General features: G+C 60.1%; 52 protein-coding genes and 1 pseudogene (2 of these 53 running past the window's edge). 34 read left to right on the forward strand and 19 right to left on the reverse strand.

Annotated elements, in window-relative coordinates:
* Both aguA and ABIA48_RS13580 read right to left on the reverse strand, forming a co-directional pair.
* Positions 1-115, reverse strand: the beginning of a protein-coding gene (gene aguA, locus ABIA48_RS13575) for an agmatine deiminase (protein WP_429489249.1). It extends 992 nt beyond the left edge of the window; only the first 115 of its 1107 coding nucleotides appear in the window; the start codon lies at positions 113-115; its stop codon lies beyond the left edge, outside the window.
* 277 nt (positions 116-392) lie between these two features.
* Positions 393-3305 carry an aminotransferase gene (locus ABIA48_RS13580; protein WP_429489251.1) on the reverse strand — a complete coding sequence of 971 codons (2913 nt, stop codon included), beginning with the start codon at positions 3303-3305 and terminating at the stop codon, positions 393-395.
* 269 nt (positions 3306-3574) lie between these two features.
* On the opposite strand from ABIA48_RS13580, the gene rfbC reads away from it, so the two are divergent.
* The 4 genes from rfbC to ABIA48_RS13600 all read left to right on the forward strand — a co-directional run bounded on the left by rfbC (position 3575) and on the right by ABIA48_RS13600 (position 7907).
* A complete protein-coding gene (rfbC, locus tag ABIA48_RS13585; RefSeq protein ID WP_204934873.1) occupies positions 3575-4120 on the forward strand; it encodes a dTDP-4-dehydrorhamnose 3,5-epimerase in 546 nt (181 codons plus the stop codon).
* 91 nt (positions 4121-4211) lie between these two features.
* Positions 4212-6020, forward strand: a complete 1809-nt coding sequence (locus ABIA48_RS13590) for a sensor histidine kinase (RefSeq protein ID WP_429489253.1) — start codon at positions 4212-4214, stop codon at positions 6018-6020.
* Complete coding sequence (locus ABIA48_RS13595; protein ID WP_007983199.1) at positions 6017-7411, forward strand: sigma-54-dependent transcriptional regulator; 1395 nt, start codon at positions 6017-6019, stop codon at positions 7409-7411. The genes ABIA48_RS13590 and ABIA48_RS13595 overlap by 4 nt, the downstream gene beginning before the upstream one ends.
* 40 nt (positions 7412-7451) lie before the next feature.
* Positions 7452-7907: a YiiD C-terminal domain-containing protein gene (locus ABIA48_RS13600; RefSeq protein WP_007983197.1), complete on the forward strand. Its 456-nt coding sequence runs from the start codon at positions 7452-7454 to the stop codon at positions 7905-7907.
* A 170-nt stretch (positions 7908-8077) separates the two neighbouring features.
* Here ABIA48_RS13600 and cysQ read toward each other — a convergent pair whose 3' ends face one another.
* The gene (cysQ, locus tag ABIA48_RS13605; RefSeq protein WP_429489256.1) at positions 8078-8905 is read right to left on the reverse strand and encodes a 3'(2'),5'-bisphosphate nucleotidase CysQ; all 828 of its coding nucleotides are present in this window, start codon (positions 8903-8905) and stop codon (positions 8078-8080) included.
* Complete coding sequence (gene nudE / locus ABIA48_RS13610) at positions 8902-9468, reverse strand: ADP compounds hydrolase NudE (protein WP_429489258.1); 567 nt, start codon at positions 9466-9468, stop codon at positions 8902-8904. Before nudE ends, cysQ begins: the two co-directional genes overlap by 4 nt.
* 88 nt (positions 9469-9556) lie before the next feature.
* Between nudE and yrfG the strand changes: the two genes are divergently transcribed.
* Positions 9557-10219 carry a GMP/IMP nucleotidase gene (gene yrfG, locus ABIA48_RS13615; RefSeq protein ID WP_429489260.1) on the forward strand — a complete coding sequence of 221 codons (663 nt, stop codon included), beginning with the start codon at positions 9557-9559 and terminating at the stop codon, positions 10217-10219.
* 102 nt (positions 10220-10321) lie between these two features.
* On the opposite strand, the pseudogene lysM reads toward yrfG, so the two are convergent.
* A pseudogene (lysM, locus tag ABIA48_RS13620) lies at positions 10322-10642 on the reverse strand (peptidoglycan-binding protein LysM); the annotation flags it as partial.
* Between the two features lie 78 nt (positions 10643-10720).
* Between lysM and ABIA48_RS13625 the strand changes: the two are divergent.
* The 4 genes from ABIA48_RS13625 to ABIA48_RS13640 all read left to right on the forward strand — a co-directional run bounded on the left by ABIA48_RS13625 (position 10721) and on the right by ABIA48_RS13640 (position 15723).
* Positions 10721-11608: a LysR family transcriptional regulator gene (locus ABIA48_RS13625; RefSeq protein ID WP_429489262.1), complete on the forward strand. Its 888-nt coding sequence runs from the start codon at positions 10721-10723 to the stop codon at positions 11606-11608.
* Positions 11609-11700: 92 nt separating this feature from the next.
* Positions 11701-12540: a formate dehydrogenase accessory sulfurtransferase FdhD gene (gene fdhD, locus ABIA48_RS13630; RefSeq protein ID WP_429489264.1), complete on the forward strand. Its 840-nt coding sequence runs from the start codon at positions 11701-11703 to the stop codon at positions 12538-12540.
* Entirely contained in the window at positions 12537-14885 is a 2349-nt protein-coding gene (locus ABIA48_RS13635) for an FdhF/YdeP family oxidoreductase (RefSeq protein WP_429489266.1), read from the forward strand. Before fdhD ends, ABIA48_RS13635 begins: the two co-directional genes overlap by 4 nt.
* Positions 14886-15234: 349 nt before the next feature.
* On the forward strand, positions 15235-15723 hold the full coding sequence (locus ABIA48_RS13640) for a glycine zipper domain-containing protein (RefSeq protein WP_429489268.1): 489 nt from the start codon (positions 15235-15237) through the stop codon (positions 15721-15723).
* 66 nt (positions 15724-15789) lie between these two features.
* On the opposite strand, the gene ABIA48_RS13645 is transcribed toward ABIA48_RS13640, so the two are convergent.
* From ABIA48_RS13645 to ABIA48_RS13655, 3 genes are all read right to left on the reverse strand, one after another.
* Positions 15790-16212 carry an acyl-CoA thioesterase gene (locus ABIA48_RS13645; protein ID WP_429489270.1) on the reverse strand — a complete coding sequence of 141 codons (423 nt, stop codon included), beginning with the start codon at positions 16210-16212 and terminating at the stop codon, positions 15790-15792.
* A 174-nt stretch (positions 16213-16386) separates the two neighbouring features.
* Entirely contained in the window at positions 16387-17613 is a 1227-nt protein-coding gene (locus ABIA48_RS13650; RefSeq protein WP_429489272.1) for a 3-hydroxyacyl-CoA dehydrogenase NAD-binding domain-containing protein, read from the reverse strand.
* 219 nt (positions 17614-17832) lie between these two features.
* Positions 17833-19767, reverse strand: coding sequence for a RecQ family ATP-dependent DNA helicase (locus tag ABIA48_RS13655; protein ID WP_429489274.1), 1935 nt, complete (start codon positions 19765-19767; stop codon positions 17833-17835).
* Between the two features lie 513 nt (positions 19768-20280).
* Between ABIA48_RS13655 and ABIA48_RS13660 the strand changes: the two genes are divergently transcribed.
* From ABIA48_RS13660 to ABIA48_RS13675, 4 genes are all read left to right on the forward strand, one after another.
* Positions 20281-20619: a hypothetical protein gene (locus ABIA48_RS13660; protein ID WP_429489276.1), complete on the forward strand. Its 339-nt coding sequence runs from the start codon at positions 20281-20283 to the stop codon at positions 20617-20619.
* Between the two features lie 13 nt (positions 20620-20632).
* The gene (locus ABIA48_RS13665; protein ID WP_429489278.1) at positions 20633-20800 is read left to right on the forward strand and encodes a hypothetical protein; all 168 of its coding nucleotides are present in this window, start codon (positions 20633-20635) and stop codon (positions 20798-20800) included.
* 181 nt (positions 20801-20981) lie between these two features.
* Positions 20982-21278, forward strand: coding sequence for a hypothetical protein (locus tag ABIA48_RS13670; protein WP_429489280.1), 297 nt, complete (start codon positions 20982-20984; stop codon positions 21276-21278).
* 293 nt (positions 21279-21571) lie between these two features.
* The gene (locus ABIA48_RS13675) at positions 21572-21928 is read left to right on the forward strand and encodes a DUF1493 family protein (RefSeq protein WP_033063114.1); all 357 of its coding nucleotides are present in this window, start codon (positions 21572-21574) and stop codon (positions 21926-21928) included.
* A gap of 136 nt (positions 21929-22064) precedes the next feature.
* Here ABIA48_RS13675 and ABIA48_RS13680 read toward each other — a convergent pair whose 3' ends face one another.
* The 3 genes from ABIA48_RS13680 to ABIA48_RS13690 all read right to left on the reverse strand — a co-directional run bounded on the left by ABIA48_RS13680 (position 22065) and on the right by ABIA48_RS13690 (position 25322).
* Positions 22065-23606 carry a phosphoenolpyruvate carboxykinase gene (locus tag ABIA48_RS13680; RefSeq protein WP_429489282.1) on the reverse strand — a complete coding sequence of 514 codons (1542 nt, stop codon included), beginning with the start codon at positions 23604-23606 and terminating at the stop codon, positions 22065-22067.
* A gap of 180 nt (positions 23607-23786) precedes the next feature.
* Positions 23787-24689, reverse strand: a complete 903-nt coding sequence (gene hslO, locus ABIA48_RS13685; RefSeq protein ID WP_429489284.1) for an Hsp33 family molecular chaperone HslO — start codon at positions 24687-24689, stop codon at positions 23787-23789.
* A 228-nt stretch (positions 24690-24917) separates the two neighbouring features.
* Positions 24918-25322: an RNA-binding S4 domain-containing protein gene (locus ABIA48_RS13690; RefSeq protein WP_007983167.1), complete on the reverse strand. Its 405-nt coding sequence runs from the start codon at positions 25320-25322 to the stop codon at positions 24918-24920.
* Between the two features lie 234 nt (positions 25323-25556).
* Here ABIA48_RS13690 and ABIA48_RS13695 point away from each other — a divergent pair, with 234 nt between their 5' ends.
* A complete protein-coding gene (locus ABIA48_RS13695; protein WP_080925313.1) occupies positions 25557-26018 on the forward strand; it encodes an ATP-dependent zinc protease family protein in 462 nt (153 codons plus the stop codon).
* Complete coding sequence (gene rimK, locus ABIA48_RS13700; protein WP_007972871.1) at positions 26015-26920, forward strand: 30S ribosomal protein S6--L-glutamate ligase; 906 nt, start codon at positions 26015-26017, stop codon at positions 26918-26920. Before ABIA48_RS13695 ends, rimK begins: the two co-directional genes overlap by 4 nt.
* A 153-nt stretch (positions 26921-27073) precedes the next feature.
* Here the strand turns inward: rimK and ABIA48_RS13705 are convergent, their stop codons facing one another.
* Complete coding sequence (locus ABIA48_RS13705; RefSeq protein ID WP_007983159.1) at positions 27074-28387, reverse strand: ATP-binding protein; 1314 nt, start codon at positions 28385-28387, stop codon at positions 27074-27076.
* Between the two features lie 115 nt (positions 28388-28502).
* A complete protein-coding gene (gene ompR, locus ABIA48_RS13710; RefSeq protein WP_007983158.1) occupies positions 28503-29243 on the reverse strand; it encodes a two-component system response regulator OmpR in 741 nt (246 codons plus the stop codon).
* A gap of 361 nt (positions 29244-29604) precedes the next feature.
* Here ompR and ABIA48_RS13715 point away from each other — a divergent pair, with 361 nt between their 5' ends.
* The 7 genes from ABIA48_RS13715 to tauD all read left to right on the forward strand — a co-directional run bounded on the left by ABIA48_RS13715 (position 29605) and on the right by tauD (position 38021).
* Positions 29605-31929, forward strand: coding sequence for a Tex family protein (locus ABIA48_RS13715; RefSeq protein WP_429489288.1), 2325 nt, complete (start codon positions 29605-29607; stop codon positions 31927-31929).
* The gene (locus ABIA48_RS13720; RefSeq protein ID WP_429489290.1) at positions 31929-32312 is read left to right on the forward strand and encodes a PaaI family thioesterase; all 384 of its coding nucleotides are present in this window, start codon (positions 31929-31931) and stop codon (positions 32310-32312) included. The genes ABIA48_RS13715 and ABIA48_RS13720 overlap by 1 nt, the downstream gene beginning before the upstream one ends.
* A 291-nt stretch (positions 32313-32603) precedes the next feature.
* A complete protein-coding gene (gene gshA / locus ABIA48_RS13725; protein ID WP_429489292.1) occupies positions 32604-34187 on the forward strand; it encodes a glutamate--cysteine ligase in 1584 nt (527 codons plus the stop codon).
* A gap of 245 nt (positions 34188-34432) precedes the next feature.
* Entirely contained in the window at positions 34433-35410 is a 978-nt protein-coding gene (gene tauA / locus ABIA48_RS13730; RefSeq protein WP_204934092.1) for a taurine ABC transporter substrate-binding protein, read from the forward strand.
* A gap of 15 nt (positions 35411-35425) precedes the next feature.
* Positions 35426-36220 carry a taurine ABC transporter ATP-binding subunit gene (tauB, locus tag ABIA48_RS13735; RefSeq protein WP_429489294.1) on the forward strand — a complete coding sequence of 265 codons (795 nt, stop codon included), beginning with the start codon at positions 35426-35428 and terminating at the stop codon, positions 36218-36220.
* Positions 36217-37050 carry a taurine ABC transporter permease TauC gene (gene tauC / locus ABIA48_RS13740; RefSeq protein WP_429489296.1) on the forward strand — a complete coding sequence of 278 codons (834 nt, stop codon included), beginning with the start codon at positions 36217-36219 and terminating at the stop codon, positions 37048-37050. Before tauB ends, tauC begins: the two co-directional genes overlap by 4 nt.
* A 128-nt stretch (positions 37051-37178) precedes the next feature.
* Complete coding sequence (gene tauD, locus ABIA48_RS13745; protein ID WP_429489298.1) at positions 37179-38021, forward strand: taurine dioxygenase; 843 nt, start codon at positions 37179-37181, stop codon at positions 38019-38021.
* 142 nt (positions 38022-38163) lie between these two features.
* Here tauD and mgrA read toward each other — a convergent pair whose 3' ends face one another.
* From mgrA to ABIA48_RS13760, 3 genes are all read right to left on the reverse strand, one after another.
* Positions 38164-39201, reverse strand: coding sequence for an L-glyceraldehyde 3-phosphate reductase (gene mgrA / locus ABIA48_RS13750; protein WP_429489300.1), 1038 nt, complete (start codon positions 39199-39201; stop codon positions 38164-38166).
* Between the two features lie 157 nt (positions 39202-39358).
* Entirely contained in the window at positions 39359-39823 is a 465-nt protein-coding gene (locus ABIA48_RS13755; RefSeq protein ID WP_429489302.1) for a type II toxin-antitoxin system HicB family antitoxin, read from the reverse strand.
* Entirely contained in the window at positions 39820-40002 is a 183-nt protein-coding gene (locus ABIA48_RS13760) for a type II toxin-antitoxin system HicA family toxin (RefSeq protein WP_429489304.1), read from the reverse strand. The genes ABIA48_RS13755 and ABIA48_RS13760 overlap by 4 nt, the downstream gene beginning before the upstream one ends.
* A 194-nt stretch (positions 40003-40196) precedes the next feature.
* Between ABIA48_RS13760 and ABIA48_RS13765 the strand changes: the two genes are divergently transcribed.
* Positions 40197-40457, forward strand: coding sequence for a hypothetical protein (locus ABIA48_RS13765; RefSeq protein ID WP_007983141.1), 261 nt, complete (start codon positions 40197-40199; stop codon positions 40455-40457).
* 24 nt (positions 40458-40481) lie between these two features.
* Here the strand turns inward: ABIA48_RS13765 and betT are convergent, their stop codons facing one another.
* Positions 40482-42443, reverse strand: coding sequence for a choline transporter BetT (gene betT, locus ABIA48_RS13770; protein WP_429492865.1), 1962 nt, complete (start codon positions 42441-42443; stop codon positions 40482-40484).
* Between the two features lie 403 nt (positions 42444-42846).
* Positions 42847-43773, reverse strand: coding sequence for a serine O-acetyltransferase EpsC (epsC, locus tag ABIA48_RS13775; protein WP_007983137.1), 927 nt, complete (start codon positions 43771-43773; stop codon positions 42847-42849).
* 190 nt (positions 43774-43963) lie between these two features.
* On the opposite strand from epsC, the gene ABIA48_RS13780 reads away from it, so the two are divergent.
* From ABIA48_RS13780 to ABIA48_RS13830, 11 genes are all read left to right on the forward strand, one after another.
* Entirely contained in the window at positions 43964-44962 is a 999-nt protein-coding gene (locus ABIA48_RS13780) for a D-cysteine desulfhydrase (protein ID WP_429489307.1), read from the forward strand.
* Between the two features lie 364 nt (positions 44963-45326).
* Positions 45327-46121 carry a cystine ABC transporter substrate-binding protein gene (gene tcyJ / locus ABIA48_RS13785; RefSeq protein ID WP_007983133.1) on the forward strand — a complete coding sequence of 265 codons (795 nt, stop codon included), beginning with the start codon at positions 45327-45329 and terminating at the stop codon, positions 46119-46121.
* Positions 46121-46786, forward strand: coding sequence for a cystine ABC transporter permease (gene tcyL, locus ABIA48_RS13790; protein WP_007983131.1), 666 nt, complete (start codon positions 46121-46123; stop codon positions 46784-46786). Before tcyJ ends, tcyL begins: the two co-directional genes overlap by 1 nt.
* Before the next feature lie 4 nt (positions 46787-46790).
* Positions 46791-47546: an L-cystine ABC transporter ATP-binding protein TcyN gene (tcyN, locus tag ABIA48_RS13795; RefSeq protein WP_429489309.1), complete on the forward strand. Its 756-nt coding sequence runs from the start codon at positions 46791-46793 to the stop codon at positions 47544-47546.
* A 472-nt stretch (positions 47547-48018) separates the two neighbouring features.
* Positions 48019-48783, forward strand: coding sequence for a hypothetical protein (locus ABIA48_RS13800; RefSeq protein WP_429489311.1), 765 nt, complete (start codon positions 48019-48021; stop codon positions 48781-48783).
* Between the two features lie 231 nt (positions 48784-49014).
* Positions 49015-50247, forward strand: a complete 1233-nt coding sequence (locus ABIA48_RS13805) for an SfnB family sulfur acquisition oxidoreductase (RefSeq protein WP_429489313.1) — start codon at positions 49015-49017, stop codon at positions 50245-50247.
* A 38-nt stretch (positions 50248-50285) separates the two neighbouring features.
* Positions 50286-51479, forward strand: coding sequence for an SfnB family sulfur acquisition oxidoreductase (locus ABIA48_RS13810; RefSeq protein WP_429489315.1), 1194 nt, complete (start codon positions 50286-50288; stop codon positions 51477-51479).
* On the forward strand, positions 51480-52832 hold the full coding sequence (locus ABIA48_RS13815) for an LLM class flavin-dependent oxidoreductase (RefSeq protein WP_429489317.1): 1353 nt from the start codon (positions 51480-51482) through the stop codon (positions 52830-52832).
* Between the two features lie 120 nt (positions 52833-52952).
* A complete protein-coding gene (locus ABIA48_RS13820) occupies positions 52953-53762 on the forward strand; it encodes a MetQ/NlpA family ABC transporter substrate-binding protein (RefSeq protein ID WP_429489319.1) in 810 nt (269 codons plus the stop codon).
* 2 nt (positions 53763-53764) lie between these two features.
* Positions 53765-54886 carry a methionine ABC transporter ATP-binding protein gene (locus ABIA48_RS13825; protein ID WP_429489321.1) on the forward strand — a complete coding sequence of 374 codons (1122 nt, stop codon included), beginning with the start codon at positions 53765-53767 and terminating at the stop codon, positions 54884-54886.
* A complete protein-coding gene (locus ABIA48_RS13830; RefSeq protein ID WP_429489323.1) occupies positions 54876-55520 on the forward strand; it encodes a methionine ABC transporter permease in 645 nt (214 codons plus the stop codon). Before ABIA48_RS13825 ends, ABIA48_RS13830 begins: the two co-directional genes overlap by 11 nt.
* A 63-nt stretch (positions 55521-55583) precedes the next feature.
* Here the strand turns inward: ABIA48_RS13830 and ABIA48_RS13835 are convergent, their stop codons facing one another.
* Positions 55584-57671, reverse strand: the 3' portion of a protein-coding gene (locus ABIA48_RS13835; protein WP_429489325.1) for an RHS repeat domain-containing protein. The gene runs 594 nt beyond the window's last position; 2088 of the gene's 2682 nt are visible here — the last part of the coding sequence; its start codon lies beyond the right edge, outside the window — the gene reads right to left on this strand; it ends in the stop codon at positions 55584-55586.

A 57671-nucleotide genomic window follows, 5' to 3' on the forward strand; every position in this document is an offset into this window, starting at 1 on the left:
CCAGGCGCCAGTTGTCCGGGCGCTCGGGCCAGATCATCCAGGCCTGGGTTTGGGGTGCCCATTCGGCTGGCATGTAGAAGCCGTCGGCGCGAGGGGTGCTGTTCAACGTGGTCATGACTCAGAACTCCAGAGTGGCGTTGATGCCTGACAGAAATGGAAGCGCATTGGTACACGCCGTGGACTGCGGTGACTTTATATCCGATAAATATCGGCTTTTAAAGCACCATCAATCCACGATTACAAAAACAATCGATAAAAAGCCGATATCAATCGAATTAACACCACCACCTCTGTGGGAGCGAGCTTGCTCGCGATGAGGCCATTCCAGTCACAGATTTTTCGACCGAAAGACCGCTATCGCGAGCAAGCTCGCTCCCACAGGGGGAATGTGGTTACAGGCCTTCTGCGAGCACCTTCGACAGCATGTCCACGAAGAAGTCCACGCTCCGGCGCGAGGTGACCATCGGCGGTTTGATCTTGAGGATGTTCAGGTAATCGCCGGTCGGCTGCATGAAGATCCCCAGCTCACGCAAGCGATCGCACAGCGCGGTGGTTTCTTCGGTGGCCGGCTCCAGGGTTTCGCGGTTGCGGATCAGTTCGACGCCCAGGTAAAAACCGGAACCATGCACCGCACCCACTAACGGATGAATATTGATCAACGCTTCGAGGCGCTTCTTGAAATGTCCGCCAACGACCTGGGCGTTCTCCCAGAGCTTTTCCTCTTCCATCACATCCAGCACGGCCATGCCGACCTGGCAACTGACGGGGCTGCCACCGGCGGACGAGAAGAAGTAACCCTCGGCCTCGAGCGCCTCGGCGATTTCCCGGCGGGTGATGACCGCGCCCAGTGGCTGGCCGTTGCCCATGCCTTTGGCCATGGTGATGATGTCCGGCACCACGCCCTGCTCTTCGAAGCCCCAGAAGAAATCGCCCATGCGTCCGTAGCCGACCTGCACTTCATCGGCGATGCACACGCCGCCCCGGGCCCGGACCATGCCATAGACTTGTTTCAAATAGCCCGGAGGCAGCGAGATACCGCCGGCATTGCCATACACCGGTTCGCAGATGAAACCGGCCAGTTGGCGTTCCTGCCCGGCGATTTTCGCCAGGTTGTGCTCGACGCTGCGCACATAATCCGGCGCACTGTCGGGGCCACGGAATTCACCGCGATAGGTGTTTGGCGCGGTCACCGGGTGCACCCAGTCCGGGCGGCTGCTCAAGGCCTTGGGGTTGTCGGCGATCGAGGTCGACACCGAGTCTGCGCCGACCGTCCAGCCGTGATAGGCCTCCAGCACGCTGAGCATGTCACGGCCGCCGCTGTAGGCCCATGCCAGGCGAATCGCCAGGTCGTTGGCCTCGCTGCCGCTGTTGACCAGGAACACGCGGTCCATACCGTCAGGGGACAGTTTCAGCAAGCGTTCGGAGAACTCGGCCACGGCCGCGTAGTTGAAACGCGAGTTGGTGTTGAGCAACGACCACTGGCGGCTGGCGACCGCCGCCATGCGCGGATGACCGTGGCCCAATACCGCGACGTTGTTGAGCATGTCGAGGTAGGAGCGGCCTTGCATGTCAATCAGGTGGTTACGCCAGCCACGTTCGATGCGCGGCGGATCGACGTAATAGTGTTTTTGCGTGCGGGCAAAACTGGCGTCGCGCCGGGCCAGCAAGGTCGCGCCATCGAGTTCTGCTTCGGCGTCACAGGCCAGCCCCAGCAGTGCCGCAGGTGATGGGCACAACGCCTGCCAGGCAGCAGCGCGCGATGGCGTGCAGAACAACGGCACATCGATCGACGCGCCCCGGCACAACTGCACAATCAATGGCCCACTGACCGAACCCAGCACCTGGCCTTTGACCAGTGCCGCACCACTGTGCAGCGACGGCGTGACGCCCCATAGCCGCACACTCAATTGCGGGCCGTCCAGTTGCAGCACACCCGCCGACGGGTGATGCACCACGCCGGCAAACGGCGCTTCGACCGCCGTCCCCTGAGGCACGCGCAATTCGACGTGCAACGGGTAAGTGTCCGGTTCAGCGGCGCTGTCGGGCCGGGTGCGGGACAATCGGTATTGCCCGTAACGGCTGGCCGCCAAACCATGTGCCGTGGCCGCTTCATCCAGCAGGCGCTGGTCGACGCCCTCCTGCTCCCAGTTCCCGGCCTCGAAATGCGGACTGAGCACGCCCAGGTCGATCAGCGCGAACTCACGCCCCACCAGGCTCGGCAACAGTGGCGCGAAGCCTTCGCTGCCGATGGCTGGCAGGCTCTGGCCAACCGCCGTGAGGATCGCCGCTTCCATCAACGCCAACGGCACCGAGGTGGCCACGCGGAAGATTTCCCATTCATGGACCAGGTTATCGCGGCTGTAGGCATTGCCCGGATCGATGCTGACTTGCTGTTCGCCGCTGAGCACCAACACCGCCGCACGGGCGACGATCAGCGGCCACAGCGCCAGCAGCTCTTCGTGTTGTAACGGGTTGACCGCGTGATACGCCTGGACCGCCGGCAAAATGCAGAACGGATCGCCCTCGCCATGATGCAGCAGTGCGGCGCAGGTCACCGACAGATCGGTAATGCGCCAGGTGCGCACCAGGTCGCCGAAATCGATCACGCCTTGCAACTGCCAATGGCGCAGCGCATCGCGCTGCCACACCACGTTGTCGTCGGTAATGTCCATGTGAATGGCCTGCACCGGCAGCTTGTCTTCCAATGGCTGCAAATGACGCTCGGCTTGTGCGGACGCTTCGATGATCAGATTGCGCCGGGCTTCATCCTTGATCACCGGCAGCAAGTGCGCGATCAAGGCGTGGGCATGGCGGGCGTCCCATTGCAGGGTGCGCACCAGGCCCGGATGGTCGAAATCCGCCAGGGCCAGGTCCATTTCGCCGCACAGACGGCCGAAACTGGCCACCACCGTACGACTGAAATGCCCGAGGCTCGTCAAGGGCTGGCCTTCGATGTAATCGAGCAGTCGCACATGCACCGCCTGGCCACCCACCTCCAGTGACAGCAGGTCTGCACCGTTTTTTGCCGACATCACTCGCGGTACATGTACTTGCGGGTGTCCATCCAGATGCTTGAGCCCGGCGTGCTGGGCCTGCAACTCCAGCGCGGAATAATCGCCACGGCAGATTTTCAGGACGAAACGCCCCCGCTCGCTGTCGACGCGGTAGTTCAGGTCCTGCTGGCTGCCGAGGGCCTGCAGTTTGCCGCTGAACCCGTAATGTTCTTCCAGCAGCTCTAGCGCTTGCTCCGCAGACACCTGCGGGCTGGGCAAACTGGCGCGATGAATCAACGTGGCGAGCGGCATACAACGACCCCTGAAATTTTATTAGGCGCCTATATCGCCACTGCTTCGGGCGATACGCAACCCCCGCAAGCCTGTATGAGGGCAATTGTGGGAGCGGGCTTGCTCGCGAAGAGGCCGTGTCAGTCACATTCAGGTTGCCTGTCACTCCGCCTTCGTCGGAACGCCGCCCGGAGCAAGCCCGCTCCCGCAGGTTTTGTTCTGGCACTCGCCTCGAATGGCACTTTGCGCAAGAATGGCGGCCATCAAATGCCTGTTACTGGAGAAACACCATGAATGTAGTGACCACCGACCTGCCCGGTGTTCTGATCCTCGAGCCCAAGGTCTTTGGTGACGAACGTGGTTTCTTCTATGAGAGCTTCAACGCCAAGGCTTTCAAAGAAGCCACAGGTCTGGACACTCAATTCGTTCAGGACAACCACTCCCGCTCGCAAAAAGGCGTGCTGCGTGGCCTGCACTATCAACTGGAAAACACCCAGGGCAAACTGGTCCGGGTGACCGATGGTGAAGTACTCGATGTGACCGTGGACATTCGCCGCAGCTCGCCAAACTTCGGTAAATGGGTCGCCGTGCGCCTGTCTGCTGCCAACCATCGCCAACTCTGGGTACCGGAAGGCTTCGCCCACGGTTTCGTGGTGCTGAGCGACTACGCCGAGTTTCTTTATAAAACCACTGACTATTACACCCCATCCGCCGAGCGCAGCATCCGCTGGGACGATCCGGACCTGGCCATCGACTGGCAACTGGAGTCTGCGCCGTTGCTGTCCGCCAAGGATCAGGCCGCGCCACTGTTCAAGGATGCTGACGTTTTTTCCTGATTCCCCGTCCCGTTTACTACATCACTTGCCGCGCAGACTGCGCCCGCAAGCCTAGGCATAATGCGCCTGTACCCACAGGCGCATGCTGCTCATGAAACCGACTCTTCCCCCCAGACCCCGTTGGCGCAGCCTGGCCCTGCTGGCACTGTGCCTGGCGCCGTTGCTGTGGCCGCTGGAGCATCTTGCCGAGCGCTATTACCGCAGCGAACTGGCCAGTCAGAATCGTCAGACTCTCGACCTCTACGTCGCCAACCTGTTGGGTACCCTGCACCGCTATGAAGTGTTACCGCAGATCCTCGGCGACCTGCCAGCACTACGCGCGGTTCTCGGCGCACCTGACGACGGTGTCACCCAAGGCAATGCCAACCGCCTGTTGAAAAATATCGCCACCCAGACCGGTGCCGAAGTCATGTACCTGATGGATGCCACCGGCAAGACCCTGGCCGCCTCCAATTGGGACAAGCACGACAGTTTTGTCGGGCGCAATTTTTCCTTCCGGCCATATTTCAGCGAAGCCATGGCCGGCCAGCTCGGGCGCTTTTTCGGGCTGGGCACCACCTCCGCCAAGCGCGGTTACTTCTTCGCCGCCGGTGTTCGCGATGGCGAGAAAATCGTCGGCGTGCTGGTGGTCAAGGTCGACCTCGACCACACCGAAAGCCTGTGGGGCAAAACCCCGGAGCAGCTGCTGCTGACCGACCACAACGGCGTCGTCATTCTCACCTCGCGACCGGAGTGGCGATTCCGCTCGACCCGCCCGTTGAACGAGGAAGAAAGCAAAGCCATCACCGCGATTCAACCCTACCCGACCCGCGACCCAAAACCGCTGGAACTCAATCCCAATGCCTGGCTGACCCAGACCCGGCAGATTGCCGAAACCGGCTGGAATGTCAGTATCCTTGCCCCCCGTACCTTGATCGACCGCCCGGTGCGCACAGTGGTGGCCATCGGTGGTGCAACGCTGCTGGTGTTGATGCTGCTGCTCGGCCTGATGATGCAGCGTCGCCGCCATTACCTCGAACGCATTGCCTTTGAAGCCAAGGCCCGCCGCGAGCTGGAAGGCCGGGTCGCCGAACGCACCAGCGATCTCGAAGGCCTGAACCGGCGCCTGAAACAGGAAGTGCTGGAACGCGAACAGGCCCAGCAGGAGCTGGTACGCGCCCAGGATGATCTGGTGCAGGCCGGCAAATTGTCGGCACTGGGCACGATGTCGGCGAGCATCAGCCACGAACTCAACCAGCCGCTGGCAGCGATTCGCAGCTACGCGGAAAACGCCGAAGTGCTGCTCGACCACCAGCGCACCGACGATGCCCGCGGCAACCTCAAGCTGATCAGTGAATTGACCGGTCGCATGGCCTCGATCATCGCCCACTTGCGCGCCTTTGCCCGGCGCGACCGGCATGCTCCGGAAAGCGTTGCCCTGCAACCGGCGCTGGATGATGCCCTGGCCTTGCTGGCCAAGCGCCGACGCAGCATGGACGTCGAGTTGATCCGCGACTTGCCCGCCGCCACCTTGTGGGTCGAGGCCGGGGAAACCCGTTTGCGACAGGTGCTCGGCAATCTGCTGGCCAACGCCCTGGATGCCCTGACGGAAAAAGGCCCACCACGCAAACTCTGGCTAAGTGCCCAATCCACGGCCGATGGCGTCAACCTGTACATTCGCGATAATGGCCCCGGCTTTTGCATGGAGGCCCTCGGGCGTGCCAGCGAGCCGTTCTACACCACCAAGACCCGAACCCAGGGCCTCGGTTTAGGGCTGGCGATTTGCGAAACCCTGATGCGCGCCTTCGGCGGTGAACTGTCGTTCGCCAACCACAAGGAGGGCGGCGCCCTGATTACCCTGAAACTGCGCGCAGGCGCACCGGGCGTGAGCCTGCAACCGTCCGAGGACCGAAGTGCATGACCATCGACAGCCGCATTCAGGTCGTGTTGATCGACGACGATCCCCACTTGCGCCAGGCCTTGAGCCAAACGCTGGATCTGGCCGGCCTGAAAATCCTGCCGCTGGCCGAAGCCAAAGGCCTGGCCGCGCAACTTGAACGCGACTGGCCGGGCGTGGTGGTCAGTGACATCCGCATGCCTGGCATGGACGGTCTGGAACTGTTGACCGAACTGCACGCCCAGGACCCGGAATTGCCGGTGCTGCTGATCACCGGCCACGGCGATGTGCCGCTGGCGGTGCAGGCCATGCGCGCCGGGGCCTATGACTTTCTGGAAAAGCCGTTTGCCAGCGACGCCCTGCTCGACAGCGTGCGCCGTGCGTTGGCCCTGCGCCGGCTGGTGCTGGACAACCGCAGCCTGCGGCTGGCCTTGAGCGACCGCAATGAACTGAGCGCCCGCCTGGTTGGCCAATCACCTTCGATGCTGCGCCTGCGCGAGCAGATTGGCGCCCTGGCGGCGACCAGGGCCGACGTGCTGATCCTCGGCGAAACTGGCGCGGGCAAAGAAGTCGTGGCCCGGGCGCTGCACGATTTATCGAATCGTCGTAACGGACCGTTCGTGGCGATCAACGCCGGTGCCCTGGCCGAATCAGTGGTCGAAAGCGAACTGTTCGGCCACGAGCCCGGCGCCTTCACTGGCGCGCAGAAACGCCGCATCGGCAAATTCGAATTTGCCAACGGTGGCACGCTGTTCCTCGATGAAATCGAAAGCATGAGCCTGGATGTACAGGTCAAATTGCTGCGTTTGTTGCAAGAACGGGTGGTCGAACGCCTGGGCGGCAATCAGTTGATCCCGCTGGACATCCGCATCATCGCTGCCACCAAGGAAGACCTGCGGCAGGCGGCCGATCAGGGGCGTTTTCGCGCCGACTTGTATTACCGCCTTAACGTCGCACCGTTGCGGATTCCACCGTTGCGCGAACGGGGCGAAGACGCCCTGATGCTGTTCCAGCATTTTGCCGATGAAGCCAGTGCCCGCCACGGCTTGCCGCCCCATGAGCTGCAACCGGGGCAACGTGCCTTGCTGCTGCGCCACACCTGGCCCGGCAACGTGCGTGAACTGCAAAACGCCGCTGAACGTTTTGCCCTGGGCCTGGAGCTGGCACTGGACAACAGCGAGTCATCGCACGCGGCCGGAACTCCGGTGGAAATGGTCAGCGGCGGGCTGAGCGAACAAGTGGAAAATTTCGAAAAAACCCTGATCGCCGCCGAACTGGCACGTTCGCACAGTTCCGTGCGCAGCGTTGCCGAAGCGCTCGGCATTCCGCGCAAGACCCTGCACGACAAACTGCGCAAACACGGTTTGAGTTTCGCCGACAGTGGCGCCTCGGCCCACCCGGACGACCTCGACTGAGCTACCGTCCAACCATCCACTTCGAGCAAGAGGCCCCTGAATGAGCCGCGACAGTCGACAACTGGAATCCGTTCTCCATCACGACATTCCCCTCACCCGGGACATGGGCCTCACAGTGCTCGATTGGCATGACCAGCAATTGCGCCTGCACTTGCCGCTGGAAGCCAACGTCAACCACAAGAGCACCATGTTCGGCGGCAGCCTGTATTGCGGCGCGGTCCTGGCTGGCTGGGGCTGGCTGCACTTGCGCCTTAAGGAAGAAGGGATTACAGACGGGCACATCGTGATTCAGGAAGGGCAGATCAGCTATCCACTGCCGGTGACGGGCGATGCCAACGCCATTTGCCAGGCGCCGGATCCGGTGATCTGGAAGAAATTCCTGACCACGTTCCAGCGATACAGCCGAGCACGGTTGACCCTGCATACGCGGGTCGTCAATGAAGGCCGTGATGAGGATGCGGTGAGGTTTGTCGGGCAGTACGTGTTGCACCGCTGAATGTGAGGGGTGTTGTACAACCTGTGGCGAGGGGGCTTGCCCCCGTTGGAGTGCACAGCACTCCCAAGTCCAGCGTCCGCAGCGTGTCAGACACAATGAGATTGCATGTTTTTGGGGCAGCTACGCTGCCCAACGGGGGCAAGCCCCCTCGCCACAAAGTAAAGGTGAGCTCAGGAGCGTGCCAGTTCCAACAACTTGTCCCGCCACGCCGCCTTCGCCGGCAACGCCAGAAAGAACTCGTTCAACAGCGACTCCCGCGCCGGATAGCTGAACGGCTCACCGCTCAGCTCCAGTACTTCACCGCCGGCGCCTTCCAGCACACCTTGCGCCGCCGCCGTGTCCCACTGCGAAGTCGGTGCCAGGCGCGGATAGCAATCCGCCGCCCCTTCCGCCAGCAGGCAAAACTTCAGCGAACTGCCGATATTGGCCAGTTGCAGCTCGCCAAGGCTGGCGCTCAACCCGGCCAGTAAACGCTCCTGCTCCGGGCTCGAATGACGACGACTGGCCACTACGGTGAACGACTCGCCTGGCGCCGGGACATCTCGCACCTGAATCGCCATCGGCGTGCCGCCCTTATCGCCACGCCACGCGCCGAGCCCGGCACCACCGACATAGAAACGCCCGTTGGTCGGCATCGACACCACGCCAAACACCACCCGACCGTTTTCGATCAGGGCGATGTTGACGGTGAACTCTTCGCTGCCGCTGATGAACTCCTTGGTGCCATCCAGCGGATCGACCAGCCACCAGCGCTGCCATCCGGCACGCACGCTTTGGGGAATGTTGGCGTCCTCTTCGGAGAGCACCGGGATTTGCGGATCGAGCGCCGTCAGCCCGGCCAGAATCAGGTGGTGCGCGGCCAGGTCGGCAGCGGTCACCGGCGAGTCATCAGCCTTCGCCGTGACGGCCGTGCCCGTACGCCAGAACGGCAGGATCGCATCACCGGCCTGCAGGGCCAGCTCAATGACCGGTGCCATCAACGGATGCGGGAAATTCATGACTGGAACGCTCCGCGCTGGGTCAACAGATCACGGGCCAGGTACAGCGCCGCCAAGGCACGGCCTTCGGTAAAGTGCGGGTTTTGCGCCAGCGCCGAGAGTTCACGCAGATTGATCTTGTCCACCCGCATCGGCTCTGGCTCGTCGCCTTCCAGACGCTCCTCGTAGAGGTCGGTGGCCAGCACCACCTGAATCTTCTGGCTCATGTAACCGGGGGAAAGCGACAGCTCGGTCAGGTGCTCCAGTTGTCGCGCACCGAAACCGGCCTCTTCCTTGAGCTCACGCTCGGCCGCCGCCAACACGTCTTCGCCCGGTTCGATCAAGCCCTTGGGCAACGACATTTCATATTCATCCGTGCCGCCGCAATACTCCTCGACCAGCACCGCATGCTCGGCATCCAGCATCGCCACGATCATCACCGCGCCGTACCCGGCACCCTTGCCGACCAGGCGTTCATAGGTGCGCTCCACGCCGTTGGAAAAGCGCAACTTCAGCTCTTCCACGCAGAACAATCGACTGGTGGCGACAATTTCGCGGGCGAGTATGGTGGGTTTCTGGCGCATGCAAAGCTCCTTGGCGTGAACGCGCTACTATAACGCGGCTTACCCGATTGTTTACGCCAGATATCTTTCTACCGCCCGAGACTTTGCCATGCCTTCATTACCGTGGTCCGACATCGATACCGTTCTGCTGGACATGGACGGCACGCTGCTGGATCTGCATTTCGACAACCACTTCTGGATGGAGCATTTGCCCCAGCGTTACGCCGAACTGCATGGGGTCAGCCGGGCCATGGCCGAGATGGAGTTGCAGCCGTTGTTCGAGCGCAATGCCGGCCAGTTGCAGTGGTACTGCCTGGATTTCTGGAGCGCCGAATTGAAGCTGTCGGTGCGCGACCTGAAACTGGAAACCGCGCACCTGATCGCCCTGCGCCCGGATGCCGACACCTTTCTGGCAGCGATCAAACGGGCCGGCAAGCGCGTGGTGCTGATCACCAATGCCCATCGGGATGCGCTGTCGTTGAAGCTGGAAAAAATCGAACTGGCGCCCTACTTCGAACGTTTGATCAGCTCCCATGACTACGGCTTCCCCAAGGAAAACCCGCAATTCTGGGATGCGCTGCAAGCCGATATCGATTTCGATCCGACGCGCAGCCTGTTCATCGACGACACCTTGCCGATCCTGCGCAGCGCACGGGATTTTGGCGTGGCGCATTTGCTGGCCGTGCGCGAGCCGGATAGCCGCAAAGGACCGAAAGACACCGCGGAGTTTGCAGCGGTCGGGGATTATCGGGATTTGATTGCGGGGCTGTAGACCGCGTTGCCTGCTTCGCGAGCAAGCCCGCTCCCACAGGGGGAACGCATTTCAAATGTGGGAGCGGGCTTGCTCGCGAAAGCCATCACACGGTTTCACAGGTTACTCAGGAATCCGCAACGACTGCCCCGGATAGATCTTGTCCGGGTGCGCCAGCATTGGTTTGTTGGCCTCGAAGATTTTGTTGTACTTGTTGGCATCGCCGTACACGCGTTTGGAAATCGCGCTGAGGGTATCGCCCTTCACGACGGTGACAAACTTCGCGGCCACGGCCACCGGCCCGGTCACGGTAATCTGATCATCCACGCTGCCAACCCCGGCGATGTTGCCCACCGCCAGCAGGATCTTCTCCTTCTCTTCCTGGCTCGCCACTTCGCCGGTCACCGTGACCTTGTCACCATCGACCGTCGCCTGCACACCACGACCGCCGCTTGCGATTCCAACCCGACCAATGACCCCGCTTGCGATAGAATCCGCACCTTCCCGCACCCTGGAGCGAAGATGGACATCAAGCAGCTGAAATTCCTCATCGCGCTCGACGAAACCCGCCATTTCGGCCAGGCCGCCGCACGCTGCCACATCACCCAGCCGACCCTGTCCATGCGCCTGCGCAGCCTCGAAGAAGAACTCGACCTGCCACTGGTCAATCGTGGCCAGCGCTTCGAAGGCTTCACCGCGCCGGGCGAGCGGGTACTGGCCTGGGCACGCACCGTTCTGGCAGCCTACGACGGCTTGTACGCCGAAGCGGCTGCCTGTCGCGGCAATCTGGTCGGTACGTTGCGGCTGGGCGTGGTGCCGCTGTCGAGCTTCGATCCGCTGCCGCTGTTGCAACACCTGCATGCCGAGCACCCGAACCTGCGCTTCGAACTTTCGGCGTTGAGTTCGGAACAGATACTCGAGCAACTGGCGAACAATCGCCTGGATCTCGGCGTTTCGTATCTGGAGCGCCTGGACGCCGAACGCTTCGACTCGCTGAGCTTCAGTGAAACCCGCATGGGCCTGCTCTACGACCAGCGCTTTTTCACCTTTGGCAAGGCACCGCTGAGTTGGGAATCGTTGATTGAACTGCCTCTGGGCATGCTCACCAGCGGCATGCACTTTCGCCAGTCCATCGATCACAACTTCCACAGCCGGGGCCTCAACCCGCAGCCTTTGTTGCAAACGGATGCCGTCCATCAACTGTTACAAGCTGTGCACGGCGGCCTGTGCTGCGCCGTGATGCCATCGGACGGCGGCCTCGAAGGTCTGACCGATCATCTGCGCCTGCAACCGATCGAAAACGCCCAGACCCTCGGCCGGCTGGGGCTGATCATGCGTCGCAGCGCGCCACGCTCGGCTTTGGCGGAGGCCTGTTTCGCGATTTATCAGCAATCGCTGATCGGTGCCTGATCGACAGCATCTATCGGTAGATCAGTAATAGCGATTAGACGCGACAAGTTGCCGCGCCTAGTCTTAAAGCTGATCAAACCGTCGGTGATGCCATGAACACCAAGCGCCCAACCTGCGCGGCGCCTGCCCTCGAAACGCCCGCGCCTGCGGCCAGCCAGACGTACAGCTACTGCAACCTCGAGCACTCGGAATCGGCCAGCACCGCGCTGGCCGAGGAAGTGGCGCTGGCGATCGCCTACAACGGCATCAGTCAGGCCGTCATGCTGGTGACACCGACCGACCTCGAAGACTTCATCGTCGGCTTCAGCCTGGGCAGCGGCATCATCCAGGACGCCACGGACATCTATGACCTGCAGCTCAGCGGCTCGGGCCCGGCGCAATACGCGCAAGTGACCATTGCCAACCGCGCCTTCTGGAACCTCAAGCAGCAGCGTCGGCAACTGGCCGGTACCAGTGGTTGCGGGCTATGCGGCGTGGAAGCGGTCGAACAGGCTTTGCCGGACCTTCAGGTATTGCCCGGTGCCCCGTTGCCGCCGGTCGAATGGCTTGTTGGCCTGCGCGAGCGCATCGGCGCCTTCCAGCCCTTGGGCCAGCATTGCGGCGCGGTGCATGCGGCAGTGTTCATGAATGACAAGGGCGAGTTGCTGCTGGGCCGCGAAGACATCGGTCGGCACAACGCCCTCGACAAGCTGATCGGTGGACTTGTCCGCCAGAACATCCCGACCGCGGGCGGCCTGGCGATTGTCACCAGCCGCTGCAGCCTCGAATTGATCCAGAAAGTCTTGCGCGCCGGTATCCAGACCCTGGTCAGCCTGTCGTCGCCCACGGGCCTTGCCGTGCAATGGGCCCGTCGCCATAACCTCAACCTCATCCATCTGCCACAGAAGAATGCGCCGCGGGTCTACAGCCCAACGTTGGAGAATCAAGCGTGAGTCAACACCGTCAAGCCGACCAGAAACCTGTCCCTCGCTACAAGCCCTACAAAGGCCCGGCCGGTGGCTGGGGCGCACTGATCAGCGTGGCCCAGGCCTGGTTGACCAGCGACAACGCACTGAAAAACCTGCGCATGATGCTCAAGACCAACAAGAGCGGCGGCTTCGACTGTCCCGGTTGCGCCTGGGGTGACTCTCAGGAAGGCGGCATGGTGATGTTCTGCGAGAACGGCGCCAAAGCGGTGAACTGGGAAGCGACCAAACGCCGTGTCGACGCCGGGTTCTTCGCCAAACACAGCGTCACCGCGCTGCTGGAACAAAGCGACTACTGGCTCGAGTATCAGGGCCGCCTGACCGAGCCGATGAGCTACGACGCCGAAACCGATCGCTACAAACCGATCAGCTGGGACGATGCCTTCGCGCTGATCGCCAAACACCTGAACGGCTTGTCGAGCCCGGATCAGGCCGAGTTCTACACGTCGGGGCGGGCCAGCAACGAAGCGGCTTTTCTCTATCAGCTGTTCGTGCGCGCCTATGGCACCAACAACTTCCCTGACTGCTCGAACATGTGTCACGAGGCCAGCGGCGTCGCGTTGTCGCAAAGCGTCGGTGTCGGCAAAGGTACGGTGACGTTCGACGACTTCGAACACGCCGATGCGATTTTCGTTTGGGGCCAGAACCCCGGCACCAACCACCCGCGCATGCTCGAACCGCTGCGTGAAGCGGTGAAACGCGGCGCTCAAGTGGTGTGCATCAACCCGCTCAAGGAGCGCGGCCTGGAACGTTTCCAGCACCCGCAGCATGCGATCGAAATGCTTACCAACGGCGACAAGCCGACCAACACTGCGTTCTTCCGCCCAGCCCTGGGCGGTGACATGGCGATCATGCGCGGCATGGCGAAATTTCTCTTGCTGTGGGAGCGCGACGCACAGAAAACCGGTGCGCCGGCGGTGTTCGACCATGACTTCCTCAATGAGCACAGCGCCAATGTGCTGGAGTACCTGGCGGTCATCGACGACACCCCATGGGAGCAGATCGTCGAACAGTCGGGCCTGACGCTGGTAGAGATCGAACAAGCGGCGCGCATGTACGCCAAGAGCAAGAACGTCATCATGTGCTGGGCCATGGGCATCACCCAGCATCGCCATTCGGTGGCGAGCATCCAGGAAATCACCAACCTGATGATGCTGCGCGGCAACATTGGTCGGCCCGGCGCCGGACTATGCCCGGTACGCGGCCACAGTAACGTGCAAGGCGACCGGACCATGGGTATCAACGAGCGCCCACCCGTGGCTTTCCTCGATGCACTGGAGCGCCGCTTCCAGTTCAAGGTGCCACGCCACAACGGGCACAACGTAGTCGAGGCCATTCATGCGATGGCTGAAGGCCGGGCGAAAGTCTTCATCGGCCTCGGCGGCAACTTCGCTCAAGCCACGCCGGACAGCCCGCGCACCTTCCAGGCGTTGCAAAACTGCGACCTGACCGTGCAGATCAGCACCAAGCTCAACCGCAGCCATCTGACCCACGGCAAGGACGCGCTGATTCTGCCGTGCCTGGGCCGCACCGACATCGATATCCAGACCGAAGGCCCGCAAGCGGTGACCGTCGAAGATTCGTTCAGCATGGTCCATGCCTCCAACGGTCAGTTGCAGGCGTTGTCGAACCAGATGCGTTCGGAACCGGCGATCCTGGCCGGCATCGCCGCCGCAACCCTGGGCAACCATCCCGTGGACTGGAACTGGCTGGTGGCCGATTACGGCCGCATCCGCGACCTGATCGCCGAGACCATTCCGGGCTTCAAGCACTTCAACGAGAAAATCAAGAGCCCCGGTGGGTTCTATCTGGGCAGCAGCGCCGGCGCACGCAAGTGGAACACCGCCTCGGGCCGAGCCAATTTCCGCCCGAATGTGCTGCCAAAAGACCTCGTGCACGAACGCACCCGCGCCACTGGTGTGCTGCCGGACCTGATCATGCAATCAATGCGTTCCCACGATCAGTACAACACCACCATCTATGGCCTCAACGACCGTTATCGCGGCGTGAAAGGTCAGCGTGACGTGTTGTTCGTCAACGAAGCCGACATCATTCGCCTGGGCTTCAGACCGGGGCAGAAGACGGACATCGTTTCGCTCTGGGACGATGGCATTGAACGTCGGGTAAAAGGCTTCACGTTGCTGGCGTTCGATATCCCGGCCGGGCAAGCGGCGGCCTACTACCCGGAAGTGAATCCGCTGGTGCCGCTGGAAAGCACCGGCGATGGCAGCCATACGCCAACGTCGAAATTTGTGGCGATTCGTTTGGAAGCGGCGAGTGAGACCGGGTTGATCATGGCCAGGTCTGCGTAACACTTCGCCTGAGCCGACCTCTTCGCGAGCAAGCCCGCATTGAATCTCTACCGTACACAAACTTTGTGTTCGCTGAGGATCAAATGTGGGAGCGGGCTTGCTCGCGAATGCGGTAGATCAAGCAACAAATTTTCCGGATCCAGCACTTTCCAATCGCCCACAAAAAAGGCCGTTTTCTCATGAAAACGGCCTTTGCGAAGTAGTAACAGACCGGCAAAAAAACGTTAAGTTCCGCCCAAAAAACAGCAACTTGCAATATTGTATACAGGTCGTGTTATTCGTCGGATTTCGATTGTCACGCCTATTCCAGAGCCTCAGGATCGCGCCGTCATCCCCTTGAGGTTCCTCCATGAAGTTCTCCTCGATTCTCTTGTTGTCCCTTGGCCTGGTCAGCGGTATTGCGTCTGCTGGCGGCACCACCGAAGCCGGTGTAGGCGGCGCATTGGGCGGGGTTTTGGGCTCGGTCGTCGGCCAGTCGTTAGGCGGCAATACAGGTTCCACCATCGGCGCGGCCCTGGGCGGCGCAGGTGGTAGTGCCGTCGGCGCAAACAAACACAGCCGTGGTGAAGCAGCCCTTGGCGGTGCGTTGGGCGCAGCAGGCGGTAACGTGGTCGGTCGCAGCATGGGCGGCACCAGCGGCAGCCTGATCGGCGCCGCAGCAGGCGGCGGCGCCGGTGGCGCGCTGGGTAACTACATGGGCAAAGACTACGATGATGAAGACGGCGGTCATCGCTCGTATCGCGACCATGATGATCGTCGTTACTACCGTGACGGCCATCCGGGTCGCGGCCATGCCTATGGCCATCGCAAGCACCACCACAGGTACTACCGCGACTAAGGCCTCGAGCGCCTCGCCGGTGAGTACATCAAAAATCGCAGCCCAAGGGCTGCGATTTTTTTTGCCTTACTGAACCACCAGACACTCCAGCGCTCCGCGCAACCCTGCTGGAATCGCCACAGGTTGATTCGACACCCGATCGACAAACACATGCACGAAGCGCCCCGCCGCACAGGCTTCGTCTTCCCCTTGCTTGAACACGGCCAGTTCGTATTGCACCGAGCTGTTGCCCAACTTGCCCACCCGCAGACCGATCTCGATGCGATCCGGGAAGGCAATCGAAGCAAAGTAATCACAAGCCGAGCTCACCACGAACCCCACCACCTCACCGTCATGGATATCCAGGCCGCCGACTTCGATCAGGTAGGTATTCACTGCCGTATCGAAGAAGCTGTAGTAGGTAACGTTGTTGACGTGACCGTAGGCGTCGTTGTCGTGCCAGCGGGTGGTGATGGGCTGGAAGTGGGGGTAGTCGGTGCGTTGGGGCATCAGCGTTGGTTCCTGAGTAGGTTCGCCAGTCTAAGGCGAAAACCGCGTTATCGTTCTTCGCGAGCAAGCCCGCTCCCACATTTGATCTTCGGCGAGCACAGATTGTGTGTACGACCGATATTCAATGTGTGAGCGGGCTTGCTCGCGAAGGCGCCCTTACAGGCACCCCGTCAATCAATGGTCGGCAAACCCCTTGCCGGCCGCCGCCAGCTCACCAATCAACCGCGCCGGTTTCCAGTGATCGCCCTGACGCGTCTCAAGGTCCATCAAGCGCCGATGAATATCCGCCAACCCTTGCTGATCGGCCCAGGCCATCGGCCCGCCCTTGTCCGCCGGGAAACCGTAGCCATTGAGATAAACCAGATCGATGTCATGAGCTGACCCGGCAATACCCTCCTGAAGGATCTTCGCGCCCTCGTTGACCAATGCCAGCAAGCAGCGCTCCAGAATTTCTTCCGGGCCGATCTCGCGACGCTGGAACCCCAGCCCTTGGCTGACGGCCAGCACCAATGCATCCACCTGCGGATCATGTTCGGCCTGGCGACTGCCCGGCTCATAGTGGTAATAACCATTGCCACTCTTCTGGCCAAAACGCTCCATTTCGCACAGTCGGTTATCCACCTGAACTTCCGGCGCATCCTGCCCGACACCGGACAGTTGCCGGGCGCGCCACTGCAGGTCGACGCCGACCACGTCGAACATGCGGAACGGCCCCATGGCGAAACCGAAGCCTTGCAGTGCCGCATCCACTTGATAGGGATAAGCCCCCTCCAGCAGCATTTTGCGCGCCTCCAACACGTAGGTATTGAGCATGCGATTGCCAATGAAGCCGTCGCAATTACCCGCCACCACACTGACCTTGCCCATGCGCTTGCCCAACGCCAGTGCAGCCTCGATGACTGCCGGTGCAGTCTGGGCACCGCGGACGATTTCCAGCAATTTCATAATGTGCGCCGGGCTGAAGAAGTGCAGCCCCAGAACCTGTTGCGGCCGGCGTGTGACCGCAGCAATGGCGTCGATATCCAGCGCCGAAGTATTGCTGGCCAGAATGGCTTCGGGTTTGAGCAGGCCATCGAGCTCGCGGAAGATTTTCTGCTTGAGTTCAAGGTTTTCGTACACCGCTTCGATGACCAGGTCGACATCGCGGATGGCCGTAAAACCTTCTGCCGCCGTAACACGCGCGACACGGGCATCGGCTTCGCGCTGGTCAATCCGGCCCTGGCGCACGTTATGGGCGTAGGTGTCCGCCACGGTGGCCAGCGCTTGCTCCAGCATTTGCGGGTTATTGTCGACCCACTGCACGGCCACTCCGGCGTTGGCCAGGCACATGACAATGCCACGGCCCATGGTGCCCGCGCCGATGACGGCGGCGCGCTGAATATTCGACGGTGTCTGGCTCATGTTGTGTTCTCTTGTTGGCGATCCAAAGACAGCCACCACCTTAGTCAGCCAGTGGATTTTTTTGAAATTTATTCCTGTGATGAGCAACATTCAGCGGATGGATGTGCCCCCAAATCTCTGTGGGAGCGGGCTTGCTCGCGAAGGCGATCCATCAATTGGCAGTGATGGTGACTGACCCACCGCTTTCGCGAGCGAGCCCGCTCCCACAAAGACCACGGTTCAGCCGGCCAGATGTTGCTCGGCCCACCCCCGCACCGCGGCATACGGATAATCTTCCAGCGCCGCAAACCCCGAAATCGACCGTGCCTTGAGTTTTGTGAACAGCGGTACGCTGATCCCGCACAGAAACCGTGTCACTCGCTCAGCCGAGGGCACGTTGCCTGTGTGCTGCTCGTGCCTGTGGATAAAATCGCCACATAGCGTCCCGAAGTTTTTATCCACAAGCGCCGGCAACTCCGGTGGTGCAGGCAACCGAGCCACTTGCCCGTGACACACCGAACAATGCCCGCATTGCTGCGGTGCATTGTGGTCGCCGAAATACTCGGCCAGGCGATAACCCAGGCAATGGTCGGTGGCGAACAGATCCAGCATGGCGTGAATCCGCGCAATCTCGGTTTGTTCATGTCGAGTGAAATACCCGTGCAATTCTTCACTCAACGCAACACTGTCGAAACCACTTTGCAGCACGCTGTAGACCTCGGTCATCTGCTTGCTTTCCAGCTCCACCCAACCCTTTTCCTGAAAGTAATCCAGCGCCTTGACCACCCGACTACGCTCGGCCTGGTGCTGCCCGTACAACGCCTCGAAATTCACCGTGGCCCAGGTCCGTGCACGGCTGGAGGTCTGGATAATCGCAGCGACGAAATCCCTACGCTCGCCTTCGAAACGCGCCAACAGCGCTTCGGGTTCCTGTAAATACTTGAAGCGGTACTCGGCGTAATACGCGTAGCGCGGGGCGATCAACCCGCGCAATTCGAGTTGTACCAGCAAGGTCTTGAGCGGCAACTGACGAATGTTGCTTTGATCCGCCAACGGCCCCAGAAGGAACTCCCATTGTCCTTCGGGTGCGACGGCGTGTATCTCGTCGAGCACACTGCGGATGCCGTCCAGCTCGGGCGTGTCGCCGTAGACGAAGTTCTCCAGCACATTGAGGCTGTCGCGGTTGGCCAATACCAGGCAGTCCGACGGCTGACCGTCACGCCCGGCGCGGCCGATTTCCTGGCTGTAGTTTTCGATGGATTTGGGCAGGTCGAAATGCACCACGTTGCGGATGTCACTCTTGTCGATGCCCATGCCGAAAGCGATGGTGGCGACAATGCAGTTGGACTGCCCGCCCATGAAACGCTTCTGGATACCTTCGCGCTGATCGTGGGGTAAACCGGCGTGATAGGCCTCGGCTTGAATACCGTTGCGGTTCAGGTGTTCGGCGATGTGTTCGGCGGTTTTCTGCAAAGTGACGTAGACGATGCTCGGCTGGCCGGGTCGCTCGCTCATCCATTCGACGAGACGTCGGCGCTTGTCCTGGCCGCGCACCGGCTCCACCAGCAAATTGAGGTTGGGTCGATAGAAACCGGTGGTCACCACATCGTCCGCGGCGATGGCGAATTTCGTCTGCATATCCGCAATGACTTTGGGTGTCGCCGTAGCGGTCAGCAGCAACACCTGCGGGATGTTGAACTGGCGTTGGTAGTCGGGAAGCTTGAGGTAATCCGGGCGGAAGTTGTGGCCCCATTCCGAGATACAGTGCGCCTCGTCCACCACCAGCAGCGAGATCGGTACTTGCTGCAGGAAATGGCGGAAACGCTCGTTCTTCAGACGCTCCACGGAAATCATCAGAATCTTCAACTCGCCGGATTTGGCGCGAGCCATGACGTCGCTGGCGTCATCGCGGCTTTGCGCCGAATCGATACTGCCAGCGGCAATGCCGTGGCGCTGCAGGAACGCCAACTGATCCTGCATCAGCGCCAGCAACGGCGAGACCACCAGCGTCAGGTGTGGCAGCAGCACTGCCGGTAACTGATAACAGAGGGATTTGCCGGAGCCGGTAGGGAAAATCGCCGCCGCCGAACGCCCGGCCAGCACGGCACTGACGGCGGCTTCCTGACCGGGTCGAAACTGTGGATAACCGAAAACCTGTTCCAGGGTGTTGTGCATAAGCTGTCACTCCGTTGACCGCTGCGATGAGCAAAGCCTAGCCGGCGATGGCAGCGCGTCGAGAAAAGGTCGGGGGCAAAACGATACGGGATGATACAGCGGATGGGCGACTGTCAGATCGCCTTCGCGGGCAAGCCCGCTCCCACACCGATCCATGTCGTCCACAGACCTGAGTACGACGCAAAAAACTGTGGGAGCGGGCTTGCTCGCGAAGAGGCCGGCACAATCACCTCAAACCCGAAATACCCCACAATTTCTGAAGCACTGTTTACCTGGATTTGCTGCACAAAAACTGACAACTCTGTAGGCGTTTTTACCTTCAGCCGTTTCGTCGCCCATCCCCCAGACAATGCGTAGTCCCCGTCCTCAGAGCACGATAAACACCCTACAAAACCTGTCCATCTCAGCCGTCTTGTCCCACTACGCCACGCCCTCCTATAGTTGCCGGCGCGGCTGAAAACAGTGTCTCGGCCTGCCGGAAACACTTGCCGATTTCGCACAGGACCCACCTGGATGGACAACCCCGACTCTCTGACAAATCGCTATCACCCGCTCAAATCCCGCTACAGCGAAACCCCGGTGCTGGTCATCGATACCGAGGCCGACCCTTTCGAAATCCTCGACGCCGCCCGACAACGCATCCGCGCCGCCAGCGACCTGCTCGAAACCCTTTATTGCACGTGTTTCAAACAAGCCGAAGCGAGCGACATCCCCAAGATCGTCAGCGCCCTGTACCTGCTGACCCAGGACGGCAACGACCTGCTCGACATCGCCCGGCAGCGCTTGCCGAAACACGTCGCTTGCCCCACCACAACTCCCTGTGGGAGCGGGCTTGCTCGCGAAAAACGATAACGCGGTAAACCCGATGAAAAACAAAACTCCCGATACCCAAGAGCCGCTCGAACAAGCAGCCTACGACGCATGGTTCAAAGCCCAAGTACAAGCCGGCCTAGACGATTCCCGTCCCTGCACTCCAAATGAAGAAGCCAAACGCTTGATGGCAATCAAACGCGAAAAATTGTGCAAGAGATAAACCCGTCAGCAACGCCCTATCAAAGCTTCGGCAAGGTCCTACAAAAGAAGACACCTTGTCGCCTATCGCCAACCAGTGACCCAAACCTATAGTCCGGACTGTCGCTGCCAAATCAGCGACTCGGGCTTGGTCACCTGAAAAGAGAGAATTCATCATCCCAACTGAATAGAGGTGTTCTTCAGTGACCACATTAAATCCATTTCCGAAACGCTACCGCCCGCTCGAAACCAACCTCACCGACACCCCGGCCCTGATCATCGACACAGAGGCCAACCCCCAAGACATTCTCGAAGCCGCCCTCCAGCGCATCCGGGCCTCCAGCGACCTGCTGCAAACCCTGCACTGCCAATGCTTCAAGCACGGCGACCTCGAAGACATCCCCCACATCACCCACGCCCTCTACCTGCTGACCCAGGACGGCTGCGACCTGCTCAAAGTCGCCCAGCAACGCATGCTTAACTGGAGAGCCCCGGCCTGACGTCGACTGAAGATCAGTTCCCATGTTCTGCGTGGGAACGATCAAAACAACGAGATTGGCTCCAAAGGACAAAATGCATGGAAAGCCGCCATCGAGCGCAGGAGATAACCATGAGCAAATTTTTTAATGAGCTAATGGAAAGCGTGCAACAGATGAACGAGATCCTACGGGATGAAAGTCAGCCTTCCCCGCGACCTGAAAATATTGAGCCCGGAAACGATCAAGTCACTCGCTCCTTCCTCTCGCGATCGGCAACCAATAAGATCCGACCAAGCCCAACCGGACACCCCGCAATGAACCTCGCCCCCAACTTCCCGGACGACCACGCCATGCAACTGCTCATGCAGTTGCTGCACGAAGAACTCGGTCTGCCCGAACGCAAAACCATCAGCCTCAACACCTCGATCAACTTTGATCTGGGCTGCGAAGGCGCTGATGCTCGGCACCTGATGGAAGCACTGGAAGAACAGTTCGCAATCGACTTCGTCGACTACGACGCCTATCGCTACTTCCAGCCTGAAGGCTTTGATGTGTTTCTCAAGCGACGGGCGAAGGGGCGTGGCGATAAGGTTCCACTGACTATCGAAATGCTTTACCAAGCGATAAAAGCGCAACGCTGGGATACGCGAAAACTGGAAGGGATCAGTTGAGCGCGTAAATGCCATTATTCTGGCCGATTGAAGCCTTTTCAGCTGGAGTAATGGCAGCTGCGCCTCACATCGTCCGAATCGCACCCACAAAAAAGCCGCCCCGAGGGGCGGCTTCTTCATTACCTCAATCCAGCACTTACAACTTTGGACCAGCAGCCTTGATCGCGTCGCTCACTTCGAACTTCTTGAAGTTCTCGATGAACAGGCCGGCCAGTGCTTTGGCGGCTTCGTCGTAGGCGGCTTTGTCGGCCCAGGTGTTGCGTGGGTTCAGCAGGCCAGTCTCAACGCCCGGTACGGCCAGTGGCACGTCGAGGTTGATGGTGTCCAGGTGCTCGGTCTCGGTACCGATCAGAGCGCCGCTCTGGATCGCTGCGATCACTGCGCGGGTGGTCGGGATGTTGAAGCGTTTGCCGACGCCATAGCCACCGCCGGTCCAGCCGGTGTTGACCAGGTAGACCTTGGAGCCGAAGCCGCGGATGCGCTTGATCAGCAGCTCAGCGTATTCGCCGGCCGGACGCGGGAAGAACGGTGCGCCGAAGCAAGTGGAGAAGGTCGACTTGATGCCGCTGCCCGAACCCATTTCAGTCGAACCCACCAGTGCGGTGTAGCCAGACAGGAAGTGGTAAGCCGCTTGCTCTTCGTTGAGGATCGACACTGGCGGCAGCACGCCGGTCAGGTCGCAGGTCAGGAAGATCACAGCGTTCGGCTCGCCACCGAGGTTCTTCTCGGAGCGCTTGGCAACGTGCTCCAGCGGGTAAGCGGCGCGGCTGTTCTGGGTCAGGCTGACATCGGCGTAGTCGGCGTGCTTGGCATCGTCGATAACGACGTTTTCCAATACCGCGCCGTGCTTGATGGCTTTCCAGATAACCGGCTCGTTCTTCTCGGACAGGTCGATGCACTTGGCATAGCAACCGCCTTCGATGTTGAACACCACGCCCTCGCCCCAGGCGTGTTCGTCGTCACCGATCAGGTAACGGCTTTCATCGGCGGACAGGGTGGTTTTGCCGGTGCCGGACAGACCGAAGAACAGGGTCACGTCGCCTTCTTCACCGATGTTGGCGGCGCAGTGCATTGGCAGTACGTCGGCAGCCGGCAGCAGGAAGTTCTGCACCGAGAACATGGCTTTCTTCATTTCGCCGGCGTAACGCATGCCAGCGATCAGCACTTTCTTCTGTGCGAAGTTGATGATCACGCAGCCGTCAGAGTTGGTGCCGTCGCGCTCTGGCACGCACTCGAAGTTGGCAACGTTGAGGACCTGCCACTCGTCACGACCCGCCGGGTTGTACTGAGCCGGGTTGATGAACAGGCAACGGCCGAACAGGTTCTGCCAGGCAGTCTGGGTGGTCATCTTCACGGCCAGGTAATGCTCGGAAGCTGCACCTACATGCACGTGGGAAACGAAATGCTCTTGCGCGTTGTTGAAAGCTTCAACACGGTCCCACAGGGCGTCGAACTTGTCGGCCGGGAACTTGCGGTTGATCGGGCCCCAGGCGATGGCGCCTGTGGTGCTCGGCTCATCAACGATGAAACGATCGACTGGCGAACGGCCGGTACGGTGACCGGTACGAACAACCAGTGCGCCGGTATCGGCAAGCTCGCCTTCACCGCGGTTGAGGGCTTCTTTAACCAGATCATCAACACTCAGATCGGTGTACACGGCATTATTGGCTTGCGTCATGAGGTTCCCCGTCGGCCAGTGGCCGAGTGCTCCAAACGTTTTTGTAGTAGAAAGTCGTGCACTACTACCGCGAAAAAAGTGGGCCGGATTATGCCAGAAAAGCCCAAAAAAAGTAGGCCCCTCCTGTCGTAACGGCATTAATCCGGCGGTAGCCAGTGAATTTACCTGTGCTGAACCGTTTTAGTGACGAGTATCTGACGGCGTCTCGATACCCGCACCGGCGAACAATTGAGTGACATCGGCGGCATCGAACAGGTATTGCTGGTTGCAGAACTGGCAATCGATCTCGATGTTGCCACCGTGCTCAACCACCAGTTTTTGCGCGTCTTCCATACCCAGACTGACCAGTGCATTGGCCGAACGTTCACGCGAGCAGCTGCAGCGGAAACGCAGCTTTTGCACATCGAACAGACGCACCTGCTCATCGTGGTACAGGCGATGCAGCACGGTTTCGTTGTCCAGACTCAACAGCTCATCGGCGGTCAGCGTACCGCCCAGCGTGGTGATGTGCTGCCAGCTGGCGGCGCGCTCGTCTTCGTCTTTCAAACGGTCCGCAGGCAGTTGTTGCAGCAGCAGGCCACGGGCGCGACGGCCATCGGCGTACAGCCAGAAACGCGTGCCGATTTGCTGGGACATGACGAAATAGTTGGTGAAGCATTCGGACAGGGTCTTGCCGTCGAGGTCGACGATGCCCTGGTAGCGCTGGCCCTGTTTCGGGTCGATGGTCAATGCCAGGACACCATCGGGCATCAGGTCGGCCAGGGTGGCATCGGGAGCGATTCGGTCCGCGTCGTAACGGGCCAGGCCACGGATGTCGCGCTCGCTGGAGCACTCGATCATCAGCAGCGGGATCGGGCCTTCGGAACGGGCCTGCAGAATCAGCAAACCATCGAACTTCATGGTGCCGACCAGCAACGAAGCGGCTGCCATCAACTCGCCGAGCAGTTGCGCGACCGGCTGCGGGTAGGCGTGTTTGGCCAGGACTTCGGCGTAGCTGAGCTCCAACGAGACCAGCTCGCCACGGGTGTCGCTGTCATCGAAGATGAAGCGTTGGGTGAAGTCATTATCCGGTAGGTCAGTCATAAGTCTGGGTATCTGAAGTGGTGACAAAAGTGATTACAGAATTCGAGATTGCGCTTTGGCCAAAGCGTCTTGCTGTCTGGTTATGGCTTACAGGCCGGCGACTGTGTGCGCTTTACGACGAATGGCACTGCCAATGGCTCATAAAGGGCAGGCGAATTACCCCATATGGCTACGCGCAAGTACAATTACAAGTCTTTGCCTGTTTGAGTGATCGACGGCCCTGGTCAATCATTCATTGCTGCTACCACGAAACTTGAACAGATCCCGCCGCTGTTTCTTGCTCGGTTTGCCATCGGTGCTCACGCCCAGAGCGCCTGCTTTGCGCTCGGCGGCGGCGTTTTCGCGCTTGGCAATGCTGGCTTCAGTTTCGGCGTACAGCAGCTGCGCCTCCGGTGCGCCACGGCGAACGATCGACAACGCCTGGACCACCACCGTGCGCTCATCGAAACCGGTGCGAATCACAAACTCATCGCCGACGCGTGGCTCTTTACCCGGCTTGCAACGTTCACCCCGACAATGCACCTTGCCGCTTTCAATCGCCGCCTTTGCCAAGGCGCGGGTTTTGTAAAATCGTGCAGCCCACAACCATTTATCGAGGCGGACTTTGTCGTCCTCTTCGTTTTTTTGTGCCATGGAATTTCCTCATTCTGAAATATTGGTGAACTGTACTACCGTTTCTGTCGTGCCAAGAATTACTCCGTCCCGGACTACAATGCTGACATTCCATAACCTCCTTGCGAGGCTGGAAATACGGGCCGTAGATATCTGTCGCCTTTTAACCATTATTCTGCGTGAATACCGCGAATTCGGCCGCATGCGGTCCGAGCGGTTTCTACCGGTTGAGCACTTTTGAAGACATTTGACCATTTGACCGTTGTCGGTCTGCGCGAGTGGGTGGCGCTCCCGGATTTGGGGGTCGCGGGCCTTCGGGCAAAAATCGACACCGGTGCCAGTACCTCAAGCCTCCACGCTACCGAAATCGAGCCATTCGAGCGCGACGGCGAACAGTGGGTGCGCTTCACCGCGCACCTGGGCTCCGTCGTGCAATTGCGTCACCGGCGCTGCGAAGCACCACTGGTGACGATGAAAACCATTAAAAGCTCAAACGGTCACGCGCAGGTGCGATACGTGATCAGCACCACCCTGGCCCTCGGTGACCGGGTCTGGCGGGTCGAGTTCACACTCGCCTGCCGCAAGTCCATGCGTTATCGCCTGCTGCTCGGTTCCAAAGCCCTGATCCACGGCCAGTTGGTGGTCAATCCGGGCATCAAGTATGTACAAGACAAGCCGGTGTTTCCGGTATCTACCTCCTCCACAGGTGTTGCATGAAGATCGCTGTGCTGTCGCGCAATCCGCGTCTGTATTCCACCCGCCGCCTGGTCGAAGCCGGTACCGAGCGTGGCCATGAAATGGTGGTGGTCGACACCTTGCGCGCCTACATGAACATCGCCAGCCACAAGCCACAGATCCACTACCGCGGCAAACCGCTGGAGGGTTTCGATGCGGTGATTCCACGGATCGGTGCGTCCGTGACGTTCTATGGCTGCGCGGTGCTGCGCCAGTTTGAAATGATGGGGGTATTTCCGCTCAACGAATCGGTGGCCATTGCCCGTTCGCGGGACAAGCTGCGCTCGCTGCAATTGCTGTCCCGTCGCGGGATCGGTTTGCCGGTTACCGGGTTTGCCCACTCCCCCGATGACATTCCCGACCTGATCGAAATGGTCAATGGCGCACCGTTGGTGATCAAGGTGCTGGAAGGCACCCAAGGCATCGGCGTGGTGCTGTGCGAAACCGCTACCGCCGCAGAATCGGTAATCGAGGCGTTCATGGGCCTCAAGCAGAACATCATGGTTCAGGAGTACATCAAGGAGGCTGGTGGCGCAGACATTCGTTGCTTCGTCGTCGGCGACAAGGTGATTGCGGCGATGAAGCGCCAGGCCAAACCCGGTGAGTTTCGCTCCAACCTGCATCGCGGTGGCAGCGCGAGCCTGATCAAGATCACTCCGGAAGAACGCATGACGGCGTTACGTGCAGCCAAGGTCATGGGGCTGGCGGTGGCAGGCGTGGACATCCTGCGCTCCAATCACGGGCCGCTGGTGATGGAAGTGAACTCGTCGCCAGGGCTGGAAGGGATCGAGACCACCACTGGCAAGAATGTCGCGGGAATCATCATCGAACATCTGGAGAAAAATGGCGGGCCGAATATGACGCGGACCAAGGGCAAGGGTTAACCCTGGTTTTTGTGGCGGCCGGGAGGCCGCCTTCGCGGGCAAGCCCGCTCCCACAGTGGCCTGGGGTGTACCAGGACTCTGTATCCACTGAAAACCCTGTGGGAGCGGGCTTGCCCGCGAAGGGGCCTTCAGCCCCTCTGCAAAATCCTGTTTTTAAACAGCATCCCGCGGCAACATCAACCCCAACGGCAAGCGCACCCGCGCTTCAAGTCCACCGCCCGAGCGGTTGCGCAGTTCAACGTTGCCGCCATGCATCGAAGCAATCCGCTTCACGATTGCCAATCCCAGCCCCGTACCCTTGCCACCCCGGGCACGGTCACCGCGGGTGAACGGGTTGAAGATCGCTTCCAGTTCCGACGGATCAATACCGGCGCCACGGTCCATGACACTCAGCACTACATACGGTGCGGCGGTGTCACCCGAGACATACGCTGCCACTTCCACACCGCTGCCGGCATGATGCAGCGCGTTACCGATCAGGTTGTTCAGCAACCGTTTCATCGATACCCGACGCAGCGGAAACGGCTGGATAGGCTCCAGACGCAATCGCACTTTTTCTTCGGTCTGGTTATACGGCGCGGCGACTTCGCGAACCAGGTCGCTCAGGTCAACCTCCTCCACCGATTCGTCACGCCCGTCGCGAATGAACGCCAGGAACTGATCGAGAATCGCGTCCATGTCTTCGATGTCGCGCACCATGTCATCGGTCAGGTCGGTGCGATCGCCCATCAGTTCCAGGGACAGGCGCAAGCGTGTCAATGGCGTACGCAAGTCGTGGGATACCCCGGCCAGCATCAACTCGCGCTCTCGACCTGCCTGTTCGACGTCTTCGGCCATCTGGTTGAAGGCGCGGTAAACCTCGGTCATCTCACTCGGCGTATCGCTGATTGGCAGGCGCACGCTGCGACCCTGACCAAGTTGCCGTGCGGCATACACCAGGCGCTTCAACGGTTGATTGAGCTGGCTGACGAAGATCCAGGCCGAAGCGGTGGAAAGCAGACCAATCGCGAGGAACCAGCCCAGCACGTTCCAGATTTTCTGGCCGCGCAACGGATGGGGATAAAGCGGTACTTTCAGCCAGCCATCGCCCAGGCTTGGCGCCCGGACCCACAGCGCCGGTGGCGAATGCATGCGTAACCGGACTTCCGTGTCGGCACCCAGCTCCGCCTGCATCTGCCGCTGGTAGATCTCGCTGTAAGGCCAGTGTTGTTCGCCTTCCGGCACGCCGGCACCCACCACCCGGATCAGGGTCGCGGCTTCGGCGATCTTGCCGCGGTTTTCTTCATCGGCAGCCCAATAGGCGCGCAGCGTCAGGGCGACGCCGTGGCTGTACTGGCGGTCCACCAGCACGTCTTCGTTCATCAGCAGATAAACCAGGGTCAGCGCCTTGGAGAACAGTACGACGATCAGCACCAGCCAAAGGGTGCGGGAGAAGAAGCTCTGGGGGAACCAAACGGGGGTTTTCATGGATAACCGTTAAACACTTGCAGGAGAGAGCGATGCTCGCATATTGCGGTTTGCGAGTCTGCGGACAGGATCGATTGATCCGTTGTCCGCCTGACCCGCTCCTACAAATCGCCAATCACTTGGTGGCGGTACCATCCGGAACAAACACATAACCCACGCCCCAGACAGTCTGGATGTAACGCGGCTTGGACGGATCGGGCTCGATCATCCGGCGCAGACGGGAAATCTGCACATCGATGGAACGCTCCAGGGCATCCCACTCGCGGCCACGCGCCAGGTTCATCAGTTTGTCGCGGGTCAGCGGTTGACGCGCGTTCATCACCAGGGCCTTTAGCACTGCGAATTCACCGGTGGTGAGCATGTGCACTTCTTCGCCGCGCTTGAGTTCGCGGGTAGCCAGGGACAGCTCGTAGTCACCGAAGGTCACGCTTTCGTCTTCGCTGCCCGGGGCGCCAGGCACCGGGGCCGACTGGCGACGCAATACCGCTTTGACGCGGGCCATCAGCTCATCCGGGTTGAACGGCTTGGCCAGGTAATCGTCGGCGCCCAGTTCCAGGCCCTTGATACGGCTCAGCTCATCGCCCTTGGCAGTGAGCATGATGATCGGGATCTGATTGTTCGCGCCGCGCAGACGGCGGCAGGCAGTCAGGCCGTCTTCGCCGGGCAGCATCAGGTCGAGGACGACCAGGTTGAACACTTCGCGCGCCAGCAGGCGGTCCATTTGCTCAGTGTTCGGTACGGCGCGGGCGCGGTAGCCCTTGCTGACGAAAAAACGCTCCAGCAGGCTGCTGAGCCCCGGATCGTCGTCAACGATAAGAATTTTTTCGCCTTCAGCAGTTTGTGCAGTGCTGCTCATTGGATGCTCCTTTGATCTCGGCGCGCATTATGGCGTAGCTGCCGTTATACGCACCGTGTGCATTGTTAGCAGATTTTTCCTTTAGTGCCAGAAAACCGGCCACTGCACCGGCAACCCGTGATGCCCCCGAACGACAGAACGCTGGTTATAATGCGCGGCCTTTTGTGTCAGGCAACATCAGACAGGTACTACAGACAGACGCCATTTATTTTCATGGCATCGGCAGTAATTGTTCGATTTCACGGGTCAACGGGATACCTTTTGATCCAGGTAGCGGCGCAGGCCAGGCCGCTCAACCAGACTCGCCGAGCCCTTATCCTTGCGCCCGCGAGCCTGCTTTCACAATTTGTCAGGTGGTTTTATGGACAGCATCAACAGCCGCATCGCCGAGGAACTCGGCGTACGCCCACAACAGGTCGAAGCGGCCGTCGCGCTACTCGATGAAGGCTCTACCGTTCCCTTCATCGCCCGTTACCGGAAAGAAGTGACCGGCAGCCTCGACGATACGCAATTGCGTCATCTGGAAGAGCGCCTGCGCTACCTGCGAGAACTCGACGAACGGCGCATCAGCATCCTCGCCAGCATCGAAGAACAAGGCAAGCTGACGCCGCAACTCGAACGCGACATCAAGCTCGCCGACACCAAGACCCGTCTCGAAGACTTGTACCTGCCGTACAAGCAGAAGCGCCGCACCAAGGGCCAGATCGCCCTGGAAGCCGGCCTCGGCGAACTGGCCGACGGCCTGTTCAACGACCCGTCCCTGAGCCCGGAAACCGAAGCCGCACGTTTCATCGACGCGGAAAAAGGCGTGGCCGATGTGAAGGCTGCCCTCGAAGGCGCCAAGTACATCCTGATGGAGCGCTTCGCCGAAGACGCCGGCCTGCTGGACAAGCTGCGCAACTACCTCAAGCAGGAAGCCACCCTCAGTGCCCGCGTCATTGCCGGCAAGGAGGAGGAAGGTGCCAAGTTCCGCGATTACTTCGAACACGACGAACCACTGAAAAGCATGCCGTCGCACCGCGCACTGGCGATTTTCCGTGGCCGCAACGAAGGCATCCTCAGCTCCGCGCTGAAAGTCGGTGACGAGCTGCCGGGCACCATGCACCCGTGCGAAGGCATGATCGGCCAGCATGTCGGCATCCAGAACCAGAACCGTGCCGCCGACAAATGGCTGAGCGAAGTGGTGCGCTGGACCTGGAAGGTCAAGCTCTACACCCATCTGGAAACCGACCTGCTGGGCGAACTGCGCGATGGCGCGGAAACCGAAGCGATCAACGTGTTCGCCCACAACCTGCACGACCTGCTGCTGTCGGCCCCGGCCGGCCCACGCGCCACGTTGGGCCTCGACCCGGGCCTGCGTACCGGATGCAAAGTGGCCGTGGTTGATGCCACCGGCAAGCTGCTGGATCACGCCACGGTTTACCCGCACGTGCCGCACAACAAGTGGGACCAGACCATCGCCGTACTCGCCGCCCTGTGCGCCAAGCACTCGGTGGACCTGATCGCCATCGGCAACGGTACCGCCAGCCGCGAAACCGACAAGCTGGCCGCCGAGCTGATCAAGAAATATCCAGCGATGAAAATGACCAAGGTCATGGTTTCCGAGGCCGGTGCATCGGTTTACTCGGCGTCGGAACTGGCTTCCAAGGAATTCCCGGACCTCGACGTGTCGATTCGTGGCGCGGTATCGATTGCCCGTCGTCTGCAAGACCCGTTGGCCGAGCTGGTGAAGATCGATCCGAAATCCATTGGTGTCGGCCAGTACCAGCACGACGTGTCGCAGCTGAAACTGGCCCGTGGCCTGGATGCGGTGGTCGAGGACTGTGTGAACGCCGTCGGCGTGGACGTGAACACCGCTTCCGTGGCGTTGTTGGCGCGCATCTCCGGTCTCAACGCGACCCTGGCGCAGAACATCGTCAGCCACCGCGACGAACATGGCGCGTTCAAGACCCGTGCCGCGCTGAAGAAAGTCGCGCGCCTCGGTGAAAAAACCTTTGAACAGGCTGCCGGATTCCTGCGCGTGATGAACGGCGACAACCCGCTGGATGCCTCCGCGGTACACCCGGAAGCCTACCCACTGGTGCAACGCATCGCCGCCGAGACCGACCGCGACATTCGCTCACTGATCGGCGACAGCGGTTTCCTCAAGCGCCTTGATCCGAAGAAATTCACCGACGAAACCTTCGGTCTTCCGACCGTCACCGACATTCTCCAGGAGCTGGACAAGCCAGGTCGCGACCCGCGTCCCGAGTTCAAGACCGCCGAGTTCCAGGAAGGCGTCGAAGACCTCAAGGACCTGCAACTGGGGATGATCCTCGAAGGCGTGGTGACCAACGTGACCAACTTCGGTGCTTTCGTTGATATCGGCGTGCATCAGGACGGTTTGGTGCATATCTCTGCGCTTTCGGAGAAGTTCATCAAGGACCCACGCGAAGCGGTGAAGGCCGGTGACGTGGTCAAGGTGAAGGTCATGGAAGTCGACATTCCGCGCAAACGCGTGGGCCTGTCGATGCGCATGAGCGATACCCCGGGCGAGAAAATCGACGGCGCTCGCGGCGCGCGTCCGGGGTCGGCGCCACGCCAATCCCAGAACACCGCACCGCGCAAGGAAACCACGGCTGCAGCCCCGAGCAACAACGCCATGGCTTCGCTGTTCGCCAACGCCAAGCAGTTGAAGAAACGCTGATGGACATTCCCGCCGGGCTGACCGAAAGCGCGTTTTTCAAGCTGCTGGGTTGCCGCTTGCACAGCCTGGAAACCGGGGTGGCGCAAGTCGCCCTGGCGCTGGAGCCCGAGCTGCGCAATCGCGGCGGCAAGCTCCACGGCGGGGCCTTGTTCAGCCTGGTGGACATTGCCATGGGGCTGGCCTGTTCCAGCACCCATGGCTTTGACCAGCAGAGCGCGACCATCGAGTGCAAGATCAACTACATCCGCGCCGTATCCGAAGGCGAGGTGATGTGCACGGCGCGGGTGATCCATCCGGGTCGCCGCACCTTGGTGGTCGAGGCTGATGTGATGCAGAGCGACAAACTGGTCGCAAAAGCACAAGGCACGTTCGCTGTCCTGTAGCTAGTCGTCATCAAATTGAGTTAATTTCAGCGCAACGCAAACTGTGGGAGCGGGCTGTGGCGAGGGGGCTTGCCCCCGTTTGAGTGCGTAGCACTCACAAGGTCCTAGTACATCAGAGATTTTGGGGCTGCTTCGCAGCCCAACGGGGGCAAGCCCCCTCGCCACAAGCCCGCTCCCACATTGATTGCGGCGAGTTCCAAAACCAGGCGAAAACGCCAGTTTTAACTTCACCCTTGTAGACCGTCTTGCCCACCCCCATATTGGGGCGACTGACGCGTGAAGGAATCCAACTTGAGCGAACTTCTCAACCGCCGCCTGGCTCTGCTCGGCGAGCGCGCTAACCTCTCTCTGCTCGAACAGTGCCTTCACGGCATCGAACGTGAATGCCTGCGCGTGACCGGCGAAGGTCGCCTGGCGCAAACGCCGCACCCGGAAGAATTGGGTTCCGCGCTGACCAACGAACAGATCACCACCGACTATTCCGAGTCGCTGCTGGAGTTCATCACTCCGGCCCTGCCTGACCCGGCGGATACGCTGGCGAGCCTGGACAGGATTCATCGCTTTGCCTACAGCAAGCTCGGCAACGAGTACCTGTGGAGCCCATCGATGCCGTGCCCGTTGCCGGCCGAGGAAGACATCCCGATCGCCTATTACGGCACATCCAATATCGGGCAGCTCAAGTACGTGTACCGCAAGGGCCTGGCCCTGCGTTACGGCAAGACCATGCAGTGCATTGCCGGTATCCACTACAACTTTTCCCTACCGGAAAAACTCTGGCCGTTGCTCAAGCAGGCCGAAGGTTTTGTCGGCACCGACCGCGATTTTCAGTCGTCGTCCTACATCGCGTTGATCCGCAACTTCCGCCGCTACAGCTGGCTGCTGATGTACCTGTTCGGTGCTTCACCTGCGCTGGACGCCGGATTCCTGCGGGGGCGTTCGCACCAGTTGGAACAACTGGACCCGCAGACTTTGTACCTGCCGTACGCCACCAGCCTGCGCATGAGCGACCTGGGTTACCAGAGCAACGCCCAGGCCGGCCTGACGCCGTGCTACAACGATCTGAACAGCTACACCGACAGCCTGCGCAAAGCGGTGGCCACGCCGTATGCACCGTACGTCGAAGTCGGCACCCACCAGGATGGCGAGTGGGTACAGCTCAACACCAACATCCTGCAGATCGAAAACGAGTACTACTCCAACATCCGTCCGAAACGCGTGACCTACACCGGTGAACGCCCTATCCAGGCGCTGATGGCCCGTGGCATCCAGTACGTCGAAGTACGCTGCCTGGACATCAACCCGTTCCTGCCGATGGGCATCGACCTCACCGAGGCGCGTTTCCTCGATGCATTCCTGCTGTACTGCGCCCTCAATGACAGCCCGCTGCTGACCAACACCAGCTGCGGCAATGCGACCTCGAACTTCCTCAGCGTGGTCAAGGAAGGTCGTCGTCCGGGCCTGCAATTGCAGCGCGACGGCCAGCCGGTTGACCTGAAGGAATGGGCGGGTGAGCTGCTGGAAAAAATCGCACCTCTGGCGGCGTTGCTCGACCAGAGCCATGGCGGCGATGCCCACAGCAAAGCGCTGGATGCCCAGATGGCCAAGGTCCAGGACCCGTCCCTGACGCCGTCGGCGCAGGTGTTGGCGGCGATGGCCGAGCACAAGGAGAGCTTTGCCCAGTTCTCCCTGCGCCAGAGCCAGGCCCATGCCGAGTTCTTCCGCAGTGAGCCGTTGGCAGCCGAGGAACAAACCCGGTTTGAAGAACTGGCACGTTCATCGCTGGCTCAACAGGCTGAGCTGGAACAGAACGAGGTTGGCGATTTCGATGTGTTTGTCGGGGCGTACCAGGCGAGCATTCTGGCGATCAGCAACTAACCGTCAAACACAGGTTCCTGTGTGGGAGCGGGCTTGCTCGCGAATGCAGAGTGTCAGGCGACTTTACTGTGACTGACATACCGCTTTCGCGAGCAAGCCCGCTCCCACAAAGGGAATGATCGGCTGCGCTCCCCCAGAGTTTTCCTCTCATAAGCTCATTCGAAAAAGTTATTTATTTTCGAATTCTTAGATCATTTAGTCTCTTTCTCACGCCGACACTCGGTCGCCTGACAAGGAGCTTTCTGATGAAACTGACTTTCCCTCTACGCTTGCTGGCGGCCGCAACTCTGGCTACCGCGACTTTCTTTGCCCAGGCGGCCGACGTCACCGTCGCCTACCAGACCACCGTTGACCCGGCGAAAGTCGCCCAGGCCGACGGGGCTTACGAAAAGGCCACCAAGGCCGATATCAGCTGGCGCAAATTCGACAACGGTGCCGATATCATCGCCGCCATTGCCTCCGGCGACGTGCAGATCGGCTACCTCGGCTCCAGCCCTCTGACCGCTGCAATCACTCGCAAAGTCCCGGTAGAAACCTTCCTCATCGCCACCCAGATCGGCGCCGCTGAAGCTTTGGTTGCCCGCGATGGTTCCGGGATCAAGACCCCGCAAGACCTGATCGGCAAGAAAATCGCCGTGCCGTTTGTATCCACCGGCCATTACAGCCTGCTCGCTGCACTGAAGCACTGGAACATCGACCCGTCGAAAGTCACCGTTCTCAACCTGGCGCCACCCGCGATCATTGCCGCCTGGAAACGCGGTGACATCGACGCCACTTACGTCTGGGACCCGGCCCTCGGTGTCGCCAAGGAAAACGGCAAAGTGTTGATCACCTCTGGCGAACTGGCCAAGTTCGGCGCTCCGACGTTCGATGCCTGGATCGTGCGCAAGGATTTCGCCGAGAAGCACCCGGAGATCGTCACCGCCTTCGCCAAAGTGACTCTCGATGCCTACGCCGATTACCGCAAAGACCCGCAAGCCTGGCTCGCCAACCAGGGCAACGTCGACAAGCTTGTAAAGCTGTCCGGCGCCAAGGCCAGCGATATTCCGCTGCTGCTGCAAGGCAACGTCTACCCGCTGGCGGCTGACCAGGTGATCACTCTCGGCGCGCCGACGACCAAAGCCATCACCGACACCGCGGCGTTCCTCAAGGAACAAGGCAAGGTCGAGGCTGTGCTGCCGGACTACGCGCCGTACGTCAGCGCCAAGTTCATCACCAACTGATCGGGAGTCAATGCGATGGCCTTGCTACAGCTGGAGCGTATCAGCGCACAGTACCCCGGCAACCCGGAACCGGTGTTGGCGGATATCTCTCTGAGCCTCGGCCCCCGGCAATTGCTGGTCGCCCTCGGCCCGTCCGGCAGTGGCAAGACTTCGCTGTTGAACCTGATTGCCGGTTTCGTCGAGCCCAGCGCCGGGCGTATCAGCCTCGATGGCGTGCCAGTCAAAGGCCCGAGCGCCGAGCGCGGCGTGGTGTTCCAGGACGACGCGCTGTTGCCGTGGCAGGACGTGCTGGCCAATGCCGGTTTCGGCCTGGAGCTGGCCGGCATCGCCCGGGACAAACGCGAAGCTCGCGCCAGGGAAATGCTCGCCCTGGTCGATCTTTCCGGTTTTGAACAGCGCCGCATCTGGCAGCTTTCGGGCGGCCAGAAGCAGCGTGTCGGCCTGGCCCGCGCCCTCGCCGCCGACCCGCGCGTGTTGCTGATGGACGAACCTTTCGGCGCCCTCGACGCCTTCACCCGCGAGCAGATGCAGGAACTGTTGCTGCAAGTCTGGCAACGCACCGCCAAACCGGTGTTCCTGATTACCCACGACATCGAAGAAGCTGTATTCCTCGCCACCGACCTGATTCTGTTGGCGCCGAACCCGGGGCAAATCGTCGAGCGCCTGAGCCTCGATTTCGGTCAGCGTTACGCCGCCGGTGAGTCGGCTCGCTCGATCAAATCCGACCCGCGTTTTATCGAAACCCGCGAACACGTACTCGCTAAAGTCTTCTCCCAACGCAGCGCCGCCCAGCGGCAGGAGCGCGCATGAGCAGTTACGAAATTCCCGTCGCGGCGATAAAACCGGGCTCAGCCGTGATTCCGGTAAATCGCCACTTGAGCACTCGCTGGATCAGTGTCCTGACACTGGCCGCGCTCATTGTCATTTGGTGGGCCGTGACGGCGACCGGTTTGATCGAGCCGCTGTTCCTGCCGCGGCCCTCTGCCGTGCTGCAAAAAGGCTGGCTGCTGGCGACCTCGGGTTATATGGATTCGACCCTGTGGCAGCATCTCGGTGCGAGTCTGGGCCGCATCGGCCTGGGCCTCGGTTTTGCGATTCTCACCGCCGTGCCTGTGGGAATCGCCATCGGCGCCAACCGTATCGCCCGTGGTGTACTCGATCCGCTGATCGAGTTCTACCGACCCATTCCGCCGCTGGCCTACCTGCCACTGATCGTGATCTGGTGCGGCATCGGCGAATTGTCGAAAGTGCTGCTGATCTACCTGGCGATCTTCGCCCCGATTGCCATCGCCACCGCCACCGGCGTGCGCACGGTCGACCCGGCCAAATTGCGTGCCGCGCAGTCCTTGGGTGCCACTCGCGCGCAGTTGATTCGCCACGTGATTTTGCCGAGTGCCTTACCGGACATTCTGACCGGTGTACGCATTGGTCTCGGTGTAGGTTGGTCGACGCTGGTCGCCGCCGAATTGATCGCCGCCACCAGCGGTTTGGGCTTCATGGTGCAATCAGCCGCGCAGTTCCTGGTCACCGATGTGGTGGTGCTGGGGATTCTGGTGATCGCGCTGATCGCCTTCGCGATGGAAATGGGCCTGCGTGCCCTGCAACGCAAACTGGTGCCGTGGCACGGCCAGGCCCACTGAAATCATAAATGTGGGAGCGGGCTTGCTCGCGAATGCAGAGTGTCAGGCAACATTATTGAGACTGACACACCGCTTTCGCGAGCAAGCCCGCTCCCACAAAAAGCGCACCCGAATTCAAGAGAAACGCCATGAGCGAGTTGACCATCACCCCTTTAAGCTCGGCCCTCGGCGCACAAATCAGCGGCGTCGACATCAGCCAGCCGCTGAGCGCGGAACAACGCGATGCCATTGAGCAGGCCCTGCTCAAGCATCAGGTCCTGTTCTTTCGCGACCAGCCGATCACACCGCAGCAACAAGCACGATTCGCCGCCTATTTCGGCGACCTGCACATTCATCCGATCTACCCCAATGTGCCGGAACAACCGCAAGTGCTGATCCTCGATACCGCTGTCACCGACGTGCGCGATAACGCGATCTGGCACACCGACGTGACCTTCCTGCCGACCCCGGCGATGGGCGCGGTGCTCAGCCCCAAGCTGCTGCCCGAATTTGGCGGCGACACATTGTGGGCCAGCGGGATTGCGGCGTACGAAGCTTTGTCGGCACCGATGAAAACCTTGCTCGAAGGGTTGACCGCCACCCACGATTTCACCCGTTCGTTCCCGCTGGAGCGCTATGGCAACACGCCCGAGGCGCTGGCCCAGTGGGAGGAAGCACGGCGCAAGAATCCGCCACTGTCGCACCCGGTGATCCGCACACATCCGCTGAGCGGACGGCGCTCGCTGTTCGTCAACGAAGGCTTCACCTCGAAGATCAACGAATTGTCGGAAACCGAAAGCGAGACGATTCTGAAGTTTCTGTTTGCCCATGCCACACGGCCGGAATTCACCATTCGCTGGCGCTGGCAGCAGGATGACATTGCGTTCTGGGACAACCGCGTGACGCAGCATTACGCGGTGGATGATTACCGCCCGGCGCGGCGGGTGATGCAGCGGGCGACGGTGTTGGGGGATGTGCCGTTTTTTCGTTGAACTCCGAACTCTTTACCGATTGTCCTGACCCCTTCGCGAGCAAGCCCGCTCCCACATGGGATTTGTGTCGACCACCAACCTGTGGGAGCGGGCTTGCCCGCGAAGAGGCCGGAACAGGCACCAAAAATCCAGTGCCGATCACTTACTCCGCAGTTGAAGGCTTCTCCCAAAGATTGATCCCGCCCTCCTGGGCAAACCGGTCAATCTCCGCCAGTTCCTCTGCACTGAAGCTCAGGTTCTTCAACGCCCCGACGTTCTCGATGATCTGCTCCGGCCGGCTCGCGCCAATCAATGCCGAAGTGACCCGTGGATCGCGCAAGGTCCACGCCAGCGCCAGTTGTGCCAGGCTCTGGCCACGACGCCTGGCGATTTCGTTGAGTGCGCGCACCTGAGCGATGTTGGCCTCGGACAAGTGCGATGCCTGCAACGAACCACCACCCGGACGATTGACCCGTGCATCCGCCGGCACGCCGTTGAGGTACTTGTCGGTCAGCAATCCCTGCGCCAGCGGCGTGAACGCAATCACGCCCGTGCCGAGTTCGTCAGTGGTGTCCAGCAGGTCTTTTTCCACCCAGCGATTGAGCAGGTTGTAGGCCGGTTGGTGGATCAGCAGCGGGACTTTCCACTCTTTGAGCAAGGCCGCCATTTCGCGGGTTTTCACCCCGGAATAAGACGAGATGCCGATGTACAACGCCTTGCCTTGCTGCACCGCAGTGGCCAGCGCACTGGCAGTTTCTTCCAGTGGCGTATCCGGGTCGAAACGGTGGGAATAGAAGATGTCGACATAGTCCACGCCCAGGCGCTGAAGGCTCTGGTCGAGGCTAGCCAGCACATACTTGCGCGAACCGCCGCCCTGACCGTAAGGACCGGGCCACATGTCCCAACCGGCCTTGCTGGAAATGATCAGTTCGTCACGGTACTGCTTGAAGTCTTCGCGCAGCAAACGACCGAAGTTGATCTCGGCGCTGCCGTACGGCGGGCCATAGTTGTTGGCCAGGTCGAAATGGTTGATGCCCAGGTCGAATGCCGTGCGCAACAACGCGCGCTGGGTATCGATCGGCGTACTGTCGCCGAAGTTGTGCCACAGGCCCAGCGACAGCGCCGGCAGCACCAGTCCGCTGCGGCCCACGCGGCGGTAAGGGATGGCGTCATAGCGGTTTTCGGCAGCGGTGTAAGTCATCGAATCTTCTCTTGTCGGTCTTGAATCTGGTATCGACTGCTTCGCCAGTCGCCCAGCATACGCCCGGATCAACGGCAAAAAACCTGAGAGTCGATGAATTGCTGAAACGTTTCACAGATTTTTTATCTGCACCCTCCGCATCGACCAAATAGCCCTTTTACGCTGACAACTCGCGCAAGGCAGCAGCAGCCAAAAAACCGGACCTTGAGCTGTATCGCTGATCCCGTTTTACCGTTTGGTCGATTCGCTCAAGCAATTGCTCAGGCAGCGTGGCATTGAAGCGCACCGACTTGCCGAAATAGGGTGTGATATCGAAATCGACCACTGCCCATACACCGCCGGCGTAATCAGGGTTATCGAGGTGAGCGTCGACCTCACGCACCTGCGGTAATGGATCGCCATCGGCAACCAATCCTTCGTAGTGCAAGGACAATGCCTCCTTCACGCTCTCGAGTGCTTGCGCCACAGTGCTGCCTGCAGAGAAACAACCCGGCACGTCCGGGACGATCACGCCGTACTCTGAATCGGCATCCTTGTGCAGAACGACCGGAAATTGCATGTGGATGAATCCTTCCTGTGATGTGTCCTCATTGGGACTTTCGTATTCGATGACGGGCTTCATTTCAGCCCCGCCTGTTTCAATATGCTGTTGATCGTTCCTTTTGGAAGATCCGAGTCGGGGTGTTTGATCGTCACTCTTCCCGACTTGCACGAATGCTTGTACTGATGATGACTACCTTTTACAGCCACCAGATACCAACCATCGTCTTCGATCATCCTGATCATTTCCCGGCTACGCATGTCCTTCGCCTTTTTTCGACAGCAACTGCTGCGTACTTTAAGCGGTGAAGCGCGATAGCAATACACACCATACACACTCAGAAAAATATTAGTCGATCACGGCGAGACTGACTTTCTCTCCCGGACCAGCGGCAGGCTTGTTTAACTATGCTCAACAGGAGGAAAGTCGCTGAATCACCAGGACGGAACCAGCCATGCACACCACAATCATCATCACCTTCGGCCTGGCCTTGCTCGCCCTGATGCTGTTCATCGGCGAGAAACTCGGCTTCAGCCGCCAGACACTCACCTACAGTTTCGTGATCCTGTGGCTGGCGCTGACAGTGATCAACGGCGCCATCGGCGTGGTGACCGCCGGCCAGTCGTTGAGTACGGAACTGGGGATCGGCACGATGGTGTTCAGCATTCCAGTGGCGGCGCTGGTGTTGTTCATGGTGCTGAGCGCCGAGAGCTGAAAAGCCCCGGCGCCCTGCCCGCAATCAACGCACCAGGTGCAGGAACTGCATGTGCCGTTCGTACTGGTCGAGGGTGTCGTTGATGATCTGCTCCTTGGTGTAGCCCATCAGATCGTAGTCCTGGCTGCCCTCGCTCAGATGCACTTCGGCCCGATAGTAACGGCGATTGTTGAGCTGCTTGGAACCCATGCCGCCCCGGGCAAAAGACGGCGTGAAGTAGCCGCGCATCTGCACTTGATAAACGAACGGATGCTGATCGCCATGGCCGATCTCCAGGCTGACGCTGTCATTGGCCGGGTCCGGGTGGGTCGCTACGTGCAACCCCTTTTCGATGAACACGGCCGACACTTCTTCAATCGCCGGGCGCACCGTCGTATCGAGGAAGCGATAGACCTCGTCCCGTGACGGAAAATGTACCGCCTGACTCAGGCGCTGACGCCAGCCGCCCTTGCCACGCAGGGAACCCGAGACCGGTGCCAGTGAATGCATCTGCGCAATTTTTTTCTGCGATTCCAGATAAAACGCCTTGTGCAGCCCCCACATCATCAACAGCAAGATCAACGAGAACGGCAGCGAGGTCAGGACCACCGCCGACTTCAACGCATCAATGCTGCCCGAGAACAGCAATGCGCTTGTCACTAGCGCAGTCATTGCGCCCCAGAACACTCGCAGCCATTTCGGCCCGTCTTCATCGGGATTGCCGCCCTTGGCGGACAGCGTCGACAGCACCACGGTGCCGGAATCGGCGGAGGTGACGAAGAACACGAAACTGATGAACACCGTGACCGCGATGACGGTCTTGCTCCACGGGTAGGTTTCCAGCAGCAGGTAGAGCGTCATCGACGGATTGTCGATGGCCGACATGCCAAGGGCGCTCATGCCGTGGTTGAGCACTTGATCGATGGCGCTGTTGCCGAAAATCGACATCCACGCGAGGGTGAACCCGAGCGGAATCAGCAGCACACCGAAGACGAATTCGCGAATGGTACGACCACGGGAAATCCGTGCAATGAACAAGCCCACGAACGGCGACCATGCGATCCACCAGGCCCAGTAGAACACCGTCCAGCCACCTAGCCAGTCGCTGGATTTGTCGTAGGCGTAGAGGTCGAAACTCTTCATCGGCAAGGCGCCGAGGTAATCGCCAAGATTCTGGATCAGGGTATTGAGCAAGTGCTGCGTGGGGCCGGCAAACAGCACGAACAGCAACAGCGCACAAGCCAGCAGCATGTTGATGTCAGACATCACCCGCACGCCTTTATCGACGCCGGACACCGCAACGATGATCGCCGCGCCCATCATCAACGTGATCAGACCGATCTGGATCCATTGGGTGTGGGCGATGCCGAACAGGTAGTCCAGGCCCGAGTTGAGGTGCAACACGCCGAAACCCATGTCGGCACCGAGGCCGAACACCGTGGCGATGATGCCGAAACCGTCCACTGCGTAACCGATGGGGCCGTTGATGCGCTTGCCGATCAGCGGATACAGCGCCGAGCGCAGGGCCAGTGGCAGGTTATGCCGGTAGGCGAAGTAGGCCAGCGCCATGCCGACAAAGGCAAACACGCCCCAGCCATGCAGACCCCAGTGCAAAAACAGAATCTGCATCGCCTGACGCGCCGCATCCGCCGTACCGGCCTCGCCCTGGGGCGGTTGCAACATGTGGGTCAGCGGCTCGGACACGCAAAAGAAAAACAGGGTGATGCTGATCCCCGCGGCGAACAGCATGCCGGCCCAGGACAGATAGCTGAATTCGGGTTCGTCGTGGTCGGCACCGAGCTTGATCTTGCCGTAGCCGGACAAGGCGGTGACCACCACGAAGACCAGATACAGAGTCATTGCCAGCATGTAGTACCAGCCGACCGTGTTGGCGGCCCAGTTTTGCGCCGCCAGCAACCAGGCACCGGCCTGTTCGGGCATGGCGATGACAACAACACCAAACAACAGAATAAAACTCGCCGAGAACCAGAACACCGGCGGATTCATGCGGATCAGACCGCTTGAAGGGATGGACGATGCACTCATGTACGGTGCACCTCGAAGGGGTAAAACGTGGCTGTGGAAATCGGACTCAGCAAAGGCAAGCCTCCTGTTGTGAGCGGGCAGCGAACCGCCGGTTTAACTTGAATGAACGTTCAAGTTAAACATGGATAGGGGGCTAAGGACTAATCGCAGGGCTCGGCGGTACTGGTTGTACGCTAGCTCAAGCAAGAGGTTGACGCGGGATTGGATCAGGGCCACTGGCTCGATTCGGCTTGAAATCCAATCGCGAGCAAGCTCGCTCCCACAGTTGATTTGCGCCGGACGCAAGCGTTGTGAACGACGAAAAACATTGTGGGAGCGAGCTTGCTCGCGATGAGGCCAGACCAGTCAAAGAAGACTCAGGAGCCTACTTCTGCGCCCCATCATCATGCTGCAGATTCGCCTGGGTCAGGTTGCTGCCCGCCGGCACGCTGCGGGTCAGCCAGACGTTGCCGCCAATGGTCGAGCCCTGGCCGATGGTGATCCGTCCGAGTATCGTCGCCCCGGCATAAATCACCACGTCATCCTCGACAATCGGATGCCGAGGCTGGCCTTTCTGCAACTGACCGTCTTCGTCCGCCGGGAAGCGCTTGGCGCCCAAAGTCACCGCCTGATAAATCCGCACGCGCTCGCCGATGATCGCGGTTTCGCCAATCACCACGCCAGTACCATGGTCGATGAAGAAACTGCGGCCGATCTGCGCGCCGGGGTGAATGTCGATACCCGTGGCCGAGTGAGCGATTTCCGCGCTGATACGCGCCAGCAACGGCAGCCCGGCACGGTACAAATGGTGGGCCAGACGATGATGAATCACCGCCAGAATCCCCGGGTAGCACAACAGCACTTCATCGACACTGCGCGCCGCCGGATCGCCGTGATAGGCCGCCAGCACGTCGGTGTCCAACAGGCTGCGCAACCCCGGCAAGGCGAGGGCGAAGTCCTGAATGATCTGGATGGTTTTGGCTTCGACTTCGGTATCGGCCTGGGCACTGTGGCGCGCGGCGTAGCGCAATTCGAGCCGCGCCTGGGCCAACAGCGCATTCAACGCCACATCCAGTGTATGACCGACGTAGAAGTCTTCGCTCTCTTCGCGCAGGTCCACCGGCCCCAGGCGCATCGGGAACAGCGCACCGCACAAGGCTTCGAGAATCTCTGCCATGGCCGCCCGGGAGGGCAGCTCACGACCGCCCTGCTCGGTACTGGCCCGGCCATTTTGCGCTCGCCATTGCTCACGCGCGGTGCGCAGCTGGCTGACGATGGTCTGCAATTGCCAATGGCTGGAACGCTCACTCACGGTAAAAACTCCTCACGGGCGACCGGACTGTCTGGCCGCACTGACGGCGTTTACTTTACGGCAAGGGTCGCAAAGCAAATTAAGAACCAATAATGCTGTACTCAGTACGATTGGCTATAAGCGATTGGCGGTTGCCCCGGCATTTGGGCGTGCCTATAGTCCTGAGATCTTCAACGGCCAGTACGGACCCATGATCAAACAACAGCTCGCCCGCTTTAACCGCCTCGACCTGCTCGGTCAGCCCACCGCCCTGGAAAAACTCGAACGCCTGTCGACCTGGCTGGGCCGCGACGTGTACGTCAAACGCGATGATCTGACACCGCTGGCGATGGGCGGCAACAAGTTGCGCAAACTCGAATACCTGGCCGCCGATGCCCTGGCCCAGGGTGCCGACACCTTGATTACCGCCGGCGCGTTGCAATCGAACCATGTACGCCAGACGGCCGCTATTGCCGCCAGGTTGGGCCTGGGCTGCGTCGCCCTTCTGGAAAACCCCCTCGGCACCGACGACAGCAATTACACCGGCAATGGCAACCGACTGCTGCTCGACCTGTTCGATGCCAAGGTCGAACTGGTGGAAAACCTCGACAACGCCGACGAGCAACTGCAAGCCCTGGCCGGCCGACTGCGCAACAACGGCAAGAAGCCGTATCTGGTGCCGATCGGTGGCTCCAATGCCCTGGGCGCACTGGGCTACGTGCGCGCCGGGCTGGAACTGGCCGAACAGATCAAGGACACCGGCCTGACATTCTCGGCCGTGGTTCTGGCTTCGGGCAGCGCCGGTACTCACAGCGGCCTGGCACTGGCCTTGAGTGAAGCACTGCCGGATCTGCCAGTGATCGGCGTGACGGTTTCGCGCAGCGACGAAGACCAGCGGCCGAAGGTTCAAGGTTTGGCTGAACGCACTGCGGAGTTGTTGGGGGTGAGTCTGCCGGCGGCATTCAAGGTCGAGTTGTGGGATGAATACTTCGCCCCGCGTTATGGCGAGCCGAATGCCGGGACACTGGCGGCGGTGAAGCTGCTGGCGAGTCAGGAAGGCTTGCTGCTTGACCCGGTCTACACTGGCAAGGCCATGGCGGGGTTGCTCGACGGGATTGGTCGTCAGCGTTTCGACGACGGCCCGATTATCTTCCTGCACACCGGCGGGGCACCGGCGTTGTTTGCCTATAAGGATTTTCTGACGGGTTGACTCGCTTGAATGGCAGAGAGCTTTTCTGTGGCGAGGGGGCTTGCCCCCGTTGGGGTGCGAAGCGCCCCTAAATTCTGCAACCGCGTCACTTCCATTGAATCGTGCTGACGGATTTTGCGACTGCTGCGCAGCCGAACGGGGGCAAGCCCCCTCGCCACAATGGATCGCCTTTATATTCAATTTGCGCATAACAAATAGAATATTTATTATTTTCCTATCTAACGGCGGCGTCTTATATTCACGCCGCAGGCGAATTTGCAGCGAGACGCATAAGCTGCATTAGGGCAGGATATCGCAGTCGTCCAATTCCCGAATTTGCCAACTTTCCTAAAGCGTCTTCCATAAGAAAACACAGGGGCTTGTCATGAATTTTTCCGCACTACGTCGCAATCTGCTGGTGGGCTCGCTGGGCCTGGCACTCAGCGCTGGCCTGATTGGCCAAGCCGTGGCCGGTGAGCAACTGCAACAAATCAAGGACAAAGGCGTAATCAACGTCGGCCTGGAAGGCACTTACCCACCGTTCAGTTTCGTCGACGCCGACGGCAAACTGGCCGGCTTCGAAGTCGAGTTCTCCGAAGCCCTGGCCAAAGAGCTGGGTGTCAAAGTCAAACTGCAACCGACCAAATGGGACGGTATCCTCGCCGCTCTGGAATCCAAGCGTCTGGACGCGGTGATCAACCAGGTGACCATCACCGAAGAGCGCAAGAAGAAGTACGACTTCTCCACGCCTTACACCGTTTCCGGGATTCAGGCGCTGACCCTGACTAAAAACAAAGACACCATCAAGACCGCCGCCGATCTGGCCGGCAAGAAAGTCGGCGTAGGCCTGGGCACCAACTACGAGCAGTGGGTGAAAGAGAATGTGCCTAAGGCTGACATCCGCACCTACGAAGATGATCCGACCAAGTTCCAGGACCTGCGTGTCGGTCGTATCGACGCCATTCTGATCGACCGCCTGGCCGCGCTGGAATACGCCAAGAAGGCCAAGGACACCTCCGCCGCCGGTGATGCGTTCTCCCGTCAGGAAGCCGGCATTGCCCTGCGCAAAGGCGAGCCTGAACTGCTGGCTGCAGTGAACAAGGCGATCGACAAGCTGCGCGCCGATGGCACCCTGAAAAAGCTCTCGGAAAAATACTTCAACGCTGACGTCACTCAATAATGGAAGAAGCTTTCCAACTCGCACTGGACTCCGCGCCCTTCCTGCTCAAGGGCGCGTACTACACGGTGATCCTCAGCCTGGGCGGGATGTTCTTCGGCCTGGTGATGGGCTTCGGTCTGGCGCTGATGCGCCTGTCGCGCTTCAAACTGGTGAGCTGGATCGCCCGCATCTACGTGTCGTTCTTTCGCGGCACGCCGTTGCTGGTGCAACTGTTCGTGATCTATTACGGCTTGCCGCAATTGGGTCTGGAACTTGATCCGCTGCCGGCAGCCCTGATCGGCTTTTCGCTGAACATGGCCGCCTACGCCTGCGAAATCCTGCGTGCCGCGATCAGCTCCATCGAGCGCGGCCAGTGGGAAGCGGCTGCCAGTATCGGCATGACCCGCGCGCAGACCCTGCGCCGGGCCATCCTGCCGCAAGCGATGCGCACGGCTTTGCCGCCGCTGGGCAATAGCTTCATTTCGCTGGTCAAGGACACCGCGCTGGCCGCCACCATCCAGGTGCCGGAACTGTTCCGTCAGGCACAGCTGATCACCGCCCGTACTTTCGAAATCTTCACCATGTATCTTGCCGCCGCACTGATCTACTGGGTCCTGGCCACGGTGCTGTCGCACCTGCAGAACCAGTTGGAAGCGCGGGTCAATCGGCACGACCAGGAGTCCTGACCCAATGATTGTCGTGGAAAAACTGACAAAGCAGTTCAAGGGTCAGGTGGTGCTCAACGGCATCGATCTGCAGGTGAAGGAAGGCGAGGTGGTGGCGATCATCGGCCCCAGCGGCTCGGGCAAGACCACCTTCCTGCGCTGCCTGAATTTTCTGGAAGAACCCACCAGCGGCCGGATCAAGGTCGGCGATATCGAAGTCGATACCAGCCGCCCCCTGAACCAGCAGCAGAGCCTGGTGCGGCGTTTGCGCCAGCACGTGGGCTTCGTGTTCCAGAACTTCAACCTGTTCCCCCATCGCACCGCCCTGGAAAACGTCATCGAAGGCCCGATCATCGTGAAGAAGATCGCGCACGCCGACGCCGTTACCCTGGGTAAAAAACTGTTGGCCAAGGTTGGTCTGGCGGGCAAGGAAGACGCTTACCCGCGTCGTCTCTCCGGTGGTCAGCAACAGCGCGTGGCGATTGCCCGGGCGCTGGCGATGGAGCCGGAAGTGATCCTGTTCGATGAACCGACCTCGGCCCTCGACCCGGAGTTGGTGGGCGAGGTGCTGGCGACCATCCGCGGCCTGGCCGAAGAGAAACGCACCATGGTGATCGTCACCCACGAAATGGGGTTTGCCCGGGACGTGGCCAACCGTGTGGTGTTTTTCGACAAGGGTGTAATCGTCGAGCAAGGCGAAGCGAAGGCGTTGTTTGCCAACCCGAAAGAAGAGCGAACGAAGCAGTTTCTCAGCAAGTTCCTGAATAACGCCCAGCACTGAAACACCGTTAAATAAATACTGACTTCCATGGATGGAAGTTATATTTACCTCCACCCGATCTGCGCATTTACCGCCTCTGAAAACCCCCACCCCCTATTTCGACTTTTGTTTGCGCGCGCACTACATATATATGTTCTGCAATAGTTCAAGCTTGTTTAACACCCATAGAAGCCTCGACTACGCTAAGCCGACGATGGCGGGCCGAATCGCGCACCCCCCCTAAAAACCGCAGGAAAAGTCGACAACCCGATGCAGTTTAATGACTGCAACTCGTAGGACATTTCTGAATAACCGGTTATCTGCCACGCAACTAACAACCTCTATTGACACTTGCCTGCACGCACTCTTATCTAGTCTCCATCGGGCAACCACTCATTATTTAACTATATAAATTATTAACTGGCAGCTCGACGAGTTACATCTATTGAAACTTCAGAAACGGACTTCGCTGCAAGACTTCAAGGAGAAACCCATGACCAGCCTCTCGCATAAAACCGATTTTGCGGCCCCGACCCTCGCACAGCCTCACAAGACCGGCATCAACATCACCTCTGCGGCGCATTTGCTGATCGATGTGGCGCCCTACCCCGCCATGGACGAAGGTGACCTGATCGAACTGTTCTGGGACAACTGCTACGTGGCCTCCCGCGTGCTGGCGGTCAGCGATGTCGGCCAACCGGTGCAATTGCGGGTACCTGAAAGTTTTGTCGCCAACGGCACCTCGCGCATTCACTACCGGGTCATGCAAGTTGGCCGGGGTCCGGCGGTATCGGCCAGCCGCAACGTGCAAATCAAACTCGATTGTCCAGGCGGTCAACCCTCCGCGCTGTACGGCGATGAAAACCAGTGCCTGGCGCCGGTGAGCATTCCCGAGGCGATTCGCCGCCAGGGGGTCAATCCGAGTCAGGTCAAGCGCGGTGTTCCCTTGACCATCGAGCCATACCTGAACATGGCCGCCGACGACGAAATCACCCTGCGCTGGGGCGACGTGCGCATGGACCTGCCGCGGCTCAAGTCCGCTGATGTGGGTCAGCCGATTCAGGTCTGGATACCGCCGGCCATCATCCTCGAAGCCGGCGAAGACCTGCGGCTGGAGGTGACTTACTGCATCCTCGACCGGGTGGGCAACAATTCGCGCTGGGCGCCGGCCCGGACGTTGAAGATCGGTTGTGCCAATCCTTATCTGAAAGTCCCCCCGAAAAAAGTGCTCAAGGCTGCCGAATCCCGCAAGCAATGAACACAGGGGTCGGTGCACACCAGCGGAATCATCCTTCTATATATATTCCTAAAAGTTAGTTCATAAATTATTTATACGCGTTTAGGGTATATAGACCGGACCACCGGACATTCTTGTTTTCGTTCGCCGCCATTCGCGGCTTTCCATGAGATGTGAGGTAGGTATGGTCCGGAACACAATCACCCCAGTGCAGATCGCCAGGGCATTGCGTGCAGCCAAGGAGCGGCACTGATGTCCAGTCTGGCAGATGCAATCGTCCAGAGTGACCTGGACATCGCCCCACTGTTGTTGCCCGCACAAGTCTTGCGCAACGATGCTCAAGCCATCCAAGCGGCTCACGAACTGGCGCAAGTCGCCCGCCTGCAAGCGGCCAAACGCGACCGGCAGCGCAAGCTGCCGTGGGCCGAAATCGAACAGTTCACCCGCCGCGGCCTGGGCAGCATATCCATCCCCCGCGATTACGGTGGTCCGCAGGTTTCGTTTGTCACCCTGGCCGAGGTCTTTGCGATCATTTCCGCAGCCGACCCGGCACTCGGACAAATCCCGCAAAACCAGTTCGGCATTCTTAACCTGGTGCTCGGCAGCGCCACCGAAGTGCAGAAAAAACAACTGTTCAAAAGCGTCCTCGATGGCTGGCGCATCGGCAATGCCGGGCCTGAGCGCGGCACCAGAAACACCCTGGAACTGAAGGCACGCATCACCGCTGACGGTGTCCTCAACGGCCAAAAGTTCTATTCCACCGGTGCACTGTTCGCCCATTGGGTCGCGGTCAAAGCATTGAATGACGATGGCAAGCAAGTGCTGGCGTTCATCCGGCGCGGCACACCGGGTTTGCGCATCGTCGATGACTGGTCCGGCTTTGGTCAGCGCACCACCGCCAGCGGCACGATTTTGCTCAACAACGTGCAGGTCGATCCCGAACTGGTGGTGGATAACTGGCGGATCAACGACACGCCGAACATCCAGGGTGCCGTCTCGCAACTGATTCAAGCGGCCATCGACGCCGGTATCGCCCGAGGCGCCATCGACGACGCCATCGACTTCGTGAAAACACGCGCCCGGCCATGGATCGACGCCAAGGTCGAACGGGCCAGCGATGACCTGTACGTGATCGCCGACATCGGCAAGTTGAAAATCGAATTGCACGCCGCCGAAGCATTGTTGCGCAAGGCCGGGCAAGTACTCGATGAAGTCAGCGCCGCACCACTCACTGCCGAGTCCGCCGCCCGCGCCTCGATTGCCGTGGCCGAAGCCAAAGTGCTGACCACCGAGATTTCGTTGCTGGCCAGCGAAAAGCTGTTCGAACTGGCCGGCAGCCGCGCGACCCTCGCCGAATTCAATCTCGACCGCCACTGGCGCAACGCCCGGGTGCACACGCTGCACGACCCGGTGCGCTGGAAGTATCACGCCATCGGCGCCTATCGCCTCAATGGCACGCTGCCGGCTCGGCATTCCTGGATCTGACGACCAGAACACTTCTTACCAGAGCTCTGGAGAAACACATGACAAGTTCTCACCCCGTCGCGGTCATCACCAGCGATGAGCAAGCCCTGATCGTCGCCAGTGATCTGGCCGAAGATTTCAAACGCGACAGCGCCACACGCGACCGTGAACGCCGTTTGCCGCACCCCGAACTGGAGGTGTTTTCCCGTTCAGGTCTTTGGGGCATCAGCGTGCCAAAGGAATACGGCGGCGCCGGTGTTTCCAACGTCACCCTGGCCAGGGTAATCGCCTTGATTGCCCGGGCCGACGGCTCCCTGGGCCAGATCCCGCAGAACCATTTTTATGCACTGGAAGTCCTGCGGGTGAACGGCAGCCATGAGCAGAAAAAACGTCTTTATGCCGAAGTGCTGGCCGGCCAGCGCTTCGGCAATGCGCTGGCCGAGCTCGGCACCAAAACCGCACACGACCGCGTCACAAGCCTGACTCGCGATGGCAGTGGCTATCGCATCAACGGTCGCAAGTTCTACGCCACGGGGGCGATTTACGCCCAGCGCATTCCGACTTCAGTGGTGGATGAAAACGGCGTACAGCAACTGGTATTCGTGCCGCGCAACAGCAAAGGCCTGACGGTGATCGACGACTGGAGCGGCTTCGGCCAGCGCACCACGGGCAGCGGCTCGGTGGTGTTCGAAGACGTGTACGTCGCTGCCGAGGATGTGGTGGCGTTTCAAAGCGCCTTCGAGCGTCCAACCCCGGTCGGTCCGCTGGCGCAGATTCTTCATGCTGCCATCGACACCGGCATCGCCCGCGCCGCGTATGAAGATGCACTGCACTTCGTGCGCACGAAAACCCGGCCGTGGATCGACGCCACTCACGAAAAAGCCACAGACGACCCGCTGACCCTCAAGAGCTTCGGCCACCTGAGCATTCGCCTGCACGCCGCCGAGGCACTGCTGGAGCGTGCTGGTGAATACCTCGACAAAGCCCAGGCCGATACACATGCCGAGAGCGTCGCGGCCGCGTCGATTGCCGTCGCCGAAGCCCGCGCCCTCAGCACCGAAATTTCCCTGGCCGTCGGCAGCACGTTGTTCGAACTGGCCGGCAGTCAGGCCACCTTGACCGAACACGGACTCGACCGTCACTGGCGCAACGCCCGGGTGCACACCCTGCACGATCCGGTGCGCTGGAAGTACCACGCCGTCGGTAACTACTACCTCAACGATGAAAACCCGCCACTGCGGGGGACCATCTAAATGGCTAAAAAGAAAATCCTGCTCAATGCCTTCAACATGAACTGCATCGGGCACATCAACCACGGTTTGTGGACGCACCCGCGCGACACATCCACCCGCTACAACACGATCGAATACTGGACCGAACTGGCGCAATTGCTGGAGCGCGGGCTGTTCGACGGCCTGTTCATCGCCGACATCGTCGGGGTCTACGACGTCTACCAGAATTCAGTAGACGTGCCGTTGAAAGAGTCAATCCAGTTGCCGGTCAACGACCCGTTGCTGCTGGTGTCGGCCATGGCGGCGGTGACGAAAAACCTCGGTTTCGGCCTGACCGCCAACCTCACCTACGAAGCGCCGTATCTGTTCGCCCGACGCCTGTCGACGCTGGATCACCTGAGCCGTGGACGGGTCGGCTGGAACATCGTCACCGGCTACCTGGACAGTGCAGCCAAAGCCATGGGCCTGAGCGAACAGGTCGAGCATGACCGTCGCTACGACCAGGCCGACGAATACCTGGAGGTGCTCTACAAACTCTGGGAAGGCAGTTGGGAAAACGGTGCGGTGCTGAACGATCCGCAGCGGCGGATCTACGCGCAGCCTGAGAAAGTGCACAAGGTCGAGCACAAGGGCGAGTTCTATCAGGTCGAGGGTTATCACCTTTGCGAGCCGTCGCCGCAGCGCACACCGGTGCTGTTCCAGGCTGGCAGTTCGGATCGCGGCCTGCTGTTCGCCGGGCGGCATGCCGAATGCGTGTTCATCAGTGGCCAGACCAAGGCATCGACCCGGGCCCAGGTGGACAAGGTCCGCGCCAGTGCCGTGGAGGCCGGGCGCAACCCCGAGGACATCAAGGTGTTCATGGGCTTGAACGTAATCGTTGGCGCCACCGAGGAATTGGCCTGGGCCAAGCATGCCGAGTACCTGAGCTACGCCAGTGCTGAGGCCGGCGTGGCGCATTTCTCGGCATCCACCGGCATCGACTTTTCCGAATACGAAATCGACGAGCCGATCCAGTACGTGAAGAGCAACGCTATTCAATCCGCCACTAAACACCTGCAAAACAACGACTGGACCCGCCGTAAATTGCTCGAACAACACGCGCTTGGCGGTCGCTACATCACCGTGGTCGGATCGCCTGAACAGGTGGCCGATGAGCTGGAATCATGGATCGCCGAAACCGGGCTGGATGGCTTCAACCTGACCCGCATCGTCACGCCGGAAAGCTATGAGGATTTCATTGAACTGGTGATTCCCGAGTTGCAACGACGGGGCTCGTACAAGACCGCTTATGACAGCGGCACCTTGCGTCAAAAGCTGTTTCGCGAAGGGGCGTTTTTGCCTGAGCAACATACCGGTTCGGCTTACCGCCGCTAAAAGCTTCGCGAGCAAGCCCGCTCCCACATTTGGAATGCATTCCAAATGTGGGAGCGAGCTTGCTCGCGATGAGGCCCGAACAGACACCACAAACTTAATGCACTGACTGGACAACTCATCATGAAAAAGCACTACCTCTCTCACCCAGTCAAAGCACTGGCCCTGGCCCTCGGCCTGTTCAGCTCTGCGGTTTTCGCCGCCGACGCGCCGTTGAAAATCGGCACCACCGCCGCTTTCGCCATTCCCCTGGAAGCGGCCGTCGAAGAGGCTTCAAAACAAGGCCTGAAAGTCGAGCTGGTGGAGTTCAGCGACTGGATTGCGCCGAACGTCAGCCTCGCCGCCGGCGACATCGACGTGAACTACTTCCAGCACATCCCGTTCCTGGAAAACGCCAAAGCTGCCTCGGGTTTCGATCTGGTGCCGTTCGCACCGGGCATCATCAACAACGTCGGCCTCTACTCGAAGAAATACAAAAGCTTCGACGAACTGCCGCAAGGTGCCAGCGTGGCCATCGCCAATGACCCGATCAACAGTGGTCGCGGCTTGCAACTGCTGGCCAAGGCCGGCTTGATCACCCTCAAGCCCGGCGTCGGCTACAAGGCCACCGAAGAAGACATCGTCGCCAACCCGAAGCACATCAAGATCCTTCAGGTCGAAGCCGTGCAACTGGTGCGCGCCTATGACGATGCCGATCTGGTACAGGGCTACCCGGCCTACATTCGCTTGTCGAAAACCTTCGACGCAGGCTCCGCGCTGCTGTTCGACGGCCTCGATCACAAGGAGTACGTGATTCAATTCGTGATCCAGCCAAAGAGCAAAACCGACCCGCGCCTGATCAAGTTCGTCGACATCTACCAGCACTCACCCGCTGTGCGCGCCGCACTGGATAAGGCCCACGGCAAGCTCTATCAAGCCGGCTGGGAAAGCTGAGCATGACTGCCGCCATCCAACGGCGACTGGAGATTCCAGAACCGCAAAGCGCCGAGCGCACTGAGCTGCATCCCGACCTGAACCATGCCCACGTCCGCTTCATCGGCCTGGGCAAAACCTACAACGGCCAGCAAGGACCGGTGGCCGCGCTGCACGGCATCGACCTCGCGATCCAGCGCGGCGAAGTGTTCGGCATCATCGGCCGCAGCGGCGCCGGCAAGTCGTCGCTGATCCGCACCATCAATCGCCTGGAACAACCGAGCAGCGGTCGGGTGCTGATCGATCAGGTCGACATCGGCGAGTTCGATGAAGACCGGTTGGTGGCTTTGCGTCGGCGCATCGGCATGATCTTCCAGCACTTCAACCTGATGTCGGCCAAGACTGTTTGGCAGAACGTCGAGCTGCCGCTGAAAGTCGCCGGCGTGCCCAAGGAACAACGCGAGCAAAAAGTCCGGGAGCTGCTGGAACTGGTCGGTTTGCAGGCCAAACACAAGGCTTACCCCGCGCAGTTGTCTGGTGGGCAGAAACAGCGCGTGGGCATTGCCCGGGCGCTGGTGCATGACCCGCAAATTCTGCTGTGCGACGAAGCCACCTCGGCACTGGATCCGGAGACCACGCAATCGATTCTCGGCCTGCTGCGCGAGATCAATCAACGCCTGGGCCTGACCATTGTGCTGATCACCCACGAGATGGCGGTGATCCGTGAAATCTGTGATCGCGTAGTCGTCCTCGAACGCGGGCGCATCGTCGAGCAGGGGCCGGTGTGGGAAGTCTTCGGCAATCCACAACATGAGGTCAGCAAGACATTGCTGGCGCCATTGCAACACGCATTGCCGGAAGAACTGCAAAGCCGCCTGTTGGCGCAATCGAATGCCTCCGACGCCGCCGTGGTCCTGCGCTTGCAGTTCACCGGCAGTCAACGCGACGAACCGGATCTGGCAGCACTGTTCAGTGCCCTGGGTGGCCGCGTGCGATTGCTGCAAGGCGGCGTGGAACGGATTCAGGGTCATGCGCTCGGGCAACTGCTATTGGCGGTGACGGGCTCAGCCCTCGGTGCCGAGGAGTTACGTCAACGCGCCTCCGATTGGGCGCAACGAGTGGAGGTACTGGGCTATGTGGTTTGATCGCTTGCTGCAGGGTTTTATCGACACGTTTTTGATGGTCGGCGTGTCATCGTTGATCGCGCTGTTGGCGGGTATTCCGCTGGCAGTGATCCTGGTCACCAGTTCCAAGGGCGGCATCTACGAAGCCCCGGCGCTGAACCGCGCACTGGGCGGGTTCGTGAACCTGTTTCGCTCGATTCCGTTTCTGATTTTGATGGTGGCGCTGATTCCGTTCACCCGGTTAATCGTCGGCACCACCTACGGCGTGTGGGCCGCCGTAGTGCCACTGACCATCGCCGCTACGCCGTTTTTTGCGCGCATCGCCGAGGTCAGCCTGCGCGAAGTCGATCACGGCTTGATCGAAGCGGCGCAAGCCATGGGCTGCCGGCGTTGGCACATCGTCTGGCATGTGTTGTTGCCGGAAGCACTGCCGGGGATTGTCGGCGGGTTCACGATTACGCTGGTGACGATGATCAATTCGTCGGCTATGGCCGGGGCGATTGGTGCGGGGGGGTTGGGGGACATTGCTTATCGGTATGGGTATCAACGGTTTGACAGTCAGATCATGCTGACGGTGATTGTGCTGCTGGTGGCGTTGGTGGCGGTGATTCAGTTGAGTGGTGATCGGTTGGCTCGGGGGTTGAATAAGCGGTGACTGCGCAATGGCGGACGGAAACTATCCAGATGCCTTCTGAGACTCCACATTGGAACCGTCGAGCTAGAACCACGCGCTCTTTCTGCGCCCCGCCCCTCCCATCGCCACCTGAGTCGGACTAGGCGGGACCACTTTAAGTGGGTGTTGGTGGTCGAAAACATTGGGTACAGCTCCCGTTGAAGTCGTTGAGTGTTGCGCATTCATGGGTTCGACCGAAATGTAAACGTCAGTTCCTCCAAAGTCTTCGCGACTAATTTTTGTGGCCTTTAAACCGAAATCTTTCAGGACTTTACTGATGGATTTCCCGAGCGGGGTTTGCGATATGAAAACCTTCAACATCATCTCTGGGTCATTGGCCAGGCCATTGATTGCGTCGAGTGTTTGCTGATTTACAACCAAACTACCTTTAAATACGGATGGTAAATATCCAAAAAAACCACCGCTTTTCGATGCATTGATGTACTGAACCATGGCTACATCACTCGCGAAATAATTGGTGGAACGGTCATTCTTAAAATTTTCTGAAAAAGTCCACATTTCCCTTGTATACGTGTTGATAAATCTGTTTGCACCCTGAACAGAGTAAATCGTAAACCCCGCACCAGTGGCTTCCTCGCGATGCGTCATTTGCCTATTGACCAAAGCAACACGCGCTATTGCATCGCTACCCGCCGCATCCAGGCGCTGTTGTAAATCTGCAAAAAAGTAGGACCTTGTCTGATCTTGTAATCCAGAGTTGAAATAGGAATCGAAAAGCTCATTTCCCGTTGTTGTGAAGCTAGGATCAATCTCCAACCGTGGCTTTTTCGCCTCGGGCGCCAACTCATCCATACCAACGAAGTTTTCAAGCTCGCCCCAAAGATCATCGTCATCCAGCCCTGGCGCCAAACCTACCAAATCTCGTAAAACAGTCGGCCTGTTTCCGACCATTCGATAGAGATTCAATCCATCAATGTTCCCCCCAGGGTCCGGACTTATCCAACGCTGCAACCACGGTGCGTAATACCGGTAGCCATAGTAATAAAGCCCCGTCGTGTCCCGCTCCTTGCCCGAGTACCGATAGATTTTGTACTGCGCCACTAAGGCACTTTTGCCCGCCCAGCACGCCGTGCCACCGAAAGGGTAATAGTGCTCCTGAGTCAGCACACCCGCCTCCTCATCCAGTTCCAGGGTGCTGGAGCCGAGGTGATCGTTGAGGCTGTAACGCAATTGTTCGTCATGAGTACCTTGGGGCCAATGCAGTGCCCGCACGTTACTGCGCCCTGCTTCGATACTGATAACGTGATGCTCTTCACCCTCGGCCTGGCGGTGGATTTCCAGACCGGTGAGGTAACGGACCTCCGTGCGCAGGGTGCGGCCGCTGCTGTGGGCGAATCCCACTTTGCGCAGGCGATGGCCGGGGCGGTCGTAGCGGTAGCCTTCGTAGTCGTCCGGCCCGGTTTCGCGTTTGACCAACGTCACGCGAGTCAATTGATTGCGACTGTCCCAGAGCATGGCTTGACCACGTTGCAGCTCCCGTTGATTGCCACCGGCATCGAAACCCGAGTCGATATCGGGCTCGCCCGGCAACGAACCATCGTCGCGTTGCCCGAGGCTGCGATTGCTTCGGGCCGAGGTGAACATCGAGAAGCCGGGCGCACCGCTGTGCTGGCGGGTGAGCAAATTCCCGCCCCGGTCGTACTCGAAGCGCTGGGTGTAATTACGCCGTTGGTTGGGGTCCAGCGGTGTGGGCAGCAGCTCCGGCAGCGTCGGGCCGTGGCTCGGTTGGCTGACCTCCCAGCCCCGGGCTTCGACCAGTTGGTACAGGCTGTCGTAGCGGTAGCGGTTGATCGGGTCGATGCGCTGGTTGTTGAAATGGGTCACCGGTTGGGACCGGTCATGCAGTTCGACGATGTTGCCCGCCGCGTCGTAGACGTAGTTCAGGTCCTGCAAGGGGGTCTGGTTGCCGACGACCGCCGTCAGCCGGATCAGACGCCCGTCATCGGCCGCGTACTCGACGCGGGTCAGCACGCCATTACCGGCGGTTTCGCGTTCTACCTGATTCTGGGCGTTGTAACGGATGTCGCTGACCAGGCATTGCGGCGGTTTTCCAGAGTCAGCCATGTGCAGCCAGGTCTCACTCACCTTGCCCGCCACGTTGTAGCCAAAGGT

The organism is Pseudomonas sp. S30_BP2TU TE3576, assembly GCF_050436025.1.
Lineage (GTDB): Bacteria > Pseudomonadota > Gammaproteobacteria > Pseudomonadales > Pseudomonadaceae > Aquipseudomonas.

Bases quoted from the DNA above. Each gene is read 5' to 3' on its own strand.
- ABIA48_RS13825 (WP_429489321.1), top strand. From the start codon at position 53,765: ATGACTGCCGCCATCCAACGGCGACTGGAGATTCCAGAACCGCAAAGC.
- ABIA48_RS13580 (WP_429489251.1), bottom strand. From the start codon at position 3,305: ATGCCGCTCGCCACGTTGATTCATCGCGCCAGTTTGCCCAGCCCGCAG.
- mgrA (WP_429489300.1), bottom strand. From the start codon at position 39,201: ATGACTTACACCGCTGCCGAAAACCGCTATGACGCCATCCCTTACCGC.
- rimK (WP_007972871.1), top strand. From the start codon at position 26,015: ATGAAGATCGCTGTGCTGTCGCGCAATCCGCGTCTGTATTCCACCCGC.
- ABIA48_RS13800 (WP_429489311.1), top strand. From the start codon at position 48,019: ATGACCAGCCTCTCGCATAAAACCGATTTTGCGGCCCCGACCCTCGCA.
- ABIA48_RS13590 (WP_429489253.1), top strand. From the start codon at position 4,212: ATGAAACCGACTCTTCCCCCCAGACCCCGTTGGCGCAGCCTGGCCCTG.
- ABIA48_RS13765 (WP_007983141.1), top strand. From the start codon at position 40,197: ATGCACACCACAATCATCATCACCTTCGGCCTGGCCTTGCTCGCCCTG.
- ABIA48_RS13655 (WP_429489274.1), bottom strand. From the start codon at position 19,767: ATGCACAACACCCTGGAACAGGTTTTCGGTTATCCACAGTTTCGACCC.
- hslO (WP_429489284.1), bottom strand. From the start codon at position 24,689: ATGACTGACCTACCGGATAATGACTTCACCCAACGCTTCATCTTCGAT.
- ABIA48_RS13690 (WP_007983167.1), bottom strand. From the start codon at position 25,322: ATGGCACAAAAAAACGAAGAGGACGACAAAGTCCGCCTCGATAAATGG.
- ABIA48_RS13645 (WP_429489270.1), bottom strand. From the start codon at position 16,212: ATGCCCCAACGCACCGACTACCCCCACTTCCAGCCCATCACCACCCGC.
- ABIA48_RS13715 (WP_429489288.1), top strand. From the start codon at position 29,605: ATGGACAGCATCAACAGCCGCATCGCCGAGGAACTCGGCGTACGCCCA.
- ABIA48_RS13640 (WP_429489268.1), top strand. From the start codon at position 15,235: ATGAAGTTCTCCTCGATTCTCTTGTTGTCCCTTGGCCTGGTCAGCGGT.
- ABIA48_RS13820 (WP_429489319.1), top strand. From the start codon at position 52,953: ATGAAAAAGCACTACCTCTCTCACCCAGTCAAAGCACTGGCCCTGGCC.
- ABIA48_RS13720 (WP_429489290.1), top strand. From the start codon at position 31,929: ATGGACATTCCCGCCGGGCTGACCGAAAGCGCGTTTTTCAAGCTGCTG.
- ABIA48_RS13830 (WP_429489323.1), top strand. From the start codon at position 54,876: ATGTGGTTTGATCGCTTGCTGCAGGGTTTTATCGACACGTTTTTGATG.
- ABIA48_RS13780 (WP_429489307.1), top strand. From the start codon at position 43,964: ATGATCAAACAACAGCTCGCCCGCTTTAACCGCCTCGACCTGCTCGGT.
- ABIA48_RS13755 (WP_429489302.1), bottom strand. From the start codon at position 39,823: ATGAAGCCCGTCATCGAATACGAAAGTCCCAATGAGGACACATCACAG.
- tcyN (WP_429489309.1), top strand. From the start codon at position 46,791: ATGATTGTCGTGGAAAAACTGACAAAGCAGTTCAAGGGTCAGGTGGTG.
- tcyJ (WP_007983133.1), top strand. From the start codon at position 45,327: ATGAATTTTTCCGCACTACGTCGCAATCTGCTGGTGGGCTCGCTGGGC.
- fdhD (WP_429489264.1), top strand. From the start codon at position 11,701: ATGAACACCAAGCGCCCAACCTGCGCGGCGCCTGCCCTCGAAACGCCC.
- ompR (WP_007983158.1), bottom strand. From the start codon at position 29,243: ATGAGCAGCACTGCACAAACTGCTGAAGGCGAAAAAATTCTTATCGTT.
- ABIA48_RS13680 (WP_429489282.1), bottom strand. From the start codon at position 23,606: ATGACGCAAGCCAATAATGCCGTGTACACCGATCTGAGTGTTGATGAT.
- ABIA48_RS13815 (WP_429489317.1), top strand. From the start codon at position 51,480: ATGGCTAAAAAGAAAATCCTGCTCAATGCCTTCAACATGAACTGCATC.
- ABIA48_RS13660 (WP_429489276.1), top strand. From the start codon at position 20,281: ATGGACAACCCCGACTCTCTGACAAATCGCTATCACCCGCTCAAATCC.
- tauB (WP_429489294.1), top strand. From the start codon at position 35,426: ATGGCCTTGCTACAGCTGGAGCGTATCAGCGCACAGTACCCCGGCAAC.
- cysQ (WP_429489256.1), bottom strand. From the start codon at position 8,905: ATGAATTTCCCGCATCCGTTGATGGCACCGGTCATTGAGCTGGCCCTG.
- ABIA48_RS13805 (WP_429489313.1), top strand. From the start codon at position 49,015: ATGTCCAGTCTGGCAGATGCAATCGTCCAGAGTGACCTGGACATCGCC.
- ABIA48_RS13675 (WP_033063114.1), top strand. From the start codon at position 21,572: ATGAACCTCGCCCCCAACTTCCCGGACGACCACGCCATGCAACTGCTC.
- ABIA48_RS13650 (WP_429489272.1), bottom strand. From the start codon at position 17,613: ATGAGCCAGACACCGTCGAATATTCAGCGCGCCGCCGTCATCGGCGCG.
- ABIA48_RS13595 (WP_007983199.1), top strand. From the start codon at position 6,017: ATGACCATCGACAGCCGCATTCAGGTCGTGTTGATCGACGACGATCCC.
- ABIA48_RS13760 (WP_429489304.1), bottom strand. From the start codon at position 40,002: ATGCGTAGCCGGGAAATGATCAGGATGATCGAAGACGATGGTTGGTAT.
- ABIA48_RS13600 (WP_007983197.1), top strand. From the start codon at position 7,452: ATGAGCCGCGACAGTCGACAACTGGAATCCGTTCTCCATCACGACATT.
- ABIA48_RS13625 (WP_429489262.1), top strand. From the start codon at position 10,721: ATGGACATCAAGCAGCTGAAATTCCTCATCGCGCTCGACGAAACCCGC.
- ABIA48_RS13705 (WP_007983159.1), bottom strand. From the start codon at position 28,387: ATGAAAACCCCCGTTTGGTTCCCCCAGAGCTTCTTCTCCCGCACCCTT.
- tauD (WP_429489298.1), top strand. From the start codon at position 37,179: ATGAGCGAGTTGACCATCACCCCTTTAAGCTCGGCCCTCGGCGCACAA.
- nudE (WP_429489258.1), bottom strand. From the start codon at position 9,468: ATGCGCCAGAAACCCACCATACTCGCCCGCGAAATTGTCGCCACCAGT.
- rfbC (WP_204934873.1), top strand. From the start codon at position 3,575: ATGAATGTAGTGACCACCGACCTGCCCGGTGTTCTGATCCTCGAGCCC.
- betT (WP_429492865.1), bottom strand. From the start codon at position 42,443: ATGAATCCGCCGGTGTTCTGGTTCTCGGCGAGTTTTATTCTGTTGTTT.
- tauC (WP_429489296.1), top strand. From the start codon at position 36,217: ATGAGCAGTTACGAAATTCCCGTCGCGGCGATAAAACCGGGCTCAGCC.
- ABIA48_RS13665 (WP_429489278.1), top strand. From the start codon at position 20,633: ATGAAAAACAAAACTCCCGATACCCAAGAGCCGCTCGAACAAGCAGCC.
- yrfG (WP_429489260.1), top strand. From the start codon at position 9,557: ATGCCTTCATTACCGTGGTCCGACATCGATACCGTTCTGCTGGACATG.
- tauA (WP_204934092.1), top strand. From the start codon at position 34,433: ATGAAACTGACTTTCCCTCTACGCTTGCTGGCGGCCGCAACTCTGGCT.
- tcyL (WP_007983131.1), top strand. From the start codon at position 46,121: ATGGAAGAAGCTTTCCAACTCGCACTGGACTCCGCGCCCTTCCTGCTC.
- ABIA48_RS13810 (WP_429489315.1), top strand. From the start codon at position 50,286: ATGACAAGTTCTCACCCCGTCGCGGTCATCACCAGCGATGAGCAAGCC.